Here is a 57,618-nt window from a genome sequence, read left to right on the forward strand (position 1 = left end):
GCAATTTAAAGCATCTGTCTAAAAGACAGATGCTTTTTTTGTGTTCAATAAAAATTTATCTAGTCGGATTCCAATTAATTGCGTATTTAGGAGCTAGTTTAGTATAATTAAAGTCAAAAATAGTCAAAGTCAATGTATAATATTTTATGAGAGGGGTATTTTTTATGAGAAATATTTCTGATATTATTGAAGCTTATTTAAAACAGGTATTAGAATCGCAAGAGGCAATTGAGATAAAGAGAAGTGAAATTGCTGATAAATTTGAATGTGTTCCTTCGCAAATAAATTATGTAATTAACACACGTTTTACAATGGAAAGAGGCTATATTGTTGAAAGTAAGCGCGGCGGTGGTGGGTATATTCGAATTATTAAAGTGAAAATGAGCGATAAATTGCAGTTGCTGGATGCGATTATTTCTATGGTGCACGACAAGAGGGTTTCTCAGGCGTTTGCAGAGGACGTTGTGTGGCGATTATTGGAGGAAGATGTGATTACGCAAAAAGAGGCTCGACTGATGGTTGCTGCGATGGACCGGGAGGCATTGATTATTCCGCTTCCTGATCGGGATATTTTGCGTAGCCGCGTTTTGGAAGCTATGTTGATTGCTTTGAAGTATGACTGAAATTTGAAAGGGTGATTGGATGCTTTGTCAAAAATGCGGTGAGAATGAGGCGACAATGGAAATTCAACAGGTGAGTCAGGATGGGGCTTTGGAGAGTCTCTATATTTGTGAGAATTGTGCGGCGGAGATTAGTTCGCTTGAAAATGAGGTCGCAAAAGCAATGGATACTTTTAATGAGATGGCATTGGACTTTCTGACACTTTTGCAGCAGGGGAGCAATCTTCAGACGGAGCAGGGGGCTGTGTGTGAACATTGCGGCTTGAGCTTCGATGATTTTTTAGCACATAATCGTGTGGGGTGTGAGCATTGCTATCAGGCGTTTCAAGAGCAGCTTGTTCCTATGATCGGGCGGGTGCAGAACAAGCATGTGCGCCATGTGGGCAAGATGCCGGCTCGTTTTGAAGAAGCAGTGAATCGCAGACAGGAAGTGCAGGCGTTACGGGAGCAAATTCAGGCGGCGGTTGCAGCTGAGGCATTTGAAGAAGCAGCGGTTTTGCGTGATAAGATAAAAGCTTTGGAGGCGCAGGAAGGGGGAGCGGAATGACTGAAAAACAGATGATTTTAAGTCAGCGGCTCAGTTCTTGGCTGGCAGAAGATGGGGATGACTGTGATGTCGTGATTAGTTCGAGGGTTCGACTGGCGCGGAATATTGCGGGGCAGCCTTTTCCAGTGTATGCTCAGAATGCGGAAATTATTGAGCGGGTGTCACGCGTTTTCCCGAGTGGCTTTTTGCGGATGGATATGCAGGATTTGACTGGGCTTGAGCGGGCGCTTTTGGTGGAAAAACATTTGATTAGTCCTTACTTGATGAGCAAGTCACTGCAAGGGGCCGTTTTGATTAATGAGGCAGAAGATGTTAGTATTATGATCAATGAGGAAGACCATTTGCGTATTCAGGCGATGGCGGCGGGACTCAATTTGTTTAAGGTGCTCGAGGGGGCGCTGGAGATGGATCGCAAAATTGAGCAGGAAATCCCACTTGCTTTTGATCAGCAGCTGGGCTATTTAACCAGTTGTATGACGAATATCGGGACAGGGCTTAGGGCGTCGGTGATGGTGCATTTGCCGGGACTGGTTCAGACAAAGCGGATCCGAAAAATGATTGAAGCGATTAGAAGCGTGGGTTTTGTGGTAAGAGGTATGTACGGGGAAGGCAGCCGACCTGCGAGTGATATTTTTCAAATCTCCAATCAGCTGACTCTTGGGAAAACAGAGGAAGAGATCGTCGAGGATTTGACACAGGTGATCGAACAGTTGATTATGCAGGAACGCGTTGCCCGTACGAGTTTAAAGCAAAAGTTCCATATTCTTTTGGAAGATCGTTTATTCCGAGCTTATGGGCTGCTTAAAAATAGCCGCGTGATTTCAGCTGGTGAAAGTGCAGATGCGATCTCAGATTTGCGTTTAGGGATAGAATTGGGTTATTTTGAGCATATCCCTCGCGAAAAAATGAATGAATTGGTACTATTTTCGCAACCAGCATTTTTGCGGATGGCTGCAGAGAAAGATATGAGTGAACTGGAAGAAAAAGTAATCCGTGCTTCTGTTATTCGCACGATTTTAGGTGAGGAATAAGAGGTTAACGGAAAGGAGGAAACAACAATGATGTTTGGTCGATTTACCCAACGTGCACAAAAGGTATTAGCGTTATCTCAGGAAGAAGCAATGCGCCTTAATCATAGTAATTTAGGAACGGAGCATATTTTGCTTGGATTGGTTCGTGAAGGTGAAGGAATTGCAGCTAAAGCGTTATATGAGCTTGGAATCAGTGCGGAAAAAGTTCAGCAGGAGGTCGAAGCGCTGATCGGGCAAGGTGAAAAAGCGGTGACGACGATTCAATATACGCCAAGAGCTAAGAAGGTTATTGAACTTTCGATGGATGAGGCGCGTAAATTAGGTCATACTTATGTGGGAACGGAGCATATTTTACTAGGGCTGATTCGTGAGGGTGAAGGCGTGGCAGCTCGTGTGCTTAGCAATCTGGGGGTAAGCTTGAATAAGGCTCGTCAGCAAGTACTGCAGCTTCTAGGTGGCGGAGATGCGGCGGCTTCTGGTCGTCAAAGCAATACACAAGCAACGCCTACGCTGGACAGCTTGGCGCGGGATCTGACAGTGATTGCTCGGGAAGAAAATCTTGATCCGGTCATTGGGCGTGCAAAAGAAATTCAGCGTGTTATTGAAGTGCTCAGCCGGCGGACGAAAAATAATCCGGTGCTGATTGGTGAACCGGGTGTTGGTAAAACAGCGATTGCAGAAGGTCTGGCGCAGCAAATTGTGCATAACGAGGTGCCGGAAACTTTACGTGGGAAACGTGTGATGACGCTTGACATGGGGACGGTCGTGGCTGGTACGAAATATCGTGGTGAATTTGAAGACCGTTTGAAAAAAGTGATGGATGAAATCAGACAAGCGGGAAATGTAATTCTGTTTATCGATGAGCTGCATACGCTAATTGGAGCTGGTGGTGCTGAAGGGGCAATTGATGCTTCCAATATTTTGAAACCACCGCTTGCTCGTGGAGAATTGCAATGTATTGGTGCGACAACACTGGATGAATATCGAAAATATATTGAAAAAGATGCGGCGCTTGAAAGACGCTTCCAGCCGATTAAAGTAGATGAACCTTCTGTAGATGAATCCATTCAAATTTTGCACGGATTGCGGGACCGGTATGAGGCGCATCATCGGGTAGCTATTACAGATGAAGCCCTAGAAGCTGCTGTAAGGCTCTCTGATCGTTATATTTCGGATCGGTTCTTACCGGACAAGGCGATTGATGTTATTGATGAGGCGGGCTCAAAAGTGCGTTTGAAGGCTTATACGACTCCAACTGGTTTGAAAAAAATGGAGGTTGAGCTTTCAGAGTTGAAAAAAGAGAAGGATGCGGCTGTTCAAGGGCAAGAATTTGAAAAAGCGGCGGCTCTTCGTGATAAAGAACAAAAGCTGAAAAAAGTGTTGGAAGAGAAAAAAGGCAGTTGGAAAGAACAGCAAGGCATGGATAACAGTGAAGTTACAGAGGATGTTGTGGCGGAAGTGGTGGCAAGCTGGACTGGAATTCCGGTGACGAAGCTGGCAGAAACGGAAACGGATAAGCTGCTCAAAATGGAAAAATTGCTTCATCAGCGTGTGATAGGTCAGGATGAAGCTGTGAAAGCTGTTTCGCAGGCGGTACGTCGGGCTCGTGCGGGGCTTAAGGATCCGAAACGACCAATTGGCTCCTTTATTTTCCTTGGACCAACTGGGGTAGGGAAGACGGAGCTCGCGCGCGCGCTAGCTGAATCAATGTTTGGTGATGAGGAGGCCATGATTCGGGTTGATATGTCCGAGTACATGGAGAAATTCTCGACGGCTCGTCTTGTTGGCTCGCCTCCGGGTTATGTTGGCTATGAAGAAGGTGGGCAATTGACGGAAAAAGTTCGTCAAAAACCATATTCGGTTATTTTGCTGGATGAAATCGAAAAGGCGCATCCAGATGTTTTCAATATGCTGCTGCAAGTGCTGGATGATGGCCGATTGACGGATTCGAAAGGCCGCGTGGTTGATTTTCGGAATACGGTTATTATCATGACGTCGAATATTGGGGCACAGGAAATGAAGCAGGATAAGTCAATGGGCTTCAATGTGGCGGATGTGACGAAAGATCATAAAGCGATGGAACACCGTGTTTTACAAGAATTGAAACAGGCTTTCAGACCGGAATTCATTAACCGGATTGATGAGACAATCGTTTTCCATTCGCTGACTGAAAAAGAATTGAAGCAGATCGTTACATTGCTGACAAAACAGTTGACGAAGCGTTTGGCTGAGCGGAACATTCATGTGAAATTGACCGAGGGGGCCAAGTCGAAAATTGCCAAAGATGGCTATGATCCAGAATATGGTGCACGGCCGCTCAAACGGGCTATTCAAAAGAATGTTGAGGATCGTCTTTCAGAAGAATTGCTAAGAGGTCATATCAAGCCGGGAGACAATGTAGAAATCGGCGTGAAAGATGGCGAGCTGGAGGTTCGTAAAAAGGATATTGCGAAGCCTGCTGTTCAAAAAGCCAAATAAGTAACGAGTATTTTAGTGGATGCTGATCTTTGAATGTCCTTTTTGACTTCAGGATCAGCATTTTTAGTGATTTTTTTGCTCGAAAATTTGGAAAAAGTGTTAAAAAATCAACTTTGCTAAAAAGACTAAACAGAACGTATGATCTGTGTTAGAATAGAACAAAGCGAAGGGAGACGAACAAATGGCCAAAGCAAAACGTACAACGAAATTTGTCTGCAACTCGTGCGGCTATGAATCACCAAAGTGGATGGGGAAATGTCCGAATTGTGGCGAATGGAATCAGATGGTCGAAGCGCTGGAGCCTTCTAAGAAATCACGTTCAGCGTTTACACATACGGGGGAGCCTTCAAAAGCAACACGGATTACCGATGTCACAAGTGAATCAGAAAAACGAGTGGCTACAAAAATGCCGGAACTGAATCGTGTGCTCGGCGGCGGGATTGTGGAAGGATCCATGGTGTTGGTTGGTGGGGATCCTGGTATTGGGAAATCCACATTGCTTTTACAAGTATCAGCAGAACTGACAATGGTGGAGAAAAAAGTGCTTTATATATCAGGTGAAGAATCTGTCAAACAGACAAAACTTCGCGCTGAACGATTGAAGGTTACTGGAGATAATTTATATGTGTATGCAGAAACCAATTTAGAAGCGATCCAGGAAACGATTGATTTTATTAAGCCGGATTTTGTGATCATTGACTCTATCCAAACGGTCTATCATCCTGATGTGACGAGCGCGGCAGGAAGCGTTTCTCAAGTGCGGGAGTCTACGGCTGCGTTAATGCGTATCGCCAAGATGCAGAATGTGACGGTGTTTATCGTCGGACACGTAACGAAAGAAGGCGCCATTGCAGGGCCTCGCCTTTTGGAACATATGGTGGACACGGTGCTTTATTTTGAAGGTGAGCGCCATCATGCTTACCGAATTTTACGTGCGGTAAAAAATCGGTTTGGCTCGACCAATGAAATCGGGATTTTTGAAATGCGGGATGTTGGGTTGGTTGAAGTGGCCAATCCATCTGAGGTTTTTTTGGAGGAGCGTTTGGCGGATGCGTCCGGTTCGACAGTAGTGGCTTCGATGGAAGGAACACGGCCAGTTCTGGTAGAGATTCAGGCACTTGTTTCGCCTACGATGTTTGGAAATGCCAAGCGGATGGCGACAGGACTGGATCATAATAAAGTTTCGCTGATTATGGCGGTTCTTGAAAAACGGGTTGGTCTATTGCTGCAAAATCAGGATGCTTATTTAAAGGCTGCGGGTGGGGTCAAACTGGATGAGCCGGCTGTGGATTTGTCGATTGCAGTTAGTATTGCTTCTAGTTACCATGACAAACCGACGCGAAGTACAGATTGTTTCATAGGTGAATTGGGTTTGACTGGTGAAATAAGACGTGTATCGCGGATTGAAGAGCGTGTCAAAGAAGCAGCCAAGTTAGGATTTAAACGGATCTTTATTCCAGCGAATAATTCGGGATCTTGGAAGGTGCCGAAAGATGTGGAAATTGTTGCGGTTGACACGATTGCTGCGGCACTCAGTAAGGCTTTGCCGCGGTGAAAAGCAAGAAAAGAGACTGAGAAAAGCGTCTCTTTTTTTGTAAACTAAAACAATATTTGCCGTAGGTTGTTTCGATAGTGTAAAATGAATATGTGTGAAAATAAACTTGGAAAGGAGGAAAACGAATGCTAAAATGGGTAATTAGAGCGTGTTTTCTTCTGCTTGGAGGAACATCGGGAGTTTTTATTTTGCCGGTCGTTTGGGCAAAGCTAGGATTAAGCCACATCTTGTTAATTGATAATCCCTATTCCAATGCTTTGATTGGTGCACTTATTTTTTATCTTATTACATTTTGGGCTGTGAAATATATAGAATCCGCCCTCAATTGGTTAGAGGAAAAATTAACAAAAATTTCCAGCGTTACAATTTTATATGGCGGGGTCGGGCTGATCATCGGTCTTGTCATTGCATTTTTTGCTGGGAATGCATTTAGCCAAACACGTATTCCGATTCTTAATTCTGTTGTGCCGATTTTATTAACATTGGTTTTGGGATATTTAGGTTTCCGTGTGGGTATTGGTAGACGAAGCGAGTGGGGGAACCTTCTCAGCCGCACCCCAAAGAAAAAAGGCGTTAATGAGCCAAAAAACGAGGGAGAACAGGCACAGAAGGAAGATAATAGTGCGAAAATCCTTGATACAAGCGTCATTATCGACGGGCGGATTGCGGACATTTTACAGACGGGCTTTTTAAGCGGGACGATTGTTATACCGCTTTTCGTACTGGCTGAGCTGCAGCATATTGCGGATTCTTCTGATACGCTTAAGCGAACACGAGGGCGAAGAGGCTTGGATATTTTAAATCGCATTCAGAAAGAAGACGGCATTCATGTAGAAATGTATGAAGGCGATTTTGAGGATATTCAGGAAGTGGACAGTAAATTAGTGAAACTGGCGAAACTTACTGGCGGTAAAGTCGTGACGAATGATTATAATTTGAATAAAGTGGCTGAATTTCAGAATGTAGCCGTGCTGAATATCAATGACTTGGCCAATGCTGTGAAGCCGGTTGTTTTACCAGGCGAAAAAATGACAGTTCTAGTGGTAAAAGACGGAAAAGAGCATAATCAGGGGGTTGCCTATCTGGATGACGGTACGATGATCGTTGTAGAAGACGGGCGCAAATACATCAATGAAACAATCCGGGTCGAGGTGACAAGTGTTTTACAGACATCAGCTGGCAGAATGATTTTTGCTAAGCCGATCAATTGAACATGGAACCGGAGGAAGACAGGGGCTACGACATAATGAACTACGAACTGATTTTTTTGGCTGCGGGTCAAGGAAAAAGAATGCAGGCTGATAAAAATAAAATGTGGCTGGAGTTGTTTGAAGAGCCTATTTTCATTCACGCATTGCGGCCATTTTTGGCCGATAAAAGGTGTACGCATATCGTTCTTGTTTGTCAGAAAGGCGAGGAGAAGCTGGTAGAAGCTAACTTGGCAGCACTTTCTGTAGAAGCGGGACATGTGGATATGGAGATTGTGGTAGGCGGCTCTGAGCGGCAATACAGTGTGGCGGCAGGACTTGCCAAATGCGGCGTGGAGGATGTCGTTCTGGTTCATGATGGGACTCGACCTTTTGTGAATCTGGCCATTGTTGATCGACTTTTGCTCGGTGTGGCACAGCAAGAATCAGCCATTTGTGCGGTGAAAGTCAAGGATACGGTGAAACGGGTTTCGCTTGGACTAGTTCGTGAGACTATTGAGCGGGACAACTTATGGCAGATTCAGACTCCGCAGGCATTTAAGCGGGAGATTCTTGAACGGGCGCACTGGAAAGCGAATGAAGATCAGTTTTTAGGGACAGATGAAGCCAGTCTGGTCGAGCGTTTGGATGTGCCAATCCAAGTTGTGGAAGGAAGCTATTATAACATTAAGCTTACAACGCCAGAAGATATGCCGCTTGCAAAGGCAATTATGAGTGAGACAGGAGGCAGGTTTGAATGATTCGAATCGGACAAGGATACGATGTTCATCAGCTTGTAGCTGGGCGTAAACTGATAATTGGCGGGGTTACGATTCCTTATGAGAAAGGGCTGCTTGGTCATAGTGATGCGGATGTTTTGCTGCATGCTGTGACGGATGCGGTCATTGGAGCTGTAGGGAAACGTGATATTGGTCACTTTTTTCCGGATACGGATATGGCGTATAAGGATGCAGATTCGGCTGAGCTTTTGGCCAATGTCTGGCGGGAAGTCGAGCGTGAGGGCTTTCAGCTTGGAAATATCGACTGCACGATTATAGCAGAAAAGCCGAAAATGGCCCCTTATGTAGAGCGAATAAAAGAACGAATTGCCGAGCTTTTGCATGCGACGCCGGAACAGGTGAATGTCAAAGCAACAACGACAGAGCATCTGGGCTTTACCGGGCGCGAAGAGGGCATCGCTAGTTTAGCGGCTGTACTGCTGGAAAAATAACAGATTTTAAAGGAGTGGAGATTGTGGGAGACACAAAACGAGTACGCGTTCGTTATGCGCCGAGTCCAACAGGCTTTTTGCATATCGGGAATGCGCGTACAGCATTATTCAACTATTTGTTTGCAAGACATAATCAAGGAGACTTTATCATTCGGATTGAAGATACGGATGCGAAGCGCAACATTGAAGACGGCGAACAAAGCCAGTTGAAAAACCTTGAATGGTTAGGCATTGATTGGGACGAGGGAGTGGACAATCCAGGTAAATATGGTCCTTACCGCCAATCAGAACGTTTACACATCTATCAACCACTTATTCAAGAGCTGCTTGATAAGGGGCTTGCCTATAAATGCTATTGTACGGAAGAAGAGTTGGAAGCAGAACGTGAAGCGCAAAAAGCGCGGGGCGAAATGCCGAGATATGGCGGGAAATGCCGTCACTTGACTAAGGAAGAACAGGATGCGAAAGAGGCGGAAGGACTGAAACCAAGTATTCGCTTCAAAGTGCCTGAAAATGAAACGATTACTTTTAAGGATATCGTGAAAGATGAAGTGTCCTTTGATTCAAACGGCATTGGTGATTTTGTTATTCAAAAGAAAGACGGAATGCCAACTTATAATTTTGCCGTAGCGGTAGATGATCATCTGATGGAGATGACACATGTGCTTCGCGGGGATGATCATATCTCGAATACGCCGAAACAGTTGATGATTTACAAGGCATTCGGTTGGGAGCCGCCAACATTTGGTCATATGACGCTGATTGTTAATGAAAGCCGCCGCAAGTTAAGCAAGCGGGACGGTTCGATTATTCAATTTATCGAGCAGTATCGTGACTTGGGTTACTTGCCGGAAGCGCTCTTCAACTTTATTGCGATGTTAGGTTGGTCGCCAGAAGGGGAAGAAGAAATTTTCTCGAAAGAAGAGTTTATCAAGATTTTTGATCCGAAACGTCTTTCCAAATCGCCAGCATTGTTCGATAAGCAAAAGCTGGCTTGGGTAAATAACCAATATGTGAAGAAGCTGTCGCTTGAAGAAGTGGTAGAGCTTTGTTTGCCGCATTTGAAAAAAGCAGGACGCATTGCTGAAAATCCAAGTGCTGAGGAAGCGGCGTGGGTTGAAAAGCTTGTCTCTCTTTATCATGAACAAATGAGCTACGGTGCGGAAATCGTGGAGCTGTCTGAAATGTTCTTTGCGGCAGATGACAGCATTCATTATGATGAGGAAGAGCAGGAAGTCCTTGCGCAAGACACAGTTGCCACAGTTATTGAGGCATTTGTACAGGAAGTAGAAACAATCGAAAGTTTTGAAGCAGCAGAAATCAAAGCGGCGATCAAACGGGTTCAAAAAGCAACTGGTGTGAAAGGAAAAGGCTTGTTTATGCCGATTCGGATTGTCACAACAGGCGAAATGCATGGGCCGGAGCTTCCGCTTGCAATTGAAGTTTTAGGACGTGAAAAAGTAAGTAATCGGTTGCGTCATTGGCTGAATCAATAAAATAAAAGGGTGGAGCAGTGAGTGATAGGCTGCTCCACTTTTACTTAAGGCTGAAAAAGTTGCGAATAAATTTTTAGCTGATATAATAAAGTTAATAAAATCTCGACAAAATGATGATGGGAAGAAGTAAGAAATTGTAAGACTATCAGAGAGAGCGGCGATTCGCTGGGAGCCGCTTAGTCCGACGTTTCTGAAATGCATCCTTGAGTTCTAGTGGGAAAATTGAAGTATCACTGGACGGCGGCAGGTCGTTATTCCTGTTAAAAGTTGGAGTCCTTGTTTTTTGGGGGGCTCAATCAGAGTGGAACCGCGCAAGACGTCTCTGTCAGGGGGCGTCTTTTTACGTGCCTTCAAATAGGGGGATTTGGTGCGGTTGATGAAAGGAGTTTGTAAAATGGCTGGCAGATTAAGGGAAGATATTACGACGGTTATAAAGAATGATGCAGCAACACGCGGCTTCTGGGATGCCTTTTTTACAAATCCGGGGCTGCATGCTCTTTGGGCGCACCGTATAGCTCACTTTTTTTATAAAAATAATATGATTGTTTTTTCAAAGATGATTGCACAATTTGCAAGGTTTACGACTAATATTGAAATCCATCCGGGGGCTGAAATTGGGCGTAGATTGTTTATCGACCATGGTGCTGGTGTAGTGATTGGGGAAACGGCTGAAATTGGCGACGATGTGATTATTTTTCATGGTGTAACGCTTGGTGGGACGGGGAAAGATTCTGGAAAGCGTCATCCGACAGTGGGAAATGGTGTGTTGATTTCAGCGGGTGCCAAGATTCTAGGACCTATTCAAATCGGTTCCAACGCAAAAATTGGTGCGAGTGCAGTCGTGCTAAAGGATGTGCCGCCGGATTCGACGGTTGTGGGGATTCCGGCAAAAGTAGTTCGATTGAATGGACGAACAGTAGGGCATGTAGAGCCGAATATTGATGCGCTTTATCAAAGAATGAGTGAACTTGAAAGGAAAATAGAAAAACTGGAGCAAGGAGAGAAGAACGATGACTTTACAGATTTATAATACGTTATCTCGTGAAAAAGAAGTTTTTAAGCCGCTTGAAAAAGGAAAAGTCAAAATGTATGTCTGCGGACCGACCGTGTATAATTTTATTCATATTGGGAACGCTCGGCCAATCATTGTTTTTGATACAGTGCGGCGTTATTTGACGTATCGTGGTTATGACGTGCAGTTTGTTTCCAATTTTACGGATGTGGATGATAAGCTGATTCGTGCGGCTGAGGAATTGAAACTGACGGTGCCGGAAGTGGCTGATCGCTTTATCGGGGCTTATTTTGATGATGTGGATCGGTTGAATGTGGCAAAAGCGTCTGTTAATCCGCGAGTGACGGAAAATATGGCGGATATCATTACGTTTATTGAGCAGTTGATTGAAAAAGGATTCGCCTATGAGTCAGCAGGTGATGTTTATTTCCGCTCGAAAAAATTTGAAGGGTACGGGAAGCTTTCCAATCAACCGATGGATGAATTGCAACACGGAATTCGTGTGGAGGCCAATGATCGGAAGGAAGACCAGCTAGATTTCACTCTTTGGAAAAATGCGAAGCCGGGGGAGATCAATTGGGAAAGTCCTTGGGGCAAGGGGCGTCCGGGCTGGCATATCGAATGCTCGGCTTTGGCGCGTAAATATTTAGGTGATACGATTGATATTCATGCTGGCGGGCAGGATTTGATTTTTCCGCATCATGAAGATGAGATTGCACAGTCCGAAGCGCTGACGGGGAAAACTTTTGCCCGGTACTGGATGCACAATGGCTTTTTGAATATTGATGGGGAAAAAATGTCGAAATCATTGGGGAATTTTATTACGCTGCATGATGTTTTGAAAGATCATGATCCGAATGTGATTCGCTTCTTTATGCTTTCTGTCCACTATCGGCGGCCGATTTCTCTAAGTGATGCAACGCTTGAGGATGCTAAAAACGGGCTGGATCGTTTGAAAACGGCCTATCAGAATATCGACTATCGGATTGTGAATGCCGAAGAGGATGATGTGAATGAACTGGAGCATGATGATTGGCTGGAGCAGTTGACAGAGCTTAAGCAGCAATTTGAAGATGAAATGGACGATGATTTTAATACGGCCAATGCGATTACGGCTTTCCATGAGCTTGCTAAGCGTGCCAATATTTATTTAACAAAAGAGAAGGTATCGATAGCCGTCATGCGTGAATTTTTAAGTATGATGCGTTTGTTTGCGGAGGTTCTAGGGCTGAAATTAGAGGAATCGAAATCAGTGGGATTAGACGATGGGGAAATTGATGAGCTGATCGAGGAGCGGCAAGTGGCGAAAAATGAGCGTAATTTTGATCGTGCCGACGAGATTCGTGATTTGTTGAAGGAAAAAGGCGTTATTTTAGAAGATACGGCACATGGAACACGTTGGAAAAGAGGCTGAGCATGGCAAAAATGAAGGATTATAAACAACTTAACGGTTTAGCACTTGCTTATATGGGTGATGCCGTTTATGAAAAACAGGTGCGGCTTCATCTGCTGGAAATAGGGAAAACGAGACCTAACCATCTGCACAAAACCGCGACCAAATATGTTTCGGCCAAAGCGCAAGCCTACATTTTACAAACGCTTTTAGATGAAGGGTTTTTGAACGAAGAAGAAGAGCTGATCATGAAACGAGGACGGAATGCGAAAAGTTATTCAGTTCCTAAAAATACGGATGCGGCGACTTATAATATGTCTTCGGCGTTTGAAGCGGTTATCGGCTATCTTTTTCTTGGAGAAGAGACGGAACGCTTAGCTTTATGGATGGAACGTGCTATCACAATTATTGAAGAAACGGAGCTGAAAAAATAATGGATCAGGAATGGATTGGCGGGCGGAATCCTGTCTTAGAAGTACTTCGCTCTGAGCGCGATGTGCATAAAGTTTATATTGCGGAAGGCTCACAAAAAGGCGTGATGAAGCAGATTATCGGCCTTGCAAAAGAAAAGAAGGTAGAGATTCGTTTTGTGCCTAAAGCGAAGATTGATAAAGTTGTCAGCGGGGCGCATCAAGGCGTGGCAGCTCAAATTGCCGCCTATCAATATTTTGAATTAGAGGACCTCTTTCAAAAAGCGGAAGAAAAACAAGAGGATCCGTTCTTTATCATACTGGATGAGCTGGAGGACCCGCATAATCTTGGTTCCATCATGCGGACGGCTGATGCAGTGGGGGCGCACGGCATCATTATTCCCAAACGGCGCTCTGTCAGTTTAACGCAAACGGTTGCCAAAGCTTCTACTGGTGCAATCGAATATGTGCCTGTCGTTCGGGTGACCAATATTAGCCAGACAATTGAGAAATTGCAAAAGCGGGGTGTTTGGGTCTTTGGGACGGATGCTAAGGGAAGCAGTGATTACCGTACGATGGATGCGAGTCTCCCTCTTGCAGTTGTGATCGGCAGTGAAGGCTTTGGCATGAGTCGACTGGTTCGGGAGAAATGTGATTTTCTGATTCATTTGCCGATGGTTGGCAAGGTGACATCACTGAATGCTTCGGTGGCAGCCAGTTTGCTTCTTTATGAAGTTTATCGAAAACGATTTCCATTGGGGGAATAGGTGATGCAGCATATTTTTCTCGTAGATGGGTATAATGTGATTGGCGCGTGGCCGGAGCTGAGCCGATTGAAGGATTATGATCTGGAGGCTGCGCGGAACACGCTGGTCGAATGGATGGCCGAATATCAGAGTTATACAGGTTACCGGGTGGTGGTTGTTTTTGACGCGCAATACGTCCGGAGTTCGCAGCGGAAAATGATCCAGCATAAGGTGGAGGTTGTCTATACGAAAGAAGACGAGACGGCTGATGAATATATTGAACGCAAGGCGATCGAATGGAAAAATGCTAAGACACAGATTATCGTAGCGACGAGTGACTATACGGAACAATGGGCGATTTTTGGGCAGGGGGCGCTGCGGCTTTCTTCCAGAGAGCTGTTGTTTGAACTTCAGGAGATGACCAAATCGACAAGTCGCAAAATTCAACGGATCCAGGAGAAAATGCCGAAATCAAAGCTGAACTTGGATTCTGAGACGCTAAAACAGCTGGAAATGTGGCGGAGAGGCCAAAAATAGTCGTTGACCGCTAGACGCTTATCTCTGTATAATAGAACAACCAAGCAAGCGACAAAATTTCTAAGTAAAGGAAGAGAGGCAGTCATTGAAGAATCAAAAGGACAAAAATGCTTCTGAATTAGAAAAGCTTGAACGTGCCAGACATGGAGATACAGAAGCGCTGGAATATTTTTTCACAAAGTATCAACCGGTCATTTATTGGAAATCAACTCAATATTTCTTACAGGGAGCGGAGCGGGATGATTTGATTCAGGAGGCGATGATCGGTTTTTTTAAGGCGATTCGCGACTTTGATCCTGCACGTGAGGCATCTTTCCGCTCGTTTGCAGAAATTTGTATCAATCGGCAGCTGCTTTCTGCTGTGAAGCGCTCAACACGCAAGAAGAATTTTGCCCTGAATAATTCCGTGTCACTGGATACACCGATGGCAGATGATGAGTCTCTGGACTGGACACTGCTTGATGTAATTTCCGAGGAGAGTGCTGAGACGCCGGAAGATTTTTTGATTAAAAATGAGGATCTCGGTCAAGTAGCGAGGAAGCTAAAAAAAGTGACCAGCTCTTTTGAACAGGAAGTTTTGCGGCAATATCTAGAAGGAAAAAGTTATCAGGAAATGGCGGCAGCATTTGGGAAAAATGAAAAAGCTATCGATAATGCCTTGCAGCGTGTCAAAAAGAAGATGGCGAAGGAATTGGCAGATCCTTCTTGATATTTGACTAAAATGTCACAAAAAATAATTTGACGGTCTATATAACAGGTGGTATAGTAAAATGGATGCGAAGAGTACTAGCATCGATTTGTCTTAATCAATCGGAGTTGAAAGCAATGAAGAAAAAAGTATCTCTCGCTTGTTCGGAGTGTGGATCTAGAAACTATTCAGTAAGTGCCAGTGGAGCAAACCGCCAATCACGTTTAGAAGTGAAGAAATTTTGCCGGCACTGTAATAAACATACGTTACATCGTGAAACAAAATAGTCAATGGAGGTTTTAGCATGTCTGCAATTTCACGCTTTTTCAAAAATGTCTCTTCTGAAATGCGCAAAGTTACATGGCCAACACGTAAAGAGCTTGCTTCTTACACTGTAACAGTAGTTTTCACTGTTATCTTGTTCGCAGTATTCTTTATGGTAATCGATTTTGGAATTGAACAATTGATTCAACTTATTATGTAGTAAGGCTGGGCAATTATAAAAAATAATGTTATAATACTACTTGTGATGAAACCCGAGTATTCCCGGGTTTTTTATTTTGCATTCTAATCGAGAGCGATTTATTCAATGAATAGAAATGAAGGAGGATGCGGCGAATAGGCTGCCGCGTACAATGAAATGGAAAAAAACTGGTATGTCGTACACACTTATTCAGGTTATGAAAACAAAGTCAAAGCCAACTTGGAGAAACGTGTAGAATCAATGGGAATGACGGATAAAATCTTCCGCGTTATCGTGCCCGAAGAAGAAGAAACAGAAGTGAAAAATGGCAAAACAAAAACGGTGAAACGTAAAGTGTTCCCGGGATATGTTTTGGTAGAAATCGTGATGACGGACGATTCTTGGTATGTTGTACGGAATACGCCTGGTGTAACAGGGTTTGTTGGTTCGGCTGGTTCTGGTTCCAAACCAACGCCGCTTCTTCCGGAAGAAGCAGATCGTATTCTGAAAAGCATGGGAATGGTCGACAAACGTGCTGATGCTGATTTTGAAATCGGTGAAACGGTTATGGTGAAAGAAGGGCCATTCGCAGAGTACTCTGGTAAAGTGGACGAAATGGATATGGACAAAGGCAAAGCAAAAGTTATGGTTAATATGTTTGGCCGTGAAACACCTGTTGAAGTGGATTTCAATCAAATCGAAAAAATTTAAGTGTGAGCCTCCGCTGGTTGCGGGGGTTTTTTTATGAAAATCAGCTTGCATTTTCACACGAGAAGTGGTAACATATATTGGTGCGTTTAGGCGCATGTTTGAATGTGGGAGGGGAAATACTTAACCCCAATCAACCACAACACGGACTTAAGGAGGTATGTCTCGTGGCTAAAAAAGTTATTAAAGAAGTTAAGCTTCAAATTCCAGCAGGTAAAGCAAATCCTGCACCTCCAGTCGGACCTGCACTAGGTCAAGCTGGTGTAAACATTATGGGATTCTGTAAAGAGTTTAACGCTCGCACAGCCGATCAAGCTGGTCTTATCATTCCTGTTGTGATCACTGTATTTGAAGACCGTTCGTTTACGTTCATCACTAAAACTCCACCAGCAGCAGTATTGCTTAAAAAAGCTGCTAAAGTAGAAAAAGGCTCTGGTGAACCTAACCGTAACAAAGTTGCATCTGTAACACGTGCTCAAGTACAGGAAATTGCTGAAACTAAAATGCCTGACCTTAACGCTGCAAATGTTGAATCTGCAATGCGTATGGTTGAAGGTACTGCTCGTTCTATGGGTATCACAATCCAAGACTAAGAGAGAGTTCGCAATTTCGAAACAATAAGGAGGAAAAGAAATGGCTAAGAAAGGTAAAAAGTATCAAGAAGCTTTGAAAAAAGTTGATGCAAAAAAAGTGTACGCTGTTGAAGAAGCAGTAGCACTTGCTAAAGAAATCGACTTCGCTAAATTCGATGCAACTGTTGAAGTAGCATTCCGTCTTGGCGTTGACCCTAAAAAAGCGGATCAACAAATCCGTGGCGCAGTAGTATTACCGCATGGTACTGGTAAAACTCAACGCGTTCTAGTATTCGCAAAAGGCGAAAAAGCAAAAGAAGCAGAAGCTGCTGGCGCTGATTTCGTTGGAGATGCTGAATATGTTGATAAAATCAACCAAGGTTGGTTTGATTTTGACGTAATCGTTGCAACACCTGACATGATGGGTGAAGTTGGTAAACTGGGCCGCGTGCTTGGACCAAAAGGCTTAATGCCAAACCCTAAAACTGGTACTGTAACAATGGACGTAACAAAAGCTGTTAACGACATTAAAGCTGGTAAAGTTGAATACCGCGTCGACAAAGCTGGAAATATCCATGCTGCAATCGGTAAAGTATCCTTCGACACTGAAAAATTAGTTGAAAACTTCCGTACAGTAAATGACGTGCTTCAAAAAGCGAAACCTGCTGCTGCTAAAGGTACTTATGTAAAACATCTTGCAGTTGCAACTACTTTCGGACCTGGTATCAACGTTGATCCATCTTCTCTATAAGAGAGTTCTGAAAAAAGGTTGACGCAAAAAGCATGTTTTGCTAAACTATACTAGTTGAAACAAATTAAATATCCTTACCGTAGACAGCTGGTGCGATTTTTCGCTTAATTTTGCCCGCCGAGGATTTCGATAGGAAAGTCTTTGTTGCTTTCTTGTGCCTCTGCGTGTCTACGTGCGCAGAGGTTTTTATTTGCGTTCAAATGGACTGAAATTGGACGGAGGTGTAAAGATTGAATAAAATTATCGAAGCTAAACAAAGTGTTGTTGAAGAAATCACAGGTAAATTAAACGACAGCGCATCAACAATCATTGTTGACTACCGCGGTCTTAATGTAGCTGAAATCACTGAGTTACGTAAACAATTACGTGAAGCAGGTATTGATTTCAAAGTATACAAAAATACACTTGTTCGTCGTGCTGTTAGTGCAAAAGGTTTGGAAGGTCTTGAAGAAGTATTGACTGGCCCTAATGCGATTGCTTTCAGTAATGAAGACGTAGTTGCACCGGCTAAAATTTTGAATGACTTCGCGAAAGCTCACGAAGCACTTGAAATCAAAGCAGGTATCATCGAAGGTAGCGTATCTTCTGTTGAAGAAGTTAAAGCTCTTGCAACTCTTCCATCTCGCGAAGGCTTGCTATCCATGCTTTGCAGCGTACTTCAAGCTCCAGTTCGCAACTTGGCTCTTGCAACAAAAGCTGTTGCTGACCAAAAAGCTGAACAAGAAGCTTAATCTCAAGTTTATCTAAAACTAAAAAATTAATTTTAAATGGAGGAATTTTAAAATGGCTTTAAACATTGAAGAAATCATTGCTTCCGTTAAAGAAGCATCTGTACTAGAACTTAACGATCTTGTAAAAGCAATCGAAGAAGAATTTGGCGTAACTGCTGCTGCTCCTGTAGCTGTAGCTGGTGCTGCTGGTGGGGAAGCTGCTGCAGAACAAACTGAATTCACAGTTGAACTTGCTAGCGCTGGCGATTCCAAAATCAAAGTTATCAAAGTGGTTCGTGAAATCACAGGTCTTGGCTTGAAAGAAGCTAAAGAACTAGTTGACAACGCTCCTAAAGCTCTTAAAGAAGGCGTTGCTAAAGAAGAAGCTGAAGAAATCAAAGCTAAACTTGAAGAAGTTGGCGCTAACGTAGAAGTTAAATAATTTTTGCCTAGCAAAACGTCTGTTACCTTTCGAGGTAGCAGGCGTTTTTTTGTCGTTTGTGTGAATTTAATCGTTTTTATTATAAAAAAAGAATTATTTTTGCTAAAATGGACTGCAAGAAAGGAGGACTATAAGTCGTAACATAATTTAGTAATAAGGGGGTTAATATAATTATTATGAATGAAAAGGAAGGAACTGTGAAGAAACGCGGATTTAAATGGTTATTTGTAACTTTTGTTGTAGGAGTCATATGTTTGATGACACTTCCAATGAAGACGAGTGCGGCAGGAACGTGGTTGTATACTGAAATGGATGGGAACCAGCCTTTTGTTGATAGTGTAGTTGTTAGCTATAATGAGGAATATGGGGCAAATTTGACGGAAGCTGATATTACATTGACGCAGTTGCAGCAGATTCACACGCTTGTTTTGCAGTCGGGCGTAACAGCGATTCCTAATAAAGTGACAGATATGAGCAATTTGACGACGTTGGATGCTGCAGGCATAGGGATGAGTGAAATTCCTGAAATCGTTGGGGAGCTTGATACACTGACGGAGTTAAACTGGAATCAAAATGGTCTGACGGCGTTTCCAGATGTCGCTTTTGAGTTGCCAAATTTAAAACGATTAGAAATAAATGGTGGGACAATTAGTGAGATTCCAAAAGAGATTACGCAGCTTTCGGGAACTTTAGAAGAGCTGGATATTCGTTTCGATCAACTTGTAACGCTTCCAGAAGAAATTTTTACGACTTCTCCATGGGGATCTAGAAGTGCTTTGGAGCTCTTGACGCAGGATAACCAACTTGTGTCGGATGTTCCTGCGGTGAATTTAGATGATTTTAACCAAGGAAATAATTTATTGGAACATGCAACAACGAGTTATCAACAGCAGGATCAGCTGATTTATACAGGAGATCCGATTACGGTAAAGGTAGGAGACAATTTTAACCAGATGACACCGGATAAAGCTTCATTAGGGTTAAGATCAGGCCGGGATTTATTTGCTAGTCATGAATTTGTCTATTATGATGACGGCAGTGATCCGCATATTCAAAATGGTGTGGCTACTGAGCTTGGGGATGCTGAAATTACAATCAAAAGCGCCTTTTCTACAACGACAAATCCGTATGCCAAAGTGAAGGTGCCGGTTCGAATTGTGGAAGCTCCTCCTGTAGAAACCGGTAAGGTGATTGTGACTTATAAGGATGAAGATGGCAATGTGCTAGCGCCGCCAACAGAGATGACTGGCGAAGTCGGCGAACCGTATCTGACTGAGGCCAAGGAGATTCAAGGCTATCATTTGGTTGGGATTGAACCAAGTGCATCAGGCTTTTATAAGGCAGAACCACAGCTCGTTCAATATGTGTATCAGAAGGATTCCGCGCCAGTGATGTCGACTGTGACCGTTCATTATCAGGATGCATTTGGCAATCAAATTGCGCCTTCTGATGTCTTGACAGGTAATGTCGGGGATGCGTATACAACAAGTCCAAAAACGATCAATGGATATGTGCTGCAGGGGATGCCGGCCAATGCAACGGGTGAATATCTTGCAGATCCGCAGACAGTAATCTATGTGTATGATAAAGAAGATAATGTGATACCAAGTCCAAGTCCGGATGATAATAATGGTGGTATTCCGCCGACAGAGGGGACTGGAACGGACAGCTTAGTTGTAACTGCTGGTTCAACTCCGTCAGTGCAAGGAAAAATGATGTCTCAATCAAGTGAGGCACAATTACCAGCAACTGGTGATGCGTCTAGTACTGGGCTGCCATTACTGGGAGGACTGCTTGCTTTAACTGGTGCATGGGTTTTGAGTCGTAGAAAATGACTGATCGACAAGTGTAATCTCCTCGCTTTTATGTTAAAATGACAAAGATTGGCGAGGGAGGCAGAAAAAGTTGGATCATTATTATACGAATAATCAAGATGCCAAACATGATCGAAAGCGTTTTTCGTTTACGCTTAAAGGGGCGGCATTTACTTTTATTAGCGATGCAGGGGTCTTTTCAAAAAATACAGTCGACTTTGGCTCGCGACTCTTGGTGGAAAAGTTTAGGATGGAGCGGGTGGCTAAGCGGTTTTTAGATGTGGGGTGTGGCTATGGGCCGATCGGACTGGCGGTAGCGAGAGTCTATCCCGATGTGCAGGTCGATATGGTGGATGTCAATCTTCGAGCTGTGGAACTTGCAAAGGAAAACGCGGCGCTGAACCAAATCGACAATGTGGAAATTTTTGAAAGCTCCATTTATGAAAAGGTCGACCGGGTCGATTATGATGCGATTTTGAGCAATCCGCCAATTCGGGCCGGGAAAGTGGTCGTTCATCGGATTTTAAGCGAGGCGCATGACCATTTGGCGGCTCAAGGAGAGCTTTGGATTGTGATTCAGAAAAAGCAGGGCGGCCCGTCTGCGGCTGCCAAAATGGAAGAAGTCTTTGGCAATGTTGAAACGGTTGCTAAAGATAAAGGTTACTACATTTATCGAAGTATCAAAGAATGAGTTGAAAGGCTGGGCAGCAATTTGCTGTCTGGCTTTTTTATATAGAAAAACATTGACATGGTTGCCTGATTGTAGTATTATAATATAATGCCAAAAGAATCTATACTGCTGATCAAGTGCCCAATTTTAAGACAATTATGTTACGAGAAATGAAGCGGTTGCAAGCAGTTGCGGCGAAATAATGACAATGGATGTGGTTTTCAAATGCCGATTTTGATAATCGGTTACTGACACTTTGAAGAATAATTTTTCAATAGTTTCAGACATGATGAAATCCGCTTTCTTTTTGTCCAAAAACGTCTGTAGATTACTTTTCAAGTTCCACTTTTTAGATAGCTGGATGTTTTCCAGAAGTGCTGGAAGAATGAGGTAGAAGGAAACTTTTGATAGACGGTGTTTAAGCCAGTTGGGATTCGTGATCCTGCTTGCTGCGAGCGTCTTAAACTCCGGGTGCGGGAGGTTCCACTGCTTTTTACGTCTGCTGTTCACAGAAAGTGTGCTTATAAATTTTATACTATTTTTGAGGGGTGAAGAGTTTGTCAGGACATGTTGTACAATATGGCAGACACCGCAAACGCAGAAGCTTTGCGCGTATTAGTGAAGTTTTAGAACTGCCGAATCTGATTGAAATCCAAACAGCTTCTTATCAGTGGTTCCTAGATGAGGGCTTACGAGAAATGTTCCGTGATATTTCGCCAATTGAGGATTTTGCGGGCAATCTTTCGCTGGAATTCATTGATTATGATTTGGGCGAACCGAAATACTCCGTAGAAGAATCCAAAAACCGTGACGCTAACTATGCGGCACCGCTTCGTGTGAAATTGCGTCTGATCAACAAAGAAACAGGCGAAGTAAAAGACCAAGAAGTTTTCATGGGCGACTTCCCACTGATGACTGAAATGGGTACGTTTATTATCAATGGGGCAGAACGTGTTATCGTTTCCCAATTGGTGCGTTCTCCAGGTGTCTACTTCAATGATAAGATCGACAAGAACGGTAAAAAAGGTTTTGGCTCGACGGTTATTCCGAACCGCGGGGCATGGCTTGAATATGAAACGGATGCAAAAGATGTTGTACACGTTCGTATCGACCGTACACGTAAGTTGCCAGTAACGGTTCTGCTTCGTGCGCTGGGCTTTGGTTCGGATCAGGAAATCCTTGAACTTATTGGGGACAATGATTACCTGCGCAACACACTTGAGAAAGACAATACGGATAATGCTGCTAAAGCACTCCTTGAAATTTACGAACGTCTGCGCCCAGGTGAGCCACCAACAGTTGAGAATGCACGCAGCTTGCTGGTTTCTCGCTTCTTTGATCCAAAACGCTATGATTTGGCAAGCGTTGGACGTTACAAAATCAATAAAAAACTTCACCTGAAAAACCGTTTGTTCAACCAAACGCTGGCTGAAACGCTGGTTGATCCTGAAACAGGTGAAATCATTGCATCGAAAGGCGACATTTTAGACCGTCGCAAACTCGATCAAATTATTCCTAATTTGGAAAACGGGGTAGGCTTCCGTACGCTTCGTCCAACTGATGGCGTGATGGAAGATGATGTTCTCGTTCAATCAATTAAAATTTATGCACCGGATGATGATGAAAAAGTAATCAATATCATTGGGAATGCATATATTGAAGAAAATGTGAAGCATGTGACGCCTGCGGATATCGTGTCTTCCATCAGCTATTTCTTCAACTTGCTTCACGGCGTTGGCGACACAGATGACATTGACCACTTGGGTAACCGTCGTTTGCGTTCTGTCGGTGAGCTTTTGCAAAACCAATTCCGGATCGGGCTTTCCCGTATGGAGCGTGTGGTTCGTGAACGGATGTCCATTCAGGATATGAGCACGATCACACCGCAACAACTGATCAATATTCGCCCAGTTGTGGCTTCGATCAAAGAATTCTTCGGCAGCTCCCAGTTGTCGCAGTTCATGGATCAAACGAACCCACTTGGCGAATTGACGCATAAACGTCGTCTATCTGCACTCGGACCTGGTGGTTTGACGCGTGAACGTGCTGGTTATGAAGTTCGTGACGTTCACTATTCCCACTATGGCCGTATGTGTCCGATTGAAACGCCAGAGGGTCCGAATATCGGGCTGATCAACTCACTTTCTTCGTATGCGAAAGTGAATCGGTTTGGCTTTATTGAAACGCCTTACCGCCGTGTTGATCCTGAAACAAATCAAGTAACTGATATCATCGACTATTTGACAGCCGATGAAGAAGATAATTATGTAGTAGCCCAAGCCAACTCGAAACTGGACGAAAATGGCGCCTTTATTGAAGAGGAAGTCATGGCTCGTTTCCGTTCTGAAAACTTGGCTGTAGGAAAAGAACGCGTCGATTACATGGACGTATCGCCGAAACAGGTTGTATCGGTTGCGACAGCATGTATTCCGTTCCTTGAAAATGACGATAGTAACCGTGCCTTGATGGGTGCCAACATGCAACGTCAAGCTGTTCCGCTTATGCATCCGGAAGCTCCGTTTGTTGGAACTGGTATGGAACACGTATCTGCGAAAGACTCCGGTGCTGCTGTAACGGCTAAGCATGACGGAATCGTTGAACACGTGGAAGCTAGAGAAATCTGGGTTCGTCGCGTTTCGGTAGTGGACGGCAAAGAAGTAACTGGCGGAATCGACAAATATACCTTGCGTAAATTTGTTCGTTCCAACCAAGGGACTTGTTATAACCAACGTCCGAATGTAGCAGAAGGAGATCGCGTTGTAAAAGGTGAAATCCTTGGTAACGGTCCTTCCATGGATCAAGGGGAATTGGCACTTGGTCGTAACGTGCTAGTGGCCTTCATGACATGGGATGGTTACAACTATGAGGATGCGATCATCATGAGCGAACGTCTGGTCAAAGATGATGTCTATACATCCATTCATATTGAAGAATTTGAATCAGAAGCTCGTGATACAAAACTCGGACCTGAAGAAATGACACGTGATATTCCAAACGTCGGCGAGGATGCGCTTCGTGACCTTGATGAACGCGGAATTATCCGTATCGGTGCAGAAGTAAAAGATAACGACTTGCTGGTTGGTAAAGTAACGCCAAAAGGTGTGACTGAGCTGACTGCTGAAGAACGTTTGCTGCACGCCATCTTTGGTGAAAAAGCACGTGAAGTTCGTGATACTTCGCTTCGTGTTCCTCACGGCGGCGGCGGTATCGTGCTGGACGTGAAAATCTTTACGCGTGAAGCTGGCGACGAATTGCCACCAGGCGTAAACCAACTTGTTCGTGTTTATATCGTACAAAAACGTAAAATCCATGAAGGGGATAAAATGGCCGGTCGTCACGGAAATAAAGGGGTTATCTCCCGTATTCTTCCGGAAGAGGACATGCCGTTTATGCCAGATGGTACACCGGTCGACATCATGCTTAATCCACTAGGGGTACCTTCGCGGATGAATATTGGACAAGTGCTCGAGCTTCATTTAGGTATGGCGGCTCGTAAACTGGGTATCCATGTTGCAACGCCGGTATTCGATGGTGCGAATGATAAAGATGTCTGGAGCACAGTTGAAGAAGCTGGTATGGCGCGCGATGCCAAAACGATTCTTTATGATGGACGTACAGGTGAGCCGTTTGATAACCGCGTTTCTGTTGGTGTCATGTATATGATTAAACTTGCTCACATGGTTGACGACAAATTGCATGCTCGTTCAACTGGACCATACTCGCTTGTTACACAACAACCACTTGGAGGTAAAGCTCAATTTGGTGGACAACGTTTTGGGGAAATGGAAGTATGGGCACTGGAAGCTTATGGTGCCGCTTATACACTTCAAGAAATCCTGACGATCAAGTCCGATGATGTTGTAGGACGTGTGAAAACTTATGAAGCAATTGTGAAAGGTGAAAGTGTGCCGAAACCTGGCGTGCCGGAATCCTTCAAGGTACTGATTAAAGAGCTTCAAAGTTTAGGTATGGACGTGAAAATTCTGTCGGGTGATGAAGAAGAAATTGAATTACGCGACATGGATGATGACGACTTCTCCGGTCAAAATGATGCTTTCAACATTGTGAAACCAGAAGAAGCAACCACCGAGCAGGTTGATTAACCCGCCCGATTTAAATCACTCCAATAAATCAAGTAACTTTTAAGAAGTTAAGAATAAAGAGATCGTGGAAATATCGGGCAGAGTCGCGCTAGACAGATTGCGGCGCGGTCAGCCCGGCACGGTCATAATCAATAGTAGGAGGTTGGGCACTTGATAGATGTTAATAATTTTGAGTATATGAAAATCGGTCTAGCATCTCCAGATAAGATTCGTTCATGGTCGCATGGTGAAGTGAAAAAACCGGAAACCATCAACTACAGAACGCTCAAACCGGAACGTGACGGCTTGTTCTGTGAACGTATTTTTGGACCAATGAAAGACTGGGAATGTTCATGCGGGAAATACAAACGTGTGCGCTATAAAGGCGTTGTTTGTGACCGTTGCGGCGTTGAAGTAACGAAATCCAAGGTTCGTCGTGAACGCATGGGACATATTGAGCTTGCCGCACCAGTTTCGCATATTTGGTATTTCAAAGGTATTCCAAGCCGGATGGGTCTAGTTCTTGACATGAGTCCTCGTGCCCTAGAGGAAGTTATCTACTTCGCATCGTATGTAGTAACAGAACCTGGTGACACACCGCTTGAGAAAAAACAATTGTTGTCTGAGAAAGAATATCGTGTGTACCGCGAAAAATATAACAAAGGTTTCCAAGCCGGCATGGGTGCAGAAGCGATTAAACGTCTGCTTTCTGACATCAATCTGGAAAAAGAAACAAATGATCTGAAAGAAGAACTGAAAACAGCGCAAGGTCAACGTCGTACGCGTGCGATTCGTCGTCTTGAAGTGATGGAAGCATTCCGCAACTCTGGTAATGAACCAAGCTGGATGATTCTTGATGTGCTGCCAGTTATTCCGCCAGAGCTTCGTCCAATGGTCCAACTTGAAGGTGGCCGTTTTGCGACGAGTGACTTGAATGACTTGTACCGTCGTGTTATCAACCGGAACAACCGTTTGAAACGTCTGCTTGACTTGGGCGCTCCAAACATTATCGTTCAGAATGAAAAACGGATGCTGCAGGAAGCAGTCGATGCTTTGATCGATAATGGCCGTCGTGGTCGTCCTGTAACAGGTCCTGGTAACCGTCCGCTTAAATCTCTTTCGCACATGCTGAAAGGGAAACAAGGTCGTTTCCGTCAAAACTTGCTTGGTAAACGTGTCGACTATTCGGGTCGTTCGGTTATCGTCGTAGGTCCAAACTTGAAAATGTACCAATGTGGTCTTCCAAAAGAAATGGCGCTTGAATTATTCAAACCATTTGTAATGAAAGAGCTTGTTGGCCGTGGTCTTGCCCATAATATCAAGAGTGCAAAACGTAAAATTGAACGCATGGCACCGGAAATTTGGGACGTGCTGGAAGAAGTCATTCGTGAGCATCCGGTTCTTCTAAACCGTGCCCCTACGCTTCACAGACTGGGTATCCAAGCTTTTGAACCAACACTTGTTGAAGGTCGCGCGATTCGTCTTCACCCGCTCGTATGTACGGCTTACAATGCCGACTTTGATGGTGACCAAATGGCGGTCCACGTACCACTTTCAGCAGAAGCACAAGCAGAAGCTCGTATTTTAATGCTGGCTGCGCAAAACATTTTGAATCCAAAAGATGGTAAACCGGTAGTAACGCCTTCCCAAGATATGGTGCTTGGTAACTACTATCTGACACTTGAACGTGAAAATGCGGTCGGTGAAGGTACGATCTTTAAGGATATTAATGAAGCGCTTCTTGCTTATCAAAACGGTTATGTGCATCTGCATTCTCGTATTGCGGTTTATGCGGGTTCCATCCCGAACGAACGCTTTACAGATGAAGAGCGCAAACAACTGCTTATTACGACTGTAGGTAAACTTGTTTTCAATACGATCTTGCCAACATCGTTCCCTTATATCAATGAACCGACAAAATATAACTTGGAAATCGAAACACCGAAGAAATATTTTGTGGATACAACGACGGATGTCAAAGCGCATATTGCTGAACAGCCACTTGTTGATCCATTCAAGAAAAAAATTCTTGGAAATATCATTGCGGAAGTCTTCAAACGGTTCCACATCACTGAAACATCGAAAATGCTTGACCGTATGAAAGACCTTGGCTTTAAGATTTCGACTAAAGCTGGTATCACAGTAGGGATTGCCGATATTTTGACCCTTACTGAGAAGCACGAAATTCTTGAAAAAGCACATGATACAGTTGAAAAAATTACGAAACAATTCCGTCGCGGTTTAATTACCGATGATGAAAGATACGAACGTGTAATTGCCGTCTGGAATGCAGCGAAAGATGAGATTCAAGGCAAACTGATCTTGAGTTTGGAACGTTTGAATCCAATCTTCATGATGCAGGACTCCGGTGCTCGTGGTAACATTTCCAACTTTACACAGCTTGCCGGTATGCGTGGTCTGATGGCTGACCCATCTGGCCGTATCGTAGAACTTCCAATCACATCGAACTTCCGTGAAGGTCTGACTGTCCTCGAGTACTTTATTTCGACTCACGGTGCGCGTAAAGGTTTGACCGATACCGCCCTTAAGACAGCCGATTCCGGTTACTTGACTCGTCGTCTGGTTGATGTTGCCCAAGATGTCATCATTCGTGAAGACGATTGTGGAACTGACCGCGGACTGACAATCAAAGCAATCAAGGAAGGCACAGAAATCATCGAGCCGCTTGAAGAACGTTTGGAAGGTCGTTATGCACGTAAGACGATTCGCCATCCAGAAACAGGCGACGTGATTGTGGCTGAAAATGAATTGATCACAGAGCCAATCGCTCAACAAATCGTGAATGCTGGGATTGAAGAAGTTTCGATTCGTTCCGCGTTCACATGTAATACAAAACACGGCGTATGTAAAAAATGTTATGGTAAAAACTTGGCGACAGGTACAGAGGTCGAAGTTGGGGAAGCAGTTGGTATTATTGCGGCTCAATCGATCGGGGAACCAGGTACACAGCTTACCATGCGTACGTTCCACACCGGTGGGGTTGCCGGAGACGATATCACACAGGGTCTTCCGCGTATTCAGGAAATCTTTGAAGCACGGAATCCAAAAGGTCAAGCGACAATCACAGAGGTTGGCGGTGAAGTCGTTTCGATCGAAGAAGGACGTGATCGTGGCTTAGAAATCACTATCCAAGGTCAAGATGATCGTCGCAGCTACACAGTTCCTTATACAGCACGTCTTCGTGTTCAAGAAGGTTCTATTGTAGACCGCGGTGAAGCTTTGACAGAGGGTTCAATCGATCCGAAAGCGTTGATCCGTGTGCGTGACGTATTGTCCGTTCAAGAATATCTGCTTGCTGAAGTACAAAAAGTTTACCGGATGCAAGGGGTAGAAATCGGCGATAAACACGTTGAAGTAATGGTACGTCAAATGTTGCGTAAGATCCGCGTGATGGACACTGGGGATACAGATATCCTTCCTGGTACGCTGATGGATATTCATACGTTTACAGAAGCTAACCGTGATGCGATCTTGAATGGCATGCAGCCTGCAACAGGTCGTCCAGTCTTGCTGGGTATCACGAAAGCATCGCTTGAAACTGACAGCTTCTTGTCAGCCGCTTCCTTCCAAGAAACAACACGTGTCTTGACGGATGCAGCGATTAAAGGAAAACGTGATGAACTTCTAGGTCTGAAAGAAAACGTAATCCTTGGTAAACTGGTTCCAGCTGGTACAGGTATCAACCGTTACCGCAATCTGAAACCACAAGTCGTTTTGGATGACACAGAGGTATCCGAAGAAACAACGAATGCTTAATTAAATGATAAACAGATCCGCTTTCGGGCGGGTCTGTTTTTTTCTGTCGACCGGAGATAATGTAAATTTGGCGGGGGATCGACAGAAATGCGAAATTGCTTGGGAGAGAAAGGGAGTGGAGGATTAGATAGAGAGTGAGGAGAGTTTGGAAGAGGAGGAAACTAGGATTTTTTGGAGGTCGACAGAAAATAGGTTTTGAGGTAAGATGGGTGTGTGGGTTTGAGACGACGGGTTTAAATAGTCATTGTGAAATGTAAATAGCTTAGTCTATCAACATTCGCATCACATGAATAAAGTTTAAATAGTCATTGTGAAATGTAAATAATTCGTTAATTAATTCATTTAAACCGTCGCTATTGTTTAAATAGTCATTGTGAAATGTAAATACTTCTTGCCCACTTTCACGTTCCTCAATGGTTTGTGTGTTTAAATAGTCATTGTGAAATGTAAATTTTGCTAGTAAGTTAAGGCTTGCGCAGCCATCATGTTTAAATAGTCATTGTGAAATGTGAATTTTAGTCAAGCCGGGAAGCGACACGGCGCGAAAGAATTTAAATAGTCAACATGAAATATAAGATTCATAGTCGTTAGTTGGCTGAAAGATTCTACGCATTCCGTTACAAGGCAATCGAATTTTCTAAAATAACAAGATGTAATCGTTCTCTTTCAGAGCTGTTACATCTTGCTAATTTAAATCTATCATCTGCTTTAACATCTAAGGAGGAGAAAAAGTGAGACAAAATGTATTATGGATTGTTGCTGATCAGTTGCGAGCACAAGCTTTGAGTTTGAATCATGATCAGAATGTTGTGACGCCTAATATTGATCGCTTAGCTCGGACAGGAATGAGTTTTTCTGATGCTGTGTCAGGATATCCAGTGTGCTGTCCATTCCGGGGGTCTATGTTGACAAGTATTTATCCGCATAAATGTGTTCCTGCGCATGAAAAACAGCTTGATCCTAGGCAGCCAACGATTGCGAATGTTTTTAATGACAATGGCTATGAGACTTTTTATCTTGGGAAATGGCATTTGGATGGCTACCAAGAGCGCTTTGGACGTGCGGCTGATCACATTATTCCGCCTGAGCGACGTGGTGGTTTTCAGAAATGGATCGCATATGAGAATAATAACAGCCAATGGGATTGTTATGTGCATGGGGAAGAAAATGGGGAACCGTTCCATCGCCGACTAGATGGATACGAAACAGATTGTCTGACCGACTATATGTTGGATTACTTGGATGAGAAACAAAATGACGACACGCCGTTTTTTGCAGTTTTATCTGTTCAGCCGCCGCATGATCCTTATCTCGCACCGGCTGAAGATATGGCACACCACCATCCGTGTGATGTTGCTTTTCGTCCGAATGTGCCGCCAGTAGAAAGAATTCAGAAGCAAGCAGCTGACGAGTTGGCTGGCTATTATGCGATGATCGAAAACTTGGATCGGAATATCGGACGGGTGCTCGAAAAATTAATGGATACAGGACTTTTTTATAATACACATGTCATTTTCTTTAGTGATCACGGAGATATGCATGGTTCACATGGCTTGTTTCGGAAAATGGTGCCTTATGAAGAATCGATCAGAATTCCATTCGTAATTTCAGGTATGAGTACGATGGGCTACGATGGGTATTTTAATGGGGAGCAGTCTGGCTTATTGCTGAATCATGTAGATATTGCGCCAACTACACTGGGGTTGTGCGGGATTGAAAAGCCGGATTGGATGGAAGGACAGGATTATTCTGCTTATCGGTATCAGAAAACTGAAAATTGGCCGGATATGCCGGAAAGCGTCTTTTTACAATCAATTACAGGACACAATGATAGCGTTGATTTACCGTGGCGTGGGGTGCTGACGAGAGATGGATATAAGTATGTTTGTTTTGAAAAAATGCCTTGGTTATTGTTTGATTTAAATGATGATCCTTATGAGTTTGTCAATTTGGTTCATAATGATAGATTTGCTAAAAAAAGGCATGAGTTACATCAGATGCTAAAAGAGTGGCTAGAGAAGACGGGAGATCCTTTTGCGCTGTTTGAGAAGGAATAGTTGATGAGGAGAGGAATGATAAAATGACGCGTGCGCTAGTTGTGATTGATTTGCAAAAGGGGTTGCATACTCCGGAAAAACCGCTTTTTGAATTGGCGGAGGTTTTAAGTGGTGTCAATGAGCGGATTGCTTGTTATCGGGAAGCTAAAATGCCGATTATTTTTATTCAGCATCATGAGGAAGAGCTGCCACTGCACTCGGCTGAATGGGCGTTGATGGATGAGCTGGATGTGAGGTACGGGGATTATTTTGTTTCTAAAACGCATGCAAATTCATTTTATCAGACGGAATTGGCAGGGCTTTTGGAGAAACTGGAGGTCGGTGAAATGGAGTTTTGCGGGGCACAGACGGAGTATTGTGTGGATACGACAATTCGGATGGCGCATGGGCTAGGTTACCGTTCCTTTATGAAAAAAGGGCTGCACACCACGGTGGATTCTGCATTGCTTCCAGCTGAGATAATTCGGAAGCATCATGAGGCGCTTTGGGGCGGTCGGTTTTTGATGTGGCTTTGAAAATGATCCATAAAAAAGGACTTGAACATGGTTGAATGTTCAAGTCCTTTTTTGGTGGTTGCTTAAGCTAAATCTTCGCCGTTTGTTGCGATGACTTTTTTGTACCATGCGAAGGAGTCTTTTCTTGAGCGGGCAAGTGTGCCGTTGCCTTCGTCGTCTTGGTCAACATAGATGAAGCCGTAACGTTTCGACATTTCGCTTGTTGAAGCACTTACTAAGTCGATTGGGCCCCAGCTAGTATAACCCATTAGGTCAACGCCGTCTGCAATCGCTTCTTTCATTTGTTCGATATGTTTGCGCAGGTAGTCGATGCGGTAATCATCATGGATCGAACCGTCTTCTTCTACTTTATCATAAGCGCCTAGGCCGTTTTCAACGATGAATAGTGGCAACTCATAACGTGTGTAAAGGTCGTTCAGTGTCCAACGCAGGCCTTTTGGATCGATTTGCCAGCCCCAGTCGGAGGATTCAAGATATTCATTTTTAACGCCGCCCATTAGGTTGCCGGCTGTACGGTCACCTTCTGGACTTGCTGTAGCAGATAGGGACATGTAGTAGCTGAACGAAATGAAGTCCACTGTATGTTCTTTCAAGATTTCGTCATCGCCAACTTCTTTTTGGATGGTGATGTTGTTTTCTTTGAAGAAACGGTTCATGTAGCTTGGGTATTTACCGCGTGCATGAACGTCTGTGAAGAACAGGTTCATTTGGTTTTCGTATTGCGCTTTTAGTACGTCATCTGGATTGTTGGTAGCTGGGTAAGTTGTCATACGAGCAAGCATACAACCGATTTGTGCGTCCGGGCTGATTTCATGGCATAGTTTTGTTGCGATGGCACTTGCCACAAATTGATGATGGGCTGCTTGATAGCAAAGCTGCATTGGGTTTTCAGCGCCTTCAGTTAGAACGCCTCCGCCAGTGTACGGGCTAAGTGAGATCACATTGATTTCGTTAAATGTCAGCCAGTATTTGACTTTATCTTTGTAGCGTTTGAAAACTGTTTCGGCATAGTTTGTGAAGAAGCCGATTACGCGACGGTCAGCCCAGCCGTTGTATTTAAGTGTCAAATTGAGTGGTGTTTCATAGTGGCTCAAAGTAACAAGCGGCTCGATACCATATTTTAATAATTCATCGAAAACGGCATCATAGAAAGCCAGTCCTTTTTCATTTGGCTCTGCATCGTCACCGTTCGGGAAAATACGTGCCCAGTTGAGGGACAGGCGGAATGTTTTGAAGCCCATTTCGGCAAAAAGTTTGATATCTTCTTTATAATGATGATAAAAATCAACACCAAAGCGTTTCGGGAAAGTAGCGTCCACTTTTCCGGCTAGAATGTCGTCGATTTCTGCACGTGTTACATCTAATGCATGGTCTGCTGTACGTTCCGCTTTTGGAACAAATTTGACCATATCAGCTGTAGAAAGGCCTTTTCCGTCTACATCATACGCGCCTTCTACTTGGTTGGCTGCTGTTGCGCCGCCCCATAAAAATCCTTCTGGAAATACTTTTTTGAATTCTGACATTGTTTGTTGCTCCTTCCATCATTCTTCTTTACTTTTTTATTGTACTTTCTGTAATGCATTACATGTCAAGAGGAAGTTGACTATAAAAAAGAAAATGATATTATTCTTCATATTTGAAGTTTTGTCCTAGAGATTCAGTCGTTGTTGTATAGCTTCGGAATTTGTATATTAGCGGCTGCCATTTCTCTGTATCTAGATGCGTTTCGTCTTTTAAGAGTGTTTCTTCAACAAAAATGGCTTGTATACGACACTCGATGATTGCGAAGCCCGATGTTGGATAAATATTTGTGACGAGCGCTTCGATTTGGATGGGGCATTCGGCAATACGAACCGTCTGAACGGTTATGCCGCTTTCTTTCGTGAATTTTCCAAGGGCAAATTTATCCGGATGAAAAGTATAACCGGCTTCCTTCTTATAAGTAGGAAGTTGTTGATTACCGGTTTTGGGGGCGATTTTTTCGATATGTCGCCAAAGCTTAAAATCAGGTAGGTTCAATGTCAGATCCGTGCCGGGAGCCAAATTTTGAAATCCTTGATTGTCTAATCCTATTCCGAGCACAACAGAACGGTTTAATGTCCAGGTTGAAGAAATAGGTGTCAAATGATCTTTTCCAGTTATCCGATTCTTGGTAGTCATTAGTGCGACAGGAAAACCATAGTAAAAGTCTGTTTTGTTCAATTTCTTATGCATGTTCATCACCTCGTTGTTAGTTTATAATAGAGAAAGATCGATGGGCGTCGAGGTATTAGAGGGAGGAGAGCGAATGGCTGGTTTTCCTGATGTGGTGCAGCTGACCAAAATTTTAAGCGATGAGTCGCGTGTGCAAATCATGACTTCTTTGATGGATGGGCGTTACCATACTGTACATGAATTGGCGCAGATCGCACGTGTGCAAGATCATACAGTGTCCTATCATTTGAATGAGATTAAAAAACTTGGCTGGTTGCACAGTTTTAAGCAGGGCAGGTATCATTATTTTTGCTTGGCTAATGCAGATGTGGCGGAATTGATTGAAAAGGCCATGTATCTTAGTCCCCAAAAGCCGATTAGGTCATTTCGGGAAAGTGAGGAGCACAGACAGCTGGCAGAGGGCAGAAGCTGTTATTGTCATTTGGCGGGGAAGCTGGGCGTGCGACTGCTTGCGGACTTGGAAAGAAAAGGCTATCTCAAGCTTGCTGGTGAGCAGGTCTATTTGACAGAGGCGGGAGAGCGGTTTTTTTCAGATGTTGGTTTGGATTTGGAAGAGCTTCGACGGCGAAAGGGCTGCTTTGTGAAAGTATGTTTAGACTGGACGGAGAGACGGTTTCATTTAGCGGGACATTTGGGAACGGCTTTTTTTAAACATGCGGTGGAGGAGCGATGGTTGAAACAGCATTCGGTGAATCGTAGTGTTCAATTGACGGCAAAAGGTGAGCGGGCTTTTCGAAATATGTTTGAATAAAGATAAAATTGCTTTTTTCTGTGCGGTTCGATACACTTAAGAAAACGAAGGATGGTGGACGGAAAATGAGTAGCAGACAACAGATTATTCAGGCGGCGATCGACGTGATCAATGAGAAGGGTGTGCATCAGTATAGCTTGGCCAATGTCGCTGCTCGGTCGGGGATTACAAAAGCGGCGATTTTCTACCACTTTCAAAATAAAAATGAACTGACGCTTTCGCTGATCAAATATACGATCGAAATGTACGAACAGATTTTGGCGGAGGAATATAAGAAACTTGCTGATAAGTCGCGCTATCCGTTTACAGAAAGTTATTTGAACGGCAATCTGCGGCAGCTTTCTGATGATGAGCTGATCGGGCTTCATGGGGCGCTTCTGGCGACGGCGGTTTCGGGAGATGTCGATTCGGGGTATTGGGATGCGGCCTATGCGGAGGACTTTGAACGAATGGCGGCTGAGGTCGGGCCGGAAATGGCGGAATTGCTACGCTATACGATTGATGGAATGTGGCATGCGAAAATACTGAATATCAAAGAGTCGGAAGTTGTGACAAAGGAGCAGGTCGTTCAAAAATTGAAACGGATGCTGATGTAAATGGCTGCAAGTTGAATGGCTTGCTTTTTTTATTGTTTAGGACTAAACTGAAAATGACAAAGGAGGAGATCGATATGGTGAAATCGGAGCAGCGGTTAGGCGTCCTTTTATGGTTTCGGTTGAGCAGATTTTATAATCGCAACATGAAGGAAACCAATCAGAATTTAAAACCGTCGGGACTTACAACGGCACAGTTCGACTGTATTGCGCAAATCGGGCCGAGTAAGGAACTCACGCAGCAGGAGCTTGCTGAGAAGCTGGTTGTGACAAAAGGCAATATCACCCAACTCCTCGTTAAATTGGAAGAAATCGGGCTCGTTCAGCGGACAAAAAATGGGCGTGAAAAATATATCGGCTTGACGGAGCGTGGGAAGGCTTACTACGCCGAATATGTGCCGATGCAGGAGCAGTTTCAAAGTGAACAGTTCGGCAGTTTGACGCGTAAGGAACAAAAGGAACTGCTACGTCTTTTGAAAAAATTAGATTAGTTGGAGGGATGGAAAATGGAATTGAAAGGGTTGCATCATATTTCAATTTTTACTGAAAATGCGCGGAAGAATTTTGATTTCTATACGAAAGTGCTCGGCATGCGGCTGGTGAAAAAGACGGTCAATCAGGATGATCCTTATACCTATCATCTTTATTATGCGGATGAAACGGGCAGTCCGGGGACGACGGTCACTTTTTTTGAAGTGCCAAATATGGCGCCAAACCGGCCTGGTCGCAATCAGATTTCTGCGATGGGGCTGCGGGTTCCGAATGATGCGGCGCTCGACTATTGGGACAAACGGCTGGACGCGTTTCAAATTTTCCATAGTAAAGGGGAAATGCAGTTTGATCGGAAGGTGATTCGTTTTAAGGATGTAGATGGTTTGACGATTTATCTGGTGTCGGATGAAAATAATCACGGCGTTTCGGGCGGGCATCCTTGGGAAGGGAGTTCGGTGCCGAAAGAGGTTGCCATTCAAGGGCTTGGACCGGTGCGCTTTTCGGTCTATGAGAAGGAAAAGACGGATCATGTGTTGACAAAGGTCATGGGCTTTAAACGGGTTGGCGCTTATGAGGATAAGGAGAAGCTACTCACGGTTTATCAGACGGGAGAAGGCGGTACGGGTGCGGAGATTCATTTGGAGGCTCGGCCTGATTTGGAGCAGCGGAATCTGGGGGCTGGCGGCGTGCATCATGTGGCCTTTCGTGTTGAGGATGACGCGGAGATGATGGAATGGAACGAGCGGATTGCAGATGCCAACTATCCGAATTCTGGTTTTATCGATCGCTATTACTTCCATTCGCTTTATTTCCGGGAACCAAATGGGCTGCTTTTTGAGCTGGCAACGGATGGGCCGGGTTTTCGGACTGACTTTGAAGTGGAGCATGGCACCTATGTGGAGCTGCCGCCGAAGTTTGAGGGACGCCGGGCGGAGATTGAAGCGCATTTGACACCGCTCGATACGGATATTTAATGAAAATAATTCTTGAAAATGAGGCTCACAGTGGTAAAATCAAGGGTAGACTGAACTTTTTTAGGAGGAGCCGCATTGACGAGTAGTAATTTGACGATCTATTTTGTTCGTCACGGAAAAACAGAGTGGAATTTAACTGGACAGATGCAGGGCTGGGGGGACTCACCGCTTGTAGAGGAGGGCATCAGTGGAGCTAAGGCAGTTGGCACGGCTTTACGTGATGTTGATTTTGAGGCCGTTTATACGAGCCCAAGCAAACGGACGCAGGACACGGCTCGGCTGATTTTAGATGATGAAGGATCAGAGCTTCATTTGCTGGAAGAGTTGCGCGAGATGCATTTTGGCAGCTGGGAAGGTGTGCGAGTGGCTGAACTGGATGCACAATTTCCGGAAGAGCGGCATGAATTTATGACCAGTCCGGCAACCTTTGATGCATGTGTAAATGGTGGCGAAACTTATTATCAGCTTGAGGAACGTGTGCTGGCAGGGGTTCGGAAAATCGTTCAGGCGCATGCGGAAGGGAATATTTTAGTGGTCTCGCATGGCATGACGCTAACGCTTTTAATGCACCTTTTGAATGGCGGAACGGTTGAGGAGCACCGCGAAAAGGGGACGCGTATTTTAAATACAAGTATCAGTGTTGTGCGTTATGAGGATGAGGCGTTTCGGGTACTAAAGGTTAACGAAACGGAGCATTTGACGCAGGCTGTTCGATAAGAAGGAAGACCAGAATCAGGCGAGATGGCTTGGTTCTGGTTTTTTCATTAAAAAAATTAATCATCGCTATTCAAAATCCATATTTCCCATTTGTCGGCAGCTATACTATAATTTGATTAAAAGTGAAACGTGGTGAAGAAAAAATGGGTGAGTATCGGAAAATTTTATTGGCGCTGGATAAGAGTGAGAAAACGGCGGCAGTGCTGAAAAAGGGACTTTATATCGCGCGGCGTGAAGAGGCGGAAGAGGTTGTACTGGCAAGTATTGTGGATCCAGGTGTCTATGCGGCGGCTTTGGCCTATGATGAAGGCATTATAGAGCGGCGTATGAAAGAAACGACAGATTGGCTGAACGATATGGCAGAACAGGCGAAAGCGGCAGGCATTCAAAATGTGCGAACGATTGTCCGAGAGGGTGTGCCGAAAAAATGCCTTGTCCATGAGGTGTTGCCGGAAGTTGAACCAGATTTGATCGTGTGTGGCGATCGGCAGCTGAATGAATGGGAATATTTATTGACGCTTGGGAGTGTGTCAAGCTATATCATCCACCATAGCAAATGTGATGTGACGGTGGTTAAAGACTAGGAGAAGGAGTGCAGAAATGTCGTTATTTAAAACAAGAGGATTTTGGTATGCAATTTTTATTACATTATTATGTTCACTCGTAGGAAAATATTTGGCGACGCTGCCAGGGCTAAGTCTGGTGGGGCCGCTTGTGATTGCACTGATTCTAGGGATGCTTTTCCAGCTTGGAAATGAAGGACTGGTCATGGCGAAACCGGGGATTGGCTTTGTTTCAAATAAATTCATACGCCTTGGGATCATTTTGCTGGGCTTTCGGCTGAACTTGATTCAGTTGGCAGAATCTGGCGTGAAGACGATCGCGCTGGCAGCGGTAGGGGTGACAATGACGATTTTCATTGTTTACTTTTTCTGCAAAATGTTCAAGGTGGAAGATGATCTGGCTATTTTGACGGCGAGCGGTTGCGGGATTTGTGGGGCAGCTGCCGTAATGGGGATCTCGCCGCAGGTGAAGGCCAAAGAAGATAATGCCGTTTTGGCAGTGGCAGTCGTGTGTATTTTAGGAACAATTTTCACACTGGTGGAGATTGCGATTGCACCGCTGCTTCACTTTTCAGAGACACAGCTTGGTTTTATGAGTGGCTTATCGCTGCATGAAATTGCCCATGCGGTTGCTGCCGGGAGTGCGTTCGGGCCGGATGCGTTGGACATGGCGCTGATCACCAAATTGTCGCGCGTCCTGCTTTTAGCGCCGGTTGCTGTCATTATCGGCATTATTTATGGCAAAAAGCAGAATCGTGGCAAGGCGGCTGATGAGAAGGTTAAAATACCGATTCCTTGGTTTATGGGCGGATTTTTACTGGCGAGTGCGGCAACTAGTTTTCTGCCGCTTCCGCAAAGTGTGATTGATACATTCGTTTCGGCGGCCTACCTGTTTTTAGGAATGGCGATGGCGGCACTGGGCATGAGTGTTAACTTTAAAGTGATCATCGAAAAGGGCGGTAAGGTATTTTTGGCGGCAACGATGGGGTCGATCATCCTGCTTGGCTTTGCAATTGCGATGGCAAAAATATTTTTCTAAGAACGATAAGTCTCCGGCGAACGGGGGCTTATTTTTTTGTTATCAAGTGAGATAGGCTTTTAATTTATTATATGTTACTATTATTTAGTAAAAGATAAACAAATGTGAGGGGTTAATCATGACCAGTATTCGAGATATTGCACAAATGGCTGGTGTATCTGCTGCCAGTGTCTCCAGAATTTTAAATAATGATCCTGCTTTTAGTATCAATGAAAATACACGTCAACGCGTGATTGAGATTGCCAACAGTTTGAATTATTCAACGGACAAAAATAAACGGGGCACTCGCAGCGTGGGGGATGATTTAACGATCGGCTTGATTGTGCGTCATAATACACAGTCGGAATTTGATGATCCTTATTTTCGGGATATCAGAATTGGTATTGAGCAGGAAGCGGCCAAATGGCGTTTGAAAACGATTCAGGCTTTTCAGATGCGCGATGAGCACAAGGACTGGGCGCAATTGAAGCGTTATGGTGCTGTGATTATGATCAGTGAAATGACCAAAGAGGCAACGGAATATGTAAGTAAATTAAATCCCAACTTGATTCTTGTAGATAATTATTCAAAAAATCCCCAGTTCGACTGCATTCAAACAGATTTTGCCTCCAAAACGCGCGAGATATTGGATGTTTTATATGAGAAAGGGCATCAAAATATTGCCTTTATCGGGGGCATCAGTAGCTCTGTGACGGCAGAAGGGGACGTTGTATACAGTCAGGATGAAGTGCGGGCGATGAGCTATATCGAATGGATGAAATTACATAATTTGGAGGCGCATATTCGTGTGCTTCAAGGCTCTTGGAAAACGCAAACGGGACTTCAACTAGCGGCGGAACTTTTACAAGAAGAGAATCGGCCGACTGCACTTGTTGTGGCCAGTGATCCGCTATCTGTAGGTGTTTATCGGGCGATTAGTGAGGCAGGATTATCGATTCCAGAAGATATTTCGATCATCAGTTTTGACGATAATGAAATGTCGAAATTTATGATTCCGGCGCTTTCCAGCGTGCGAATGAACGCGGAAGAAGTTGGTCGAATTGCCGTGCGGATGGCGAAGGAACGCATTTTAAAAGAACGAAGCATGCCGATTCGAGTGGTATGCGGTAGTGAGTTGCGTTTGAGAGAATCTGTTAAAGAATTTTAAGAAACTTACTAAAAATATTTTTAAAAACCCCTTGTGTAAACATTAACTAAACAATTATAATTATCAAAGTAAACGTTTACAGTTGTTTTCGGCCGAATCAACTGAAAAAATAGTGCAAGGGAGAATAGCAATATGAAATTTATTGATAAAATTTCGGAAAAAATGGTTCCTGCAGCATCACTAATTGCCAATAACCGCTATTTGCTGAGTTTGCGGGACGGTTTTATGATGGCGTTTCCAGCAACAATGTTTGCTTCGATTATGATTATTATTCAAAACCTGCCTACTACATTTGGTTTTGCGGATTATCTGCCTGACTGGTTTAATCAATTTTTAAATGAATTTTTTGGTCCGGTGAGCAATGCTACGATGAGTATTTCAGCACTTTTTATCGTTTTTGGGATCGGCTATCAGTTAGCGGGTCATTATAAGCAATCGCAACTTTTTGCTGGTGCGATTTCATTATCTTCGTTTCTAATGCTTTTGCCGTATGGGACAGATGACAAATTTGGGACTTTTATTCCTATTTCTAAGCTGGGGGCGGAAGGGATGTTCGTTGGGATCTTGACAGCGATCATTGCAACGGAGATTTACAGCCGTATCAGTCGTGCGAATATTACGATCAAAATGCCGGATTCTGTGCCGCCGATGATTGCCGATTCATTTGTTGCGATCATTCCGGGGGCAGCACCTTTATTCTTATTCAATTTGATTCGTTATCTCTTTACCTTTACTTCTTGGGGAAATGCTGTTGACTTTGTTTATGAGCTTTTGCAACAGCCGCTTATGGGGCTTGGCGGAACTTTGCCGGCGATTTTGATTGCCGTATTCTTTACGCAATTCTTCTGGTGGTTTGGGATTCACGGAACTTTGGTCATCAATGCGATTATTGATCCGATCATGAGTGCCTTGGCGATTCAAAACTATGAAGCGTATCAGGCTGGGGCGGAGCAATTGCCCAATATTATCAATACGACTTTCATGGGCGTTTTCGTCAATCAGGGGATGCAGCTGGGGATTTCCCTCACGATGGCATTCTTTATTGCCCGATCTGTTCGGATGAAGACCATGATGAAAACCATTATTGCGCCGTCTGTGTTTAACGTATCTGAGCCGATGACCTTTGGGCTGCCGGTCGTGATGAATCCAATTGCTTTCATTCCGTGGGTGTTGGCGCCGCTTGCTTCCACGACGATTTCTTATTTTGCGATTGCAGTGGGGCTTGTGCCTCGGCCGATCGGGGCAACGGTTGTTTGGACGACGCCAGTATTTCTTTCAGGGTGGCTCGGGACCGGTTCGATTGCAGGGGCCATTTTACAGCTTGTGACAATAGTCGTGATGACCTTGATTTGGCTGCCATTCCTGATTGCGATGGATGGGGAGTTCTTGAAAGAAGAAAAAGCAGAACAGAAACCGGAAGCATAGGCTACCTTTTAATTGGATGAATGAAGGAGGAGAAAAGCTTCATGCGGACAGATACTTTAAGGTATAAATATCAAATGAAAGCTGCACGGGAAGCCGTCTATCAAATACTTTTGAAAGAACAGCTGGCCTATTTTCAAAAAGCGGATCCCTCGATTGTGGAGTTGGAACAGGGGACGAAAATCACTTGTTACCTGTCGACAAAGATGCGCGGTGTGGTGGAAAGTACCATGGAAATTAAAGAAATTATTCCTGAAAAAAGGATTCAATTTAAGACGGCCTATTTATCAGGAGAGATTTTGCAGACATATGAATTTTTGACGAATAAAGCAGGGGTCTGTCAACTAGTCTATTCGGAACAAAATACATTTAACAAGACGAGAAGTCAATATGGTTTCATGGTGATGGGCTTGTTGTATAAGTTCTTTTATAATCGCGGTATTGCCAAACGGATGAAATATTTGGACGAATTGGCATTGCAGCAGTGAGATATGCAGGTTTGATTCTCCTGGAAACGCAATGAATTAGTTTTGAAGAAAAGGTTTGAAGACGATGATAGAGATATTGGACGAGAAAATCTTTCATTTATACAATGAGAAGATCAGTTATATTTTTTATGTAATGGAAAATCAACAATTAGGGCACCTGTATTATGGGGGCGCACTTGGGGCGATTACAGCGGATGAACTGGGTTATTTCTTAGAGCGTGAAAATAAGTCGGCTGGAACGGTGAAATTTTCGGCGGACAGCGGGATGTTCACATTAGCCGATCGCAGTCAGGAATACCCGGTCTATGGGACATCTGATTTTAAGGAAGGCGCGCTCGATATTCAAGCTGCAGATGAATTGTGGTATTTGGATTTCAAATATGTGGGATATGAACAGGTGGCGGAGAAAAAACGTACGCTTGACCGACCGGCAAGTTATGCATGTTCTGGTGAGGCGGAGACATTGATTATTCATATGGCGGATACTGATCATCATTTAGAACTGGTACTTTCTTTTTCAATTTTTGCTGATTCGTCTGCAATTGTTAGAAGTCAGGTGTTGAAAAATAAGGGAAGTCAGGTTATTCAGCTAAATAAGATGCTGAGCGGTGTTTTGGAATTGCCGAGTGCGGATTATGAATTCATCCATCTTTCAGGGGCCTGGTTAAAGGAGCGCCACATCAAACGCCGGTCTTTGGAGCAGGGGACTGTGTCGATCGGTTCATTGAAGGGCGCATCCGGGCACCAGCACAATCCTTTTACAGCGTTGGCGCATAAACAGGCGACGTTGAATGACGGGGTGGTTTATGGCACCAACCTGATTTACTCGGGGAATTTTCTTGTGCAGGTGGAAGTGGATGAATGGCAGCGGACGCGTCTTATGACGGGTATCCATCCTACCCATTTCAACTGGCAGCTGGGCCATGAAGAAGTTTTTCAGACGCCGGAAGCTGTGCTGTTTTACAGTGGGGAAGGGCTGAACGGCTTGGCCAATGAGGCGGCTCGTTTTGCTGAAAAACATGTGATTGATCGAAAATGGATGAGGAAACTGCGGCCGATCGTATTTAATAACTGGGAGGCCACCTATTTCGAGTTTGATCAGGAGAAGCTGACGACTTTGGCTAAAGCGGGGAAAGATTTAGGCATGGAATGCTTTGTGCTCGATGATGGCTGGTTTGGACGGCGGGATGATGATCGCAGTTCACTGGGCGACTGGTTTGTCGACGAGCGGAAGTTCCCGAATGGAATCAAGGTGTTTGCTGAGCAGATCCATCAGATGGGCTTGCAGCTGGGGATTTGGTTTGAGCCGGAAATGGTTTCACCTAAGAGTCAGCTTTATGAGGCGCATCCGGAATGGGTTGTGCGGCATCCTTACGAACGGACGGCGATTGGGCGTGGTCAGTATGTGCTCGATTTTTCCAATCCGGAGGTCGTAGAGGCGATTTATGCACAGTTGAAAAAAATCATTGAAGAAACGCAGCTCGAATATATTAAATGGGACATGAACCGGAATATCACGGAAGCCTACTCGACTTATTTGAAAGCTGTTGGGCGACCGCAGACGGAATTTTTCCATCGGTATATTTTAGGGGTCTATCATTTGTACGAATGCATCTTGACGGATTTTCCGGACATTTTGATTGAAGGGTGTGCGGGCGGTGGCGGTCGTTATGACTTGGGCATCCTGTTCTACAGTCCGCAGATCTGGCCAAGCGATAACAGTGATGCGGTGGAGCGGCTGGCGATTCAATCGGGGACACTTCTCGGCTATCCGCTTTCGTCGTTTAGCAATCACGTTTCCACAAGTCCTAATCATCAAATTGATCGTCATACCTCGCTGCAAATGCGTCAAGATGTGTGCTTATTCGGTCCACTCGGCTATGAACTGGACATTACAAAGCTTGATGATGAGGAAAAACGGGCGATCCAAGCCAATATTCAATTTTATAAGGCGCATCGTGATTTGCTGACACATGGGACATTTTTCCAGCTGCTTCCCATTGGCGACACGGAGAATGAAGTGGCATGGGCGGTTTGCAATCAGGATAGAAGTGAGTGGCTGATTGGTTTTTATCGTAAATTAGCACAGGCCAATCCGCCGAATGTCGAATATCTAAAAATCCCGATGATGGATCAAGCGAAAACCTATCTGATAAATGGTGCAGCTCAAGTGACGGGCGGTATGCTAAAAGAGATCGGGTTGAAGAAGCCATATGTGTTTAATGGGGTCAATCATGAACAGATGCAGGTCAGTGGTGATTTTCAGTCGGCCATTTATCACTTGAAAGAGATTCGGTAACGAAAATGAAGGAGGGAAAGCAGTGGCTCGGTTGGATGTAGATGAACGGTTTTGGCATGGCGGTGATTATAATCCTGATCAATGGCTCGATTATCCGGAGATTTTAAAGGCGGATATGGCGATGATGAAGGAAGCAAATATCAATACGGTGACGCTGGGTGTTTTTGCTTGGAGTGCTCTCGAGCCGGAAGAGGGAAAATTTACTTTTGAATGGCTCGACCAAATTTTTGAAGAGATTCATGCGATGGGTGGCAATGTTATTCTGGCAACACCGAGCGGGGGCAGACCGCAGTGGATGAGCGAAAAATATCCGGAAGTGAATCGAACGGATGAAATGAACTGTCAGCACCGCCACGGCTTCCGTCATAATCATTGCTATTCTTCGCCGATTTATCGTGAAAAGGTACACATCATCAATCAAAAGCTGGCTGAACGTTATGGGCAGCATCCGGCGCTTGCCATGTGGCATATTTCCAATGAATATTCTGGTGAATGCTACTGCGAGCGTTGCCAAGCAAACTGGCGTGCCTGGTTGAAAAAGAAATATGGCAGTCTTGAGGCAATCAATGAAGCCTGGTGGATGCGTTTTTGGGGTGGCACCTATAGTTCGTGGTCGCAAGTCTTGCCGCCATCACCTTTGGGGGAGACCAAGGTTCACGGAATGGATCTAGACTGGAAACGATTCAATACGGATATGACGATCGACTTTTATTTGAACGAAATCGAGCCGCTTCGTCGGTTAACGCCGGATGTTCCTGTTACGACAAATTTCATGGCGGAGGGGCACGATCAGCATGATTTCATCCCGCTGGAAGGGCTGGATTATGGCAAATTTGCACAGCATGTCGATGTTGTGAGCTGGGACAGTTATCCGGACTGGCACAATCGCTATGAATCGCTGGCTGAAACGGCTATGAAGTCGGCCTATGTGCACGATCAGTACTGGTCGCTCAAGCAGCAGCCGTTTTTAGTCATGGAATCAACGCCGAGTGTGGTGAATTGGCATCAGTATAACAAGTCCAAACGGCCGGGTGCGCATATCTTGACGTCCATGCAGCAGCTCGCTCATGGTTCAGACAGTACGTTGTATTTTCAGTGGCGGCAGTCGAGGGGCAACTCAGAGAAGTTTCACGGTGCGGTTGTCGGACATGACAATTCCACGCAGAATCGGGTCTTCCAAGAGGTGGCGGAATACGGGGAGCGGCTTGCGAGGATTGCTGAAATCAAAGGGGCAGGCAAGGAAGTGAAAGTGGCGATTATATTTGATTGGGACAGCAACTGGGCATTAAAACGCGGCGGCGGTTTTGGCAGACCGACACGACTCTATCCGCAAACGCTGCAAGAACATTATGCGGTATTTTGGGAGCAGGATATTGGCGTTGACATCATCACGTCTGAACATGATTTTTCCCAATATGATCTGCTGCTTGCACCAATGCTCTATTTGATGCGGCAGGAGACGATGATGAAGCTGCGACAATATGTTTCAGCTGGTGGGACGCTGGTTTCGAGCTACTTTACAGGCATGGTGAATGAGACGGATCTGCTATATGTAGGCGGCTGGCCGGATGAGCTGCAGGAAATTTTCGGAATCAAACCGCAGGAGCTGGAAATGCTTTATACGGATGAGCGCAACTGCATCACCTTTGACGGGCGGCGTTTTGAGACGAAGGATTATTCGGAGATCATTTCGGTGCGAGAGGCGGATATTTTGGGCGAGTATCAGGAAGATTTTTATCAGGGAACGCCTGCTGTCACAAAACACGCGCTTGGCAATGGAACGGCCTATTATCTTGCGGCCAGAACGAATCGGGACTTCTTGAAACTGTTTTATCAGCCGATCATTGAAGAGCTAGATCTGGCTGCGTCGCTGGCAAAAGCGCCAATTTATGAAGTATCGATTCAAAGTAGGGTCAAAAATGGCTATATCTATTATTTTGTAATGAATTTTTCAGATGACGTGCAAATGATTGAATTAGCGAAGGAAACGGTGGATGTGGAAACGGGGCAGACGGTCAAAGCCGCGTTGAAGCTTGCGCCTTATGAAACGAGAATTTTAAAAGCTGTGAGATAAATGACGGTGTTAAAAAAATAAAGGAGGTTAATGAAGATGGCAAACAAAACGATTATGCTCGTGTGTTCTGCTGGGATGAGTACCAGCTTGCTCGTGACGAAAATGCAAAAAGCGGCTGAAGCTAAACAGCTGGATGCCAAAATTTTTGCTGTAGCGGCGGCCGAAGCGGATCAGGCACTCAGTGAAAATGACGTGGATGTGTTATTACTCGGTCCACAAGTTCGTTTTATGGAGGGGCAATTCAAAGAAAAATTAACGCCGGCTGGTATTCCGTGTGCGGTCATTGATATGGCGGATTACGGAATGATGAATGGTGAGAAAGTGCTGGCGAAAGCAGAACAACTGATGGCAAACAACTAGTCGCCTAAAATTGGCGATGAGGGAAGGTAGGACTTGAGTGATCGAAAGGCTGAATCTGGCCGGAGATGGCTCAAGTCTTTTTTTGAATGAAAATAAAGCAATCTAACCAATTTTTTCTGGCGATTATTTTGTGATACAATAGGGGCATTAATAGCTGAAGGGGGCGAAAAGGATGCGGATTCGGGAAATTACCGCGCAGGATAATCCGGCGATCGAACGGGTCATTCGCGATGTCCTAATTGAATACCAGTTGGATCGACCGGGGACGGCTTGGGAAGATGCCAGTTTGAGTCAGTTATCTGATTATTATGAACAAGATGGGCGCGCCTATTGGGTGATCGAAGTGGCGGGCGAAATTGTTGGCGGTGTGGGCATCGGGCCGTTTGGTGATGCGGGTGTGGCTGAGCTGCAAAAGCTATACTTGAAAAAGGAGGCACGCGGCAAAGGCTATGCAGGGCAGCTAGTCGAGCGGGCACTGGACTTTGCGGCTTCTCATTATAAGGCCTGCTATTTGGAAACGGTGAAAGAAATGGATGCCGCCAGACGACTCTATTTGCGAAATGGCTTTGTGGAGCTGGCTAGCCCGCTGGCAGGCTCGGTGCATCATTCCATGGATCGCTGGTATCTGAAAACGTTTGAACAGGAGTAGGCAGGCGTGAAAAAGAAGTGGAGTTATTTTAGGGCGTTATTTAGCGGGAATCTGCGGGATCATTTTTGTCAGTGCTTTTCCAGCTTTATTTCTGCACTGACAAATGAAGCGGCACGGAAGGAAGGGGATCGATGAAAATTGTAGAGGCGGATTTTACAAATCAGGCATTTCTCGAGCTGATCAGGGAGCATCTGGCGGATATGTATGCCACGTCGCCGCTGGAAAGTGTGCATGCGCTGGGGGTGGAATCTTTACAGGCGGAAGATGTCACGGCATGGATGGCGCTTGACGGGACGAAAGTGGTCGGCTGTGTGGCGATGAAAGAGCTTTCGCCGTTTCATGGGGAGTTGAAGTCTCTAAGAACACATGCCAGACACCTGCACAAAGGAGTTGCCAAGACGTTGATCCAGTTCCTTTTGGAGGAAGGCAAACGTCGAGGCTATCAGCGGATCAGCTTGGAGACGGGGGTGGAAGATTATTTTATTCCGGCTAGAAAATTATATGAGCGGGAAGGATTTGGCTATACAGAGCCGTTTGGTGAATACACGGACGATCCTAACAGCTGCTTTATGACCATGCAAATAGAAACAGCGTAAAACAAGTGTATCAGCACTTGTTTTACGCTGTTTTTTTAGTCGGCCAAGCGGTTGGCAGTCATGGTGAAGCGGTATTCGGAACTCTTATAATAGACCTCTGAAAATTCAAAAGGTCGTCCTGAATCCAGATAGCCGATGGATTCGATTTTCAGGATGGGGATGTTTTCACCGATTTCAAATAGCTGAGCAATATCTTTCGGTGGCAGGATCGGTATGAATTCCTGCTTGCTGTCTTTGATGGCCATCTGCTTTTCCTGCTCGATATAGCGATATTTGGAGCCTTTCATCACCTCGTACGTCAGGTCTGGAAAGAGTTCGAGCGGCATATAGGTATCCTCGATCGCGAAGATTTTATCATCTACAATTCTAGTGCGCCGAATGTAGTAGACCGTTTCCGTATCGCTTGGCAAGGCTAGTTTTTCCTTGATTTCTTTTACAGCCGTTTGCAGTTCAAAACGGAGAATCTGGCTGGAAAAAATCCGGTTTTTACCGGCCATCTCTTCTACAAAACTTTTTAATGAGAACAAATTATGCTCGATTTTTTCTTTTACATAGGTTCCGCTGCCTTGAATGGTATCCACGTAGCCTTCATCGGCCAGTTTGGAAATGGCTTTTCGGATGGTGATGCGGCTGACACCATATTTCTCAGAAAGTGCTGCTTCAGTTGGAAGTGCCTCACCCACGGCATATTTTTTTTCTTGAATTTTCGTCTTTAAATCATTAGCAAGTTGAACATAGATGGGAGAACGCTTTTTTGCCAATTTGTATCACCTCGATTGATTTTTATTATATCAGATTTGAAAATAGGGTTGCAAATTTTAATTATTTGTATTATATTTGTTATGTATTAAGGATGTATTTGTATTATAGTTGTTATGGATGGGAGGATCGAAATGGTGAAATTAATTGTGAATGCCGACGATTTTGGCTACTCTCCAGGTGTTAATTACGGAATTATTGATTGTTATCAGCAGGGCATGCTAACTTCTACAACCATGATGGCCAATATGCCTGGGTTTGTGCACGGGGTAGAACTTGCCAAAGAAAATCAAGGCTTAGGCATTGGGGTACACATGACCCTCACGTGTGGAAGGCCTTTACTAGACGGCTTGCAAACTATTGTAGATGAGAGCGGCAAGTTCAAACCTCTTTCATTTTATCAGCAAGAAAATTTCCAAATTGATACAGATGAATTGTATCGGGAGTGGGATGCGCAAATTCGTGAAATTTTTGAAAGCGGTATCACTCCGACGCACTTAGACAGTCATCATCACACACATACGATGGGAAGCTGTCGGGAAGTAGCGGTTTCATTGGCGAGAGAATATCAGCTGCCAATTCGGGATAATTTTCCGAAAGAAGCGTTGGTAGATCTTGCCGGGATTAAAAAGGTGGCTCATTTTGTGGATGATTTTGACTACACGGGGCTTCAAAAAGAATACCAGATTTCAGATCAGCAGATGAGCGACTATTTTCAACGATTATTAACGGAACTTCCTCAATATGAGAGCGCAGAAATAATGTGTCACCCGGCCTATCTGGATCGAACAATTTATGAAGGTTCATCACTGAATATGGCGCGGATCATCGAGGCGGACATTTTGATGCATTCGGATTTTAGCAAAAAAATCAGAGCCTCAGAGACGATTAAATTGGCTACTTATGCGGACTTATAAATTATACAGGGAGGAAAAAGAAAATGTCATTTAAAAGTGGTATGCAGAAATTAGGGCGGTCGATGCTTCTGCCAGTTGTTGCAATGCCTGTGTCAGGGCTGATTCTGAGACTGGCGGCACCGGATATGCTCAATATTCCGATTCTGATGGCAGCCGGGAATGCGGTTTTTGGAAATTTGGACATGCTATTTGCCATTGGGGTAGCGCTTGGCTTTGCGAAAGGGAAGGATAAAGGGATTGTTGGTCTGACAGCGGTCGTCGGGATGCTGACACTGCGCGAGGGACTTAAGATTATGAATCCTGATGTCAATATGGGCGTCTTTGGTGGGATATTCATCGGATTAATGGCAGCTTGGTGTTGGAATAAATTTAAAAATCAACGCTTGCCGCAAATTTTCTCCTTCTTTGCGGGGAATAAATTTCCGGTCACAATGATCATGCTGGTCAGTACGGTGGCCGCACTTGTATTCGGTTTTATCTGGCCGTATGCACAATCAGGTTTGGATAGTTTTGCAGCTGGCTTGATGGGACTCGGAGCTATCGGTGCTTTCATCTTCGGTTTCCTCAATCGTTTGCTGATTCCATTTGGACTTCATCACGTGCTTAATACATATGTCTACTACGCAATGGGGAGCTATCAGGTACCAGGTGGCGACACGGTAACAGGGGAAATTCCTCGTTTCGTCAATGGAGACCCGACTGCCGGACTTTTCCTAGCAGGTTTCTTCGTTGTCATGATGTTCGGTATTCCGGGGATTGCCTTTGCGATCACACGTGCCGCTAAGAAAGAGCGTCGTAAAGAAATCGAAGGGCAGATGATGAGTGGTGCGGCGACTTCCTTTATTGCCGGTATTTCGGAGCCCGTTGAATTCAGCTTCATGTTCCAATCACCGCTACTCTATGTGATCCATGCTTTCTATGCAGGGCTTGCGATGTTCACGTGTTACATGTTCAATATCCATCTCGGCTTCACATTCGGTTCATCTCTAATCGACTATATTATCAACTTTAAGATTGCGACGAATGCGATTTGGATTATTCCGATCGGGATAGTGTTCTTCTTCCTGTACTACATCACATTCTATCTGATCATCACAAAACGCGATATCAAGACACCGGGACGTGAAGATGATGTGAGCTACGGGGAAGAATCCACGTCAGAAGAGGAAAAACTGAACTTGAAGAGCGACAACTATGAATACATGGCGAAGAAGATTCTACAAAACCTTGGTGGAAAAGAAAATGTGATTTCAACAGATGCCTGCACAACGCGGTTACGCTTGGAAATAGAAGATTTATCCCTTGTGAATGAAGAAAATATCAAGCGGACAGGGGCGGCCGGGGTTGTCAAAGTTGGCGACCATAATCTGCAAGTCATTATTGGGCTCCAAGTGACATATGTTTTGGAAGAATTGAATAAACTGGTGGATGATGAAGAATAATTTTTAGGAAAGAAGTTGAAAAGTCTTATGATGAATGAAGTGACAATTGCCATTGCCGGGGGAGGCAGTACCTATACACCGGGGATTGTTGGGGCACTGATCGAAAATGTTGACCGATTGAAAATGAAAGAACTCAGATTATATGACTGTGATTTTGAGCGTCAGGAAAAAATGGGGCACTTGATTCGCGCAATTCTTAAGCAAAAGTATCCGCATCCAATTGAAGTCATTGTGACCGATGATCCGGAGAAAGCTTTCACAGGTGTGGACTTTGTGTTTTCGCAAATTCGAGTTGGCGGCCTGAAAATGCGGGAGAAAGATGAAAAAATTCCGCTAAAATACGGCTGTGTCGGGCAGGAGACATGCGGACCGGGCGGCTTTGCTTATGGCTTGCGTTCGATTCGCGGCTTCCTTCCACTGGTTGAGCAGATCATTCGTTTTGCACCGGAGGCATGGATTCTAAACTACTCCAACCCTGAATCCATCATTGCCGAAGCGGTTCGGCGTGCCTATCCGACTGCTAAAATCATCAATGTGTGCGACATGACGATTTCGATTGAGGAAACGATCTGTGCCAATTTTGGCTATCAGCATGAAGATTTTATTCCGGAATACTACGGTCTGAATCACTTTGGCTGGTACCGCTCGATTTATAGCAAACGGGAAAAGCGGGACATTTTGCCGGATATTCTGGATAAAATGGGCGCCGGGCTGGAAGTGGCCGACTTTAATGCTGGCGATGCTTCGTGGGCGGCGACTTATAAAATGTTGGGCCGGATTGTCACGGATTTCCCGGGCTATCTGCCAAACACCTATCTGGAATACTATTTGTACCCCGATCTGGTCGTCGCGGAAGCCGATCCCACGCATACACGTGCCAATGAAGTCATGGAGGGGCGCGAAACAAAGGTCTATGCGCTGGCAGAGCAGGCCAAAGCCAATCAGGACAGCGCGGGGCTGGAAATCAATTTTGGCAGTCATGGGCAATATATTGTAGACATTGCGACCAGTCTGCTGAATGATGAAAATCGCCGCTTCATGCTGATCACACCAAACCGCGGTGCGATTCCCAATGTGCGCCAAGATGCCGTTGTGGAAGTGCCCTCCTATGTATCAGCAAAAGGGATTGAGCCGGTTTGCCTAGATGCGATTCCTGATTTCCATAAAGGGCTGATCGAAGCGCAATGCGCCGCAGAAAAACTGCTTGTCGATGCCTATTTTGAAGGCAGCTATTTGAAGGCGCTACAAGCTTATACACTCAATCAGTCAGTTCCATCAGCCAATGTCGCGAAGAAAATGCTGGATGATTTTATCGAAGTCAATCGAGAATACTGGCCCGAATTGACGTAATACAAAATGGTGGTCGTCTAAACTGTTTAGGCGGCCACAATTTATTTCATAAAAGGGGTGCAAAAGATGAAGAAATGCTTACAGATTACCTTGATCACCGGTCTCATATGGATGTCGTTTGCTTCCGTGTGGGTTTTCGTGAGCCCGCAAACTGTACATGCCGAGTCTAGCAAAGCGACAGAAATAGCCCAAATTGAAAATATCATGGCAGGCTTTCAAAATGATGCCACTTGGACAGACACCCAATATAAAGATGCCATCACCGGTCGGCTGCCAAGTACGGCACTGCTTGGAAATGGGGAGGTCGGCGTAACCTCTTACGGGAATGCAACCGAGAAAACGTATCTGCTATCTTCAAACAGTTTTTGGAGTGACAATACGCGCTACTTTGGCTATCGAGGGCGCTCGCCGCAGATCATGACAGGTGGCGGTTTGACGGTTAAGGCAGGCGTCGCTCGGCATCCATACGATCTTGCTTATCAAATGAAAACTACTGACAGCGGGGCCGCGGCAGATCACGGCTCAAATTTGGCAGTGGGTGGTCTGTATACCAATGATCTTGCGGACGGTGCGGATACATTTAGCGGTTTCGTGAGTGACAATGCGAGTGGCAAGGCCTGGATGACTGTGCAGCTGCAAGGGTATGAAAAATTTGACCGTTATGTGATTCGGCATGACAATTACACGTCCAAAAAGGGGACGGACCGGAATACACGGGATTTTCGCATGCAGATCCTTCCCGGCGGCCTCACACCTGAAACGGCAGCAGCATCAGATTGGCAGACAATAGATGAGGTGAAAAATAATACTGCGGACGAATCGGATCGCCAGTTAGCCCAGGCGGTGCAAGCCAAATATGTTCGACTGCAAATCGATCAGGCGACAGCGGAAAGTGGAGATCAAATCGCACGGGTCGGCCAGATCGAGCTGTACAATGGTGAAAAAACCTACAAGCTGCCAGTTGAAAACAATGCCCCGTCCACGCATCCGTATGACTTGGCGTATGGCATGCCGGTCGAAGCTTCATCCGAACTGGCCGGCCATGAAGCAGAAAAAGCAGTTAGTGGTGCCTACGAATGGGAAGACCAGGCGCAGTCGAAGCGCTTTGAAGGTTGGGTCTCGGCGGCTGGTAATGAGCAGACTTTGACAGTGGACTTAAAACGGGAAACAACATTCAATCGCTGGGTCGTGAAGCATAATAATAGCACTGCTAAAAATGGTGGCGATTACAACACGCGTGATTTTTCATTGGAAATCAGTACGGACGGAAATACTTGGAAAAAAGTTGATGAAGTGAAGGGAAATCTGGCGGATGTGACCAACCGGGCGCTACTTTATCCGTATAAAGCTCGATATGTCCGCCTGCATATTACAAAACCGGAAAGCCAGGCAGAAGGCAGTGCGCGCATCAGCCAATTTGAGCTTTATAATGACAACAATGCGGAAAATAATTTGGCAAAAGATAGTGAAATCACCGCCAGTTCAACCATGAAGGACCGTACGACAGCAGATTTGGTCAATGATAACTGGCAAACAGCGGTGAAAGGCTATAACGATTACAGCGGTTGGATCAGCAATCCGGGCATGCCGCAAAATGTCATTTTCGACTTGAAAACGGAGCAAACCTTCCAGCAAGTCGGCCTTGTCCATGCCGGGTGTACAGGCCTAGTGGATGATTTGACAAAAAGTGGCAATCCGAATGCCGCCAACTATGCACGTTTCAACACAAAAGGGGCGGAAATTCTCGTCAGTCCGGATAAAACGAACTGGCAGAAAATCGGAGCGGTAACGAATAATACAGCGGGAATCAGCACCATCACACTGGACGCGCCGGTTACTGCACGTTATGTCAAATTGAATGTCACACAGGGCGAGCAGTCAGGTGCCGCCAGTAATCAGCGAGCTCGAATCGCCAAGTTCTATTTATTTGAAAATACGGGCTACACACTGCCGATCGACGCGGTCATGCCAGTGAAACAGACGGACGCTGTGGAGTCTACGGCAACCACGAAGTCGACCAATCTGAAAGCCAGCAATAGCAGTTTTAACGAACATCTGGATATTTTAAAAGCAGAAGTAAATACGGATATGACAATTGGCGGCGCCCAAGTGGAGATGAACACTTGGCTATCCCAAGAACAGAATCTGCTTTTCACAACGATCACATCGAAAAGCGACAAGGATCAGGCGCTTGAAATAGATGCCTGGATGAAGGATTCGCTTGAGTACCAAACGCCGGCGACGGGTGATAATACAACCGCGAGCAAACCGGAAACCACGGTGGCAACAGGCCAGCAGGGCGCTGCAGTCTGGGCAACACGCCGCTCCAATATCAATGATGATGTGGTGACCTTGAAGGGTGAGACGAGGCAAACCACCTACAAAGCGAGATTTATGAGTGAAATGGCTGTCGCGACAAAAGTGGTGGGGGCCGAAGCAGGAACGGACTATGATGAAAATAGTGGTAATTTGTATGTGAATTTGCCAAAAGGTGAATCGATCACACTGGTTACAGCAGTGGAAACGGCCGCCAATCAGCAAGTCGACGCGGCATACGGGAAGGACGGCAAAGCATTGAGTGGTGCTATGAAGCAGCTGGCCAACATCAATAGTCAGCAGGACGTTGCGAAGGAAAGAGAACAGACGCTAAACTGGTGGGAAGATTACTATCTGAAGTCCTATGTGGATACGGGCGATACAAAGCTGAATAAAGTTTACTACGGCTCTCAGTACATCTTTGGATCGGCGACACGAAGCGGAGAAACGGCACCGGGGCTTTACGGACCGTGGATTACGACGGATCATGCCAATTGGCAGGGCGACTATCATTTGAACTACAATTTCCAATCGCCGTATTATGGCTCCTATTCCAGCAATCGTTTGAAAGAATTTTCAGATCCAATGTTCTACGAAACGATCCGCTACATGGATACTGGGAAAAAGTTGGCGAGCAATCCAGAAGAACTGCAAAAAATCTCGCCATGGTATTATTCAACGCGTGCGAATGACGAAGCGTTCAAAAATGGTTTTCAGGACGCCGTGCTTTATCCGGTAGGTGTGACCCCATTCGAGGATTTGGAGACGGGCAACTATCTGAATCAGACACTGGACGCCCTATTTTCCGCCACACAGATTCTAGCTTATTATGAATACACGTTGGATGACGAATGGCTTTTCAAAAAAATTGACACGACTTCCGGTAGCTACTCGCCGTATGAATATTTGATTTCGGTTGCCAACTTTTACGAACAGTGGATTGAAAAACGGGATCCGCGGGTGGACAATATCTATGTGAAAGACAACCCGTCCGGCATAAACGGCAACGCGGCACCAACCCAATATACAGCCAACTATGCCAAATATCCAGCCTATTCTGGCGGGAAAGACTATACCTATGTGCTGTTTGATGGCTCCCATGAAGGGTCATTTGAGTTTAACCCAACTGTAACGGTGGGCAACCTGCAATATCTGATGGATTCACTGGTGAAAATCGGCGAACGGAACGAAATGTCCCAGACCTCCTATGCAGACTGGAAGGATATCAGCGAACATCTAGTCAAGCCAGAGACGTCCATCTATTCATATAACGCGTCGACAAGCTGGAAATCCAGTTCAGCCTATTTTGGAAAAGACATTTTTGGACTGTCAGAAGACCGCTACGTGCGGCCAATCTCGGCAACAGTCAACCTGGAATTCATCATGCCCGGTGAACAGCTGTCATTTGACTCAGACCCCTATCTGCTAGAAGTTGCGCGCAATACGGTCGCGGTGATGGGAAATGACGGCACTCCCGGCTGGAGCATGGTCAACAATACGCCGAAAATTTTCACACAAGCGGCCCGAGTCGGGTACGATCCAGTGGAGCTCCGCAGTAAAATCACCACCTATGTCGCCAATAAAATGGATAAAAATTATTATGTGAATGACAACACCCATGGCTGGGAAAAAGCGGGCGTCATTGAAGCGCTGGACAGCATGATGGTGGCTAATAGTCAGAACGGCATTGTAAAACTTTTCCCAGTCTGGCCGGAAAATACCAATGGTGAATTTAAGCGGATCCGTGCGAAAGGAGCATTCCTGATTTCTGCCCAGATGAAAGACAATACAGTGGCAAATGTGACCATCACAAGCGAAAAAGGCGAGAAGATGAAGCTAGTCAATCCTTGGGGCGAAAGTGACGTAACGGTTCGCGACCAAAATAACCAAGTAATCAAAACCAGCCAAGGCAAAACAGCTAACAGTCTGCAAAAAGGCACGGACAAAAAAGAACAGACAATTGAATTTGCCACAAAAGCGGGCTACACGTATACCATCACAAATGAAAAAACAGAATTAGAGGCTCCCGTCATTTCAGGTGAGGCAACCGTCGAAATCACAGAAGGCCAAGACTTCGATCCACTCGCAGGATTAACAGCGACGGACAAAGAAGATGGCGACCTAACGACAGCAATCCAGGTCGTAACAAATGATGTAAATATGAGCACGCCCGGCACCTATCATGTGACCTATGAAGTAATGGATTCTGACGGGGAAACGGCAACCTTTGAGCGTACGGTTATTGTTGTGACAAGAGAAGATTCTTCTGGCGGTTTGAAAGGTAGCGCAGGTGGCAAGGATTCGTCAAAACCGAATATGATCAAGCCAGTAAATGATACAGAGGCAGCTAGGCAGAAGAACCATCCAAGTCAAATGACGACGATGACCATAAGCGAACCGCCAAGTTTAAGCAAGCAAACTAGCAAGCTACCGAATACAGGCGATACGACAGGCGTGGGTATACTTCTAGGTTTTTTATTGCTAGGTACAGCCGCTACTTTAAAAAATAAAAGGTAACCCAGTAGACATCCACCTGTGGAATGCCCCATGTAGTGAGCCTCAATGGGTGGATGTTTATTGAAGAATGATTGATAGAGTGATATTGATCTGGCAAGGACAAGGGTCGTTGATTTATTTTGCGAGCTGTTGCATTGAGCCAGTGCGATGGTATAATGGGGTAGACAACCTCTAAATGAAAGAGGACTAAAACCAAATCTTCATCACTGAAATGATCAAATTTGTGAAAGACTACCTCTAAATGAAAGAGGACTAAAACCTCCACAATCTGGACAGTGTTTTTCTTCGGTGAAAGACTACCTCTAAATGAAAGAGGACTAAAACAAGCGCATAGACTTATACGCAGAATCAACAGTGAAAGACTACCTCTAAATGAAAGAGGACTAAAACTTTAAATTTGTTGGTTGTTGTTAAATATATGTGAAAGACTACCTCTAAATGAAAGAG

Annotated in this window: 52 protein-coding genes, 1 CRISPR repeat array and 2 other annotated features; of the genes, 48 read left to right on the forward strand and 4 right to left on the reverse strand. The window is 44.9% G+C overall.

The window, feature by feature from the left end; translation table 11 throughout:
- The first annotated feature begins 164 nt into the window (after window positions 1-164).
- The 24 genes from CS921_RS10570 (at window position 165) to CS921_RS10685 (ending at window position 21,082) form a co-directional block, all read left to right on the forward strand.
- Entirely contained in the window at window positions 165-623 is a 459-nt protein-coding gene (locus CS921_RS10570; protein ID WP_099223697.1) for a CtsR family transcriptional regulator, read from the forward strand.
- A gap of 19 nt (window positions 624-642) precedes the next feature.
- Window positions 643-1,167 (forward strand): UvrB/UvrC motif-containing protein, encoded by a 525-nt coding sequence (locus CS921_RS10575; RefSeq protein WP_099223700.1) that lies wholly within the window; start codon window positions 643-645, stop codon window positions 1,165-1,167.
- Complete coding sequence (locus CS921_RS10580; RefSeq protein WP_240422340.1) at window positions 1,164-2,198, forward strand: protein arginine kinase; 1,035 nt, start codon at window positions 1,164-1,166, stop codon at window positions 2,196-2,198. Before CS921_RS10575 ends, CS921_RS10580 begins: the two co-directional genes overlap by 4 nt.
- Window positions 2,199-2,225: 27 nt before the next feature.
- A complete protein-coding gene (locus tag CS921_RS10585) occupies window positions 2,226-4,676 on the forward strand; it encodes an ATP-dependent Clp protease ATP-binding subunit (protein WP_099223702.1) in 2,451 nt (816 codons plus the stop codon).
- A gap of 181 nt (window positions 4,677-4,857) precedes the next feature.
- The gene (gene radA / locus CS921_RS10590; RefSeq protein ID WP_099223705.1) at window positions 4,858-6,231 is read left to right on the forward strand and encodes a DNA repair protein RadA; all 1,374 of its coding nucleotides are present in this window, start codon (window positions 4,858-4,860) and stop codon (window positions 6,229-6,231) included.
- A 125-nt stretch (window positions 6,232-6,356) separates the two neighbouring features.
- Window positions 6,357-7,442, forward strand: a complete 1,086-nt coding sequence (locus CS921_RS10595) for a PIN/TRAM domain-containing protein (protein WP_099223707.1) — start codon at window positions 6,357-6,359, stop codon at window positions 7,440-7,442.
- A 35-nt stretch (window positions 7,443-7,477) separates the two neighbouring features.
- Window positions 7,478-8,179: a 2-C-methyl-D-erythritol 4-phosphate cytidylyltransferase gene (ispD, locus tag CS921_RS10600; RefSeq protein WP_099223709.1), complete on the forward strand. Its 702-nt coding sequence runs from the start codon at window positions 7,478-7,480 to the stop codon at window positions 8,177-8,179.
- Window positions 8,176-8,649: a 2-C-methyl-D-erythritol 2,4-cyclodiphosphate synthase gene (gene ispF, locus CS921_RS10605; protein ID WP_099223711.1), complete on the forward strand. Its 474-nt coding sequence runs from the start codon at window positions 8,176-8,178 to the stop codon at window positions 8,647-8,649. Before ispD ends, ispF begins: the two co-directional genes overlap by 4 nt.
- A gap of 23 nt (window positions 8,650-8,672) precedes the next feature.
- Window positions 8,673-10,145, forward strand: coding sequence for a glutamate--tRNA ligase (gene gltX / locus CS921_RS10610; protein WP_099223713.1), 1,473 nt, complete (start codon window positions 8,673-8,675; stop codon window positions 10,143-10,145).
- Between the two features lie 104 nt (window positions 10,146-10,249).
- Window positions 10,250-10,472: a binding site (T-box leader), on the forward strand.
- Window positions 10,473-10,539: 67 nt separating this feature from the next.
- Entirely contained in the window at window positions 10,540-11,175 is a 636-nt protein-coding gene (gene epsC, locus CS921_RS10615; RefSeq protein WP_099223715.1) for a serine O-acetyltransferase EpsC, read from the forward strand.
- Window positions 11,156-12,571 (forward strand): cysteine--tRNA ligase, encoded by a 1,416-nt coding sequence (gene cysS, locus CS921_RS10620; RefSeq protein WP_099223717.1) that lies wholly within the window; start codon window positions 11,156-11,158, stop codon window positions 12,569-12,571. The genes epsC and cysS overlap by 20 nt, the downstream gene beginning before the upstream one ends.
- 2 nt (window positions 12,572-12,573) lie before the next feature.
- Complete coding sequence (locus CS921_RS10625; protein ID WP_099223719.1) at window positions 12,574-12,984, forward strand: Mini-ribonuclease 3; 411 nt, start codon at window positions 12,574-12,576, stop codon at window positions 12,982-12,984.
- Window positions 12,984-13,727, forward strand: a complete 744-nt coding sequence (rlmB, locus tag CS921_RS10630; protein ID WP_099223721.1) for a 23S rRNA (guanosine(2251)-2'-O)-methyltransferase RlmB — start codon at window positions 12,984-12,986, stop codon at window positions 13,725-13,727. Before CS921_RS10625 ends, rlmB begins: the two co-directional genes overlap by 1 nt.
- 3 nt (window positions 13,728-13,730) lie before the next feature.
- Complete coding sequence (locus CS921_RS10635; protein WP_099223723.1) at window positions 13,731-14,243, forward strand: NYN domain-containing protein; 513 nt, start codon at window positions 13,731-13,733, stop codon at window positions 14,241-14,243.
- Between the two features lie 85 nt (window positions 14,244-14,328).
- Entirely contained in the window at window positions 14,329-14,952 is a 624-nt protein-coding gene (locus tag CS921_RS10640) for an RNA polymerase factor sigma-70 (RefSeq protein WP_099223725.1), read from the forward strand.
- A gap of 116 nt (window positions 14,953-15,068) precedes the next feature.
- Window positions 15,069-15,218 (forward strand): 50S ribosomal protein L33, encoded by a 150-nt coding sequence (gene rpmG, locus CS921_RS10645; protein ID WP_099223799.1) that lies wholly within the window; start codon window positions 15,069-15,071, stop codon window positions 15,216-15,218.
- Between the two features lie 17 nt (window positions 15,219-15,235).
- Complete coding sequence (secE, locus tag CS921_RS10650; RefSeq protein WP_099223727.1) at window positions 15,236-15,415, forward strand: preprotein translocase subunit SecE; 180 nt, start codon at window positions 15,236-15,238, stop codon at window positions 15,413-15,415.
- A 156-nt stretch (window positions 15,416-15,571) separates the two neighbouring features.
- A complete protein-coding gene (gene nusG, locus CS921_RS10655) occupies window positions 15,572-16,105 on the forward strand; it encodes a transcription termination/antitermination protein NusG (protein WP_099223729.1) in 534 nt (177 codons plus the stop codon).
- Between the two features lie 164 nt (window positions 16,106-16,269).
- Window positions 16,270-16,695 carry a 50S ribosomal protein L11 gene (gene rplK, locus CS921_RS10660; RefSeq protein WP_099223731.1) on the forward strand — a complete coding sequence of 142 codons (426 nt, stop codon included), beginning with the start codon at window positions 16,270-16,272 and terminating at the stop codon, window positions 16,693-16,695.
- A gap of 40 nt (window positions 16,696-16,735) precedes the next feature.
- Window positions 16,736-17,425, forward strand: coding sequence for a 50S ribosomal protein L1 (gene rplA, locus CS921_RS10665; protein ID WP_099223733.1), 690 nt, complete (start codon window positions 16,736-16,738; stop codon window positions 17,423-17,425).
- A gap of 59 nt (window positions 17,426-17,484) precedes the next feature.
- Window positions 17,485-17,623, forward strand: a sequence feature (ribosomal protein L10 leader region).
- 32 nt (window positions 17,624-17,655) lie between these two features.
- The gene (gene rplJ / locus CS921_RS10670) at window positions 17,656-18,156 is read left to right on the forward strand and encodes a 50S ribosomal protein L10 (protein WP_099223736.1); all 501 of its coding nucleotides are present in this window, start codon (window positions 17,656-17,658) and stop codon (window positions 18,154-18,156) included.
- A 52-nt stretch (window positions 18,157-18,208) separates the two neighbouring features.
- Window positions 18,209-18,577, forward strand: a complete 369-nt coding sequence (gene rplL, locus CS921_RS10675) for a 50S ribosomal protein L7/L12 (RefSeq protein ID WP_099223738.1) — start codon at window positions 18,209-18,211, stop codon at window positions 18,575-18,577.
- Window positions 18,578-18,834: 257 nt separating this feature from the next.
- On the forward strand, window positions 18,835-20,412 hold the full coding sequence (locus tag CS921_RS10680; protein ID WP_162921744.1) for a MucBP domain-containing protein: 1,578 nt from the start codon (window positions 18,835-18,837) through the stop codon (window positions 20,410-20,412).
- 70 nt (window positions 20,413-20,482) lie between these two features.
- Entirely contained in the window at window positions 20,483-21,082 is a 600-nt protein-coding gene (locus tag CS921_RS10685) for a class I SAM-dependent methyltransferase (RefSeq protein WP_099223742.1), read from the forward strand.
- A gap of 135 nt (window positions 21,083-21,217) precedes the next feature.
- Here the strand turns inward: CS921_RS10685 and CS921_RS15790 are convergent, their stop codons facing one another.
- Window positions 21,218-21,349 (reverse strand): hypothetical protein, encoded by a 132-nt coding sequence (locus CS921_RS15790; protein ID WP_276108026.1) that lies wholly within the window; start codon window positions 21,347-21,349, stop codon window positions 21,218-21,220.
- 260 nt (window positions 21,350-21,609) lie between these two features.
- On the opposite strand from CS921_RS15790, the gene rpoB reads away from it, so the two are divergent.
- The 4 genes from rpoB (at window position 21,610) to CS921_RS10710 (ending at window position 31,492) form a co-directional block, all read left to right on the forward strand.
- On the forward strand, window positions 21,610-25,164 hold the full coding sequence (rpoB, locus tag CS921_RS10695) for a DNA-directed RNA polymerase subunit beta (RefSeq protein WP_099223746.1): 3,555 nt from the start codon (window positions 21,610-21,612) through the stop codon (window positions 25,162-25,164).
- Between the two features lie 150 nt (window positions 25,165-25,314).
- Window positions 25,315-28,920, forward strand: coding sequence for a DNA-directed RNA polymerase subunit beta' (gene rpoC / locus CS921_RS10700; protein ID WP_099223748.1), 3,606 nt, complete (start codon window positions 25,315-25,317; stop codon window positions 28,918-28,920).
- Between the two features lie 231 nt (window positions 28,921-29,151).
- Window positions 29,152-29,435: a CRISPR direct-repeat array (repeat unit 29 nt; unit sequence GTTTAAATAGTCATTGTGAAATGTAAATA).
- Between the two features lie 216 nt (window positions 29,436-29,651).
- Complete coding sequence (locus CS921_RS10705; protein ID WP_099223750.1) at window positions 29,652-30,977, forward strand: sulfatase family protein; 1,326 nt, start codon at window positions 29,652-29,654, stop codon at window positions 30,975-30,977.
- Window positions 30,978-31,000: 23 nt separating this feature from the next.
- On the forward strand, window positions 31,001-31,492 hold the full coding sequence (locus CS921_RS10710) for a cysteine hydrolase family protein (RefSeq protein ID WP_099223752.1): 492 nt from the start codon (window positions 31,001-31,003) through the stop codon (window positions 31,490-31,492).
- Between the two features lie 62 nt (window positions 31,493-31,554).
- On the opposite strand, the gene CS921_RS10715 is transcribed toward CS921_RS10710, so the two are convergent.
- Window positions 31,555-33,015, reverse strand: coding sequence for a glycoside hydrolase family 1 protein (locus CS921_RS10715; RefSeq protein ID WP_099223754.1), 1,461 nt, complete (start codon window positions 33,013-33,015; stop codon window positions 31,555-31,557).
- 100 nt (window positions 33,016-33,115) lie between these two features.
- Window positions 33,116-33,706 carry a flavin reductase family protein gene (locus CS921_RS10720; protein ID WP_099223756.1) on the reverse strand — a complete coding sequence of 197 codons (591 nt, stop codon included), beginning with the start codon at window positions 33,704-33,706 and terminating at the stop codon, window positions 33,116-33,118.
- Window positions 33,707-33,779: 73 nt separating this feature from the next.
- Here CS921_RS10720 and CS921_RS10725 point away from each other — a divergent pair, with 73 nt between their 5' ends.
- The 16 genes from CS921_RS10725 to CS921_RS10795 all read left to right on the forward strand — a co-directional run bounded on the left by CS921_RS10725 (window position 33,780) and on the right by CS921_RS10795 (window position 47,870).
- Complete coding sequence (locus CS921_RS10725; RefSeq protein WP_162921745.1) at window positions 33,780-34,457, forward strand: ArsR/SmtB family transcription factor; 678 nt, start codon at window positions 33,780-33,782, stop codon at window positions 34,455-34,457.
- A gap of 65 nt (window positions 34,458-34,522) precedes the next feature.
- Entirely contained in the window at window positions 34,523-35,053 is a 531-nt protein-coding gene (locus tag CS921_RS10730; protein WP_099223760.1) for a TetR/AcrR family transcriptional regulator, read from the forward strand.
- 74 nt (window positions 35,054-35,127) lie between these two features.
- Window positions 35,128-35,541, forward strand: a complete 414-nt coding sequence (locus CS921_RS10735) for a MarR family winged helix-turn-helix transcriptional regulator (protein WP_099223762.1) — start codon at window positions 35,128-35,130, stop codon at window positions 35,539-35,541.
- Between the two features lie 15 nt (window positions 35,542-35,556).
- Window positions 35,557-36,516, forward strand: coding sequence for a ring-cleaving dioxygenase (locus tag CS921_RS10740; protein WP_099223764.1), 960 nt, complete (start codon window positions 35,557-35,559; stop codon window positions 36,514-36,516).
- 75 nt (window positions 36,517-36,591) lie between these two features.
- Window positions 36,592-37,233 carry a histidine phosphatase family protein gene (locus tag CS921_RS10745; protein ID WP_099223766.1) on the forward strand — a complete coding sequence of 214 codons (642 nt, stop codon included), beginning with the start codon at window positions 36,592-36,594 and terminating at the stop codon, window positions 37,231-37,233.
- A gap of 143 nt (window positions 37,234-37,376) precedes the next feature.
- Window positions 37,377-37,817 carry a universal stress protein gene (locus CS921_RS10750; RefSeq protein ID WP_099223768.1) on the forward strand — a complete coding sequence of 147 codons (441 nt, stop codon included), beginning with the start codon at window positions 37,377-37,379 and terminating at the stop codon, window positions 37,815-37,817.
- Between the two features lie 16 nt (window positions 37,818-37,833).
- A complete protein-coding gene (locus tag CS921_RS10755; protein WP_099223770.1) occupies window positions 37,834-38,835 on the forward strand; it encodes a YeiH family protein in 1,002 nt (333 codons plus the stop codon).
- A 118-nt stretch (window positions 38,836-38,953) separates the two neighbouring features.
- Entirely contained in the window at window positions 38,954-39,982 is a 1,029-nt protein-coding gene (locus CS921_RS10760; RefSeq protein ID WP_099223772.1) for a LacI family DNA-binding transcriptional regulator, read from the forward strand.
- A gap of 132 nt (window positions 39,983-40,114) precedes the next feature.
- Window positions 40,115-41,407, forward strand: a complete 1,293-nt coding sequence (locus tag CS921_RS10765) for a PTS sugar transporter subunit IIC (protein ID WP_099223774.1) — start codon at window positions 40,115-40,117, stop codon at window positions 41,405-41,407.
- A 41-nt stretch (window positions 41,408-41,448) separates the two neighbouring features.
- Window positions 41,449-41,892 (forward strand): DUF3284 domain-containing protein, encoded by a 444-nt coding sequence (locus CS921_RS10770; protein WP_162921746.1) that lies wholly within the window; start codon window positions 41,449-41,451, stop codon window positions 41,890-41,892.
- Between the two features lie 64 nt (window positions 41,893-41,956).
- Window positions 41,957-44,191, forward strand: coding sequence for an alpha-galactosidase (locus CS921_RS10775; RefSeq protein WP_099223778.1), 2,235 nt, complete (start codon window positions 41,957-41,959; stop codon window positions 44,189-44,191).
- A gap of 22 nt (window positions 44,192-44,213) precedes the next feature.
- Window positions 44,214-46,265, forward strand: a complete 2,052-nt coding sequence (locus tag CS921_RS10780) for a beta-galactosidase (RefSeq protein WP_099223781.1) — start codon at window positions 44,214-44,216, stop codon at window positions 46,263-46,265.
- 36 nt (window positions 46,266-46,301) lie between these two features.
- A complete protein-coding gene (locus CS921_RS10785; protein ID WP_099223783.1) occupies window positions 46,302-46,625 on the forward strand; it encodes a PTS sugar transporter subunit IIB in 324 nt (107 codons plus the stop codon).
- Between the two features lie 172 nt (window positions 46,626-46,797).
- Complete coding sequence (locus tag CS921_RS10790; RefSeq protein WP_099223785.1) at window positions 46,798-47,274, forward strand: GNAT family N-acetyltransferase; 477 nt, start codon at window positions 46,798-46,800, stop codon at window positions 47,272-47,274.
- Window positions 47,275-47,280: 6 nt separating this feature from the next.
- Window positions 47,281-47,409 (forward strand): hypothetical protein, encoded by a 129-nt coding sequence (locus CS921_RS15795; RefSeq protein WP_276108039.1) that lies wholly within the window; start codon window positions 47,281-47,283, stop codon window positions 47,407-47,409.
- Window positions 47,406-47,870 (forward strand): GNAT family N-acetyltransferase, encoded by a 465-nt coding sequence (locus tag CS921_RS10795; RefSeq protein ID WP_099223787.1) that lies wholly within the window; start codon window positions 47,406-47,408, stop codon window positions 47,868-47,870. The genes CS921_RS15795 and CS921_RS10795 overlap by 4 nt, the downstream gene beginning before the upstream one ends.
- Window positions 47,871-47,905: 35 nt before the next feature.
- On the opposite strand, the gene CS921_RS10800 is transcribed toward CS921_RS10795, so the two are convergent.
- On the reverse strand, window positions 47,906-48,631 hold the full coding sequence (locus CS921_RS10800; protein ID WP_099223789.1) for a GntR family transcriptional regulator: 726 nt from the start codon (window positions 48,629-48,631) through the stop codon (window positions 47,906-47,908).
- A 132-nt stretch (window positions 48,632-48,763) separates the two neighbouring features.
- Here CS921_RS10800 and CS921_RS10805 point away from each other — a divergent pair, with 132 nt between their 5' ends.
- The 4 genes from CS921_RS10805 (at window position 48,764) to CS921_RS10820 (ending at window position 57,171) form a co-directional block, all read left to right on the forward strand.
- Window positions 48,764-49,546, forward strand: coding sequence for a carbohydrate deacetylase (locus CS921_RS10805; protein ID WP_099223791.1), 783 nt, complete (start codon window positions 48,764-48,766; stop codon window positions 49,544-49,546).
- 23 nt (window positions 49,547-49,569) lie between these two features.
- Window positions 49,570-50,988, forward strand: coding sequence for a PTS transporter subunit EIIC (locus CS921_RS10810; RefSeq protein ID WP_099223793.1), 1,419 nt, complete (start codon window positions 49,570-49,572; stop codon window positions 50,986-50,988).
- Between the two features lie 30 nt (window positions 50,989-51,018).
- Entirely contained in the window at window positions 51,019-52,338 is a 1,320-nt protein-coding gene (locus CS921_RS10815; protein ID WP_099223801.1) for a family 4 glycosyl hydrolase, read from the forward strand.
- 66 nt (window positions 52,339-52,404) lie between these two features.
- On the forward strand, window positions 52,405-57,171 hold the full coding sequence (locus CS921_RS10820; RefSeq protein WP_099223795.1) for a discoidin domain-containing protein: 4,767 nt from the start codon (window positions 52,405-52,407) through the stop codon (window positions 57,169-57,171).
- The last annotated feature ends 447 nt before the right edge of the window (window positions 57,172-57,618 follow it).

Source organism: Listeria costaricensis (genome assembly GCF_900183385.1).
In the GTDB taxonomy this organism is placed as follows: Bacteria; Bacillota; Bacilli; order Lactobacillales; family Listeriaceae; genus Listeria; species Listeria costaricensis.

Coding starts and splice junctions, on each gene's coding strand:
- CS921_RS10570 (WP_099223697.1), top strand. CDS start 165: ATGAGAAATATTTCTGATATTATTGAAGCTTATTTAAAACAGGTATTA.
- CS921_RS10575 (WP_099223700.1), top strand. CDS start 643: ATGCTTTGTCAAAAATGCGGTGAGAATGAGGCGACAATGGAAATTCAA.
- CS921_RS10580 (WP_240422340.1), top strand. CDS start 1,164: ATGACTGAAAAACAGATGATTTTAAGTCAGCGGCTCAGTTCTTGGCTG.
- CS921_RS10585 (WP_099223702.1), top strand. CDS start 2,226: ATGATGTTTGGTCGATTTACCCAACGTGCACAAAAGGTATTAGCGTTA.
- radA (WP_099223705.1), top strand. CDS start 4,858: ATGGCCAAAGCAAAACGTACAACGAAATTTGTCTGCAACTCGTGCGGC.
- CS921_RS10595 (WP_099223707.1), top strand. CDS start 6,357: ATGCTAAAATGGGTAATTAGAGCGTGTTTTCTTCTGCTTGGAGGAACA.
- ispD (WP_099223709.1), top strand. CDS start 7,478: ATGAACTACGAACTGATTTTTTTGGCTGCGGGTCAAGGAAAAAGAATG.
- ispF (WP_099223711.1), top strand. CDS start 8,176: ATGATTCGAATCGGACAAGGATACGATGTTCATCAGCTTGTAGCTGGG.
- epsC (WP_099223715.1), top strand. CDS start 10,540: ATGGCTGGCAGATTAAGGGAAGATATTACGACGGTTATAAAGAATGAT.
- cysS (WP_099223717.1), top strand. CDS start 11,156: ATGACTTTACAGATTTATAATACGTTATCTCGTGAAAAAGAAGTTTTT.
- CS921_RS10625 (WP_099223719.1), top strand. CDS start 12,574: ATGGCAAAAATGAAGGATTATAAACAACTTAACGGTTTAGCACTTGCT.
- rlmB (WP_099223721.1), top strand. CDS start 12,984: ATGGATCAGGAATGGATTGGCGGGCGGAATCCTGTCTTAGAAGTACTT.
- CS921_RS10635 (WP_099223723.1), top strand. CDS start 13,731: ATGCAGCATATTTTTCTCGTAGATGGGTATAATGTGATTGGCGCGTGG.
- rpmG (WP_099223799.1), top strand. CDS start 15,069: ATGAAGAAAAAAGTATCTCTCGCTTGTTCGGAGTGTGGATCTAGAAAC.
- secE (WP_099223727.1), top strand. CDS start 15,236: ATGTCTGCAATTTCACGCTTTTTCAAAAATGTCTCTTCTGAAATGCGC.
- nusG (WP_099223729.1), top strand. CDS start 15,572: ATGGAAAAAAACTGGTATGTCGTACACACTTATTCAGGTTATGAAAAC.
- rplA (WP_099223733.1), top strand. CDS start 16,736: ATGGCTAAGAAAGGTAAAAAGTATCAAGAAGCTTTGAAAAAAGTTGAT.
- rplL (WP_099223738.1), top strand. CDS start 18,209: ATGGCTTTAAACATTGAAGAAATCATTGCTTCCGTTAAAGAAGCATCT.
- CS921_RS10680 (WP_162921744.1), top strand. CDS start 18,835: ATGACACTTCCAATGAAGACGAGTGCGGCAGGAACGTGGTTGTATACT.
- CS921_RS15790 (WP_276108026.1), bottom strand. CDS start 21,349: ATGTCTGAAACTATTGAAAAATTATTCTTCAAAGTGTCAGTAACCGAT.
- CS921_RS10710 (WP_099223752.1), top strand. CDS start 31,001: ATGACGCGTGCGCTAGTTGTGATTGATTTGCAAAAGGGGTTGCATACT.
- CS921_RS10715 (WP_099223754.1), bottom strand. CDS start 33,015: ATGTCAGAATTCAAAAAAGTATTTCCAGAAGGATTTTTATGGGGCGGC.
- CS921_RS10720 (WP_099223756.1), bottom strand. CDS start 33,706: ATGCATAAGAAATTGAACAAAACAGACTTTTACTATGGTTTTCCTGTC.
- CS921_RS10725 (WP_162921745.1), top strand. CDS start 33,780: ATGGCTGGTTTTCCTGATGTGGTGCAGCTGACCAAAATTTTAAGCGAT.
- CS921_RS10730 (WP_099223760.1), top strand. CDS start 34,523: ATGAGTAGCAGACAACAGATTATTCAGGCGGCGATCGACGTGATCAAT.
- CS921_RS10735 (WP_099223762.1), top strand. CDS start 35,128: ATGGTGAAATCGGAGCAGCGGTTAGGCGTCCTTTTATGGTTTCGGTTG.
- CS921_RS10740 (WP_099223764.1), top strand. CDS start 35,557: ATGGAATTGAAAGGGTTGCATCATATTTCAATTTTTACTGAAAATGCG.
- CS921_RS10750 (WP_099223768.1), top strand. CDS start 37,377: ATGGGTGAGTATCGGAAAATTTTATTGGCGCTGGATAAGAGTGAGAAA.
- CS921_RS10755 (WP_099223770.1), top strand. CDS start 37,834: ATGTCGTTATTTAAAACAAGAGGATTTTGGTATGCAATTTTTATTACA.
- CS921_RS10760 (WP_099223772.1), top strand. CDS start 38,954: ATGACCAGTATTCGAGATATTGCACAAATGGCTGGTGTATCTGCTGCC.
- CS921_RS10765 (WP_099223774.1), top strand. CDS start 40,115: ATGAAATTTATTGATAAAATTTCGGAAAAAATGGTTCCTGCAGCATCA.
- CS921_RS10770 (WP_162921746.1), top strand. CDS start 41,449: ATGCGGACAGATACTTTAAGGTATAAATATCAAATGAAAGCTGCACGG.
- CS921_RS10775 (WP_099223778.1), top strand. CDS start 41,957: ATGATAGAGATATTGGACGAGAAAATCTTTCATTTATACAATGAGAAG.
- CS921_RS10785 (WP_099223783.1), top strand. CDS start 46,302: ATGGCAAACAAAACGATTATGCTCGTGTGTTCTGCTGGGATGAGTACC.
- CS921_RS10790 (WP_099223785.1), top strand. CDS start 46,798: ATGCGGATTCGGGAAATTACCGCGCAGGATAATCCGGCGATCGAACGG.
- CS921_RS10795 (WP_099223787.1), top strand. CDS start 47,406: ATGAAAATTGTAGAGGCGGATTTTACAAATCAGGCATTTCTCGAGCTG.
- CS921_RS10805 (WP_099223791.1), top strand. CDS start 48,764: ATGGTGAAATTAATTGTGAATGCCGACGATTTTGGCTACTCTCCAGGT.
- CS921_RS10810 (WP_099223793.1), top strand. CDS start 49,570: ATGTCATTTAAAAGTGGTATGCAGAAATTAGGGCGGTCGATGCTTCTG.
- CS921_RS10815 (WP_099223801.1), top strand. CDS start 51,019: ATGAATGAAGTGACAATTGCCATTGCCGGGGGAGGCAGTACCTATACA.
- CS921_RS10820 (WP_099223795.1), top strand. CDS start 52,405: ATGAAGAAATGCTTACAGATTACCTTGATCACCGGTCTCATATGGATG.